The 57,671-nt window shown below is 28.8% G+C and carries 43 protein-coding genes, 2 tRNA genes, 1 other RNA gene and 1 pseudogene (2 of these 47 cut by a window edge); 16 read left to right on the top strand and 31 right to left on the bottom strand.

The annotated features are described in order from the left end of the window. Positions 1 to 77 carry the 3' end of a hypothetical protein gene (locus GOQ20_RS02160; RefSeq protein WP_167845221.1) on the top strand. Its footprint begins 2,239 nt before the window's first position, so only the last 77 of its 2,316 coding nucleotides appear in the window; the start codon falls outside the window, past its left edge; it ends in the stop codon at positions 75 to 77. A gap of 16 nt (positions 78 to 93) precedes the next feature. Here GOQ20_RS02160 and GOQ20_RS02155 read toward each other — a convergent pair whose 3' ends face one another. The 3 genes from GOQ20_RS02155 to rpsB form a co-directional block, all read right to left on the bottom strand. Next, the gene (locus GOQ20_RS02155) at positions 94 to 2,982 is read right to left on the bottom strand and encodes a hypothetical protein (RefSeq protein WP_167845220.1); all 2,889 of its coding nucleotides are present in this window, start codon (positions 2,980 to 2,982) and stop codon (positions 94 to 96) included. Positions 2,983 to 3,089: 107 nt separating this feature from the next. Continuing rightward, the gene (gene tsf / locus GOQ20_RS02150) at positions 3,090 to 3,971 is read right to left on the bottom strand and encodes a translation elongation factor Ts (protein WP_167845219.1); all 882 of its coding nucleotides are present in this window, start codon (positions 3,969 to 3,971) and stop codon (positions 3,090 to 3,092) included. A gap of 24 nt (positions 3,972 to 3,995) precedes the next feature. Beyond that, positions 3,996 to 4,817: a 30S ribosomal protein S2 gene (gene rpsB / locus GOQ20_RS02145; protein WP_167845218.1), complete on the bottom strand. Its 822-nt coding sequence runs from the start codon at positions 4,815 to 4,817 to the stop codon at positions 3,996 to 3,998. A gap of 224 nt (positions 4,818 to 5,041) precedes the next feature. Here rpsB and rnpB point away from each other — a divergent pair. The 5 genes and pseudogenes from rnpB (at position 5,042) to GOQ20_RS02120 (ending at position 11,268) form a co-directional block, all read left to right on the top strand. After that, positions 5,042 to 5,316: RNase P RNA component class B (rnpB, locus tag GOQ20_RS02140), an RNA gene on the top strand. A 64-nt stretch (positions 5,317 to 5,380) separates the two neighbouring features. Then, positions 5,381 to 5,731, top strand: coding sequence for a PTS sugar transporter subunit IIABC (locus GOQ20_RS02135; protein ID WP_167845217.1), 351 nt, complete (start codon positions 5,381 to 5,383; stop codon positions 5,729 to 5,731). 1 nt (position 5,732) lies between these two features. Beyond that, the gene (locus GOQ20_RS02130) at positions 5,733 to 8,882 is read left to right on the top strand and encodes a DEAD/DEAH box helicase (RefSeq protein WP_167845216.1); all 3,150 of its coding nucleotides are present in this window, start codon (positions 5,733 to 5,735) and stop codon (positions 8,880 to 8,882) included. A gap of 11 nt (positions 8,883 to 8,893) precedes the next feature. Next, positions 8,894 to 9,223, top strand: a complete 330-nt coding sequence (locus GOQ20_RS02125) for an ArsR/SmtB family transcription factor (RefSeq protein WP_167845215.1) — start codon at positions 8,894 to 8,896, stop codon at positions 9,221 to 9,223. Positions 9,224 to 9,580: 357 nt separating this feature from the next. After that, positions 9,581 to 11,268: pseudogene (locus GOQ20_RS02120) on the top strand (IS1634 family transposase). A gap of 147 nt (positions 11,269 to 11,415) precedes the next feature. On the opposite strand, the gene GOQ20_RS02115 reads toward GOQ20_RS02120, so the two are convergent. The 14 genes from GOQ20_RS02115 to GOQ20_RS02050 all read right to left on the bottom strand — a co-directional run bounded on the left by GOQ20_RS02115 (position 11,416) and on the right by GOQ20_RS02050 (position 32,590). Further along, entirely contained in the window at positions 11,416 to 13,089 is a 1,674-nt protein-coding gene (locus GOQ20_RS02115) for an IS1634 family transposase (RefSeq protein WP_443093812.1), read from the bottom strand. A gap of 520 nt (positions 13,090 to 13,609) precedes the next feature. After that, a complete protein-coding gene (locus GOQ20_RS02110; RefSeq protein ID WP_233091240.1) occupies positions 13,610 to 14,416 on the bottom strand; it encodes a carbohydrate ABC transporter permease in 807 nt (268 codons plus the stop codon). 121 nt (positions 14,417 to 14,537) lie between these two features. After that, positions 14,538 to 15,590 (bottom strand): carbohydrate ABC transporter permease, encoded by a 1,053-nt coding sequence (locus GOQ20_RS02105; RefSeq protein WP_167845213.1) that lies wholly within the window; start codon positions 15,588 to 15,590, stop codon positions 14,538 to 14,540. Next, on the bottom strand, positions 15,580 to 17,808 hold the full coding sequence (locus tag GOQ20_RS02100) for an ATP-binding cassette domain-containing protein (protein WP_167845212.1): 2,229 nt from the start codon (positions 17,806 to 17,808) through the stop codon (positions 15,580 to 15,582). Before GOQ20_RS02100 ends, GOQ20_RS02105 begins: the two co-directional genes overlap by 11 nt. A 30-nt stretch (positions 17,809 to 17,838) precedes the next feature. Continuing rightward, a complete protein-coding gene (locus GOQ20_RS02095) occupies positions 17,839 to 18,993 on the bottom strand; it encodes a hypothetical protein (protein ID WP_167845211.1) in 1,155 nt (384 codons plus the stop codon). Then, positions 18,993 to 21,206 carry a P68 family surface lipoprotein gene (locus GOQ20_RS02090; protein WP_167845210.1) on the bottom strand — a complete coding sequence of 738 codons (2,214 nt, stop codon included), beginning with the start codon at positions 21,204 to 21,206 and terminating at the stop codon, positions 18,993 to 18,995. The genes GOQ20_RS02095 and GOQ20_RS02090 overlap by 1 nt, the downstream gene beginning before the upstream one ends. 221 nt (positions 21,207 to 21,427) lie before the next feature. After that, on the bottom strand, positions 21,428 to 23,068 hold the full coding sequence (locus GOQ20_RS02085) for a hypothetical protein (RefSeq protein ID WP_167845209.1): 1,641 nt from the start codon (positions 23,066 to 23,068) through the stop codon (positions 21,428 to 21,430). 150 nt (positions 23,069 to 23,218) lie between these two features. Next, positions 23,219 to 24,391, bottom strand: a complete 1,173-nt coding sequence (locus GOQ20_RS02080; protein ID WP_167845208.1) for a hypothetical protein — start codon at positions 24,389 to 24,391, stop codon at positions 23,219 to 23,221. A gap of 188 nt (positions 24,392 to 24,579) precedes the next feature. After that, the gene (gene gpmI, locus GOQ20_RS02075; RefSeq protein WP_167845207.1) at positions 24,580 to 26,097 is read right to left on the bottom strand and encodes a 2,3-bisphosphoglycerate-independent phosphoglycerate mutase; all 1,518 of its coding nucleotides are present in this window, start codon (positions 26,095 to 26,097) and stop codon (positions 24,580 to 24,582) included. A 100-nt stretch (positions 26,098 to 26,197) separates the two neighbouring features. Beyond that, positions 26,198 to 28,144 carry a transketolase-like TK C-terminal-containing protein gene (locus GOQ20_RS02070; RefSeq protein ID WP_167845206.1) on the bottom strand — a complete coding sequence of 649 codons (1,947 nt, stop codon included), beginning with the start codon at positions 28,142 to 28,144 and terminating at the stop codon, positions 26,198 to 26,200. A gap of 94 nt (positions 28,145 to 28,238) precedes the next feature. Further along, positions 28,239 to 30,977 carry a cation-translocating P-type ATPase gene (locus GOQ20_RS02065; protein WP_167845205.1) on the bottom strand — a complete coding sequence of 913 codons (2,739 nt, stop codon included), beginning with the start codon at positions 30,975 to 30,977 and terminating at the stop codon, positions 28,239 to 28,241. 107 nt (positions 30,978 to 31,084) lie between these two features. After that, positions 31,085 to 31,780, bottom strand: a complete 696-nt coding sequence (rplA, locus tag GOQ20_RS02060) for a 50S ribosomal protein L1 (protein WP_167845204.1) — start codon at positions 31,778 to 31,780, stop codon at positions 31,085 to 31,087. Between the two features lie 2 nt (positions 31,781 to 31,782). After that, positions 31,783 to 32,367, bottom strand: a complete 585-nt coding sequence (rplK, locus tag GOQ20_RS02055) for a 50S ribosomal protein L11 (RefSeq protein WP_167845203.1) — start codon at positions 32,365 to 32,367, stop codon at positions 31,783 to 31,785. A 147-nt stretch (positions 32,368 to 32,514) separates the two neighbouring features. Continuing rightward, positions 32,515 to 32,590: transfer RNA gene (locus GOQ20_RS02050), tRNA-His, on the bottom strand. A gap of 68 nt (positions 32,591 to 32,658) precedes the next feature. Between GOQ20_RS02050 and GOQ20_RS02045 the strand changes: the two genes are divergently transcribed. Both GOQ20_RS02045 and GOQ20_RS02040 read left to right on the top strand, forming a co-directional pair. Further along, positions 32,659 to 33,240: a chromate transporter gene (locus GOQ20_RS02045; protein WP_167845202.1), complete on the top strand. Its 582-nt coding sequence runs from the start codon at positions 32,659 to 32,661 to the stop codon at positions 33,238 to 33,240. Then, positions 33,240 to 33,899: a chromate transporter gene (locus GOQ20_RS02040; RefSeq protein WP_167845201.1), complete on the top strand. Its 660-nt coding sequence runs from the start codon at positions 33,240 to 33,242 to the stop codon at positions 33,897 to 33,899. Before GOQ20_RS02045 ends, GOQ20_RS02040 begins: the two co-directional genes overlap by 1 nt. 48 nt (positions 33,900 to 33,947) lie before the next feature. Here the strand turns inward: GOQ20_RS02040 and GOQ20_RS02035 are convergent, their stop codons facing one another. From GOQ20_RS02035 to secA, 9 genes are all read right to left on the bottom strand, one after another. Beyond that, positions 33,948 to 38,540 (bottom strand): DUF4011 domain-containing protein, encoded by a 4,593-nt coding sequence (locus tag GOQ20_RS02035; protein ID WP_167845200.1) that lies wholly within the window; start codon positions 38,538 to 38,540, stop codon positions 33,948 to 33,950. A gap of 115 nt (positions 38,541 to 38,655) precedes the next feature. Continuing rightward, complete coding sequence (locus tag GOQ20_RS02030; RefSeq protein ID WP_167845199.1) at positions 38,656 to 39,057, bottom strand: hypothetical protein; 402 nt, start codon at positions 39,055 to 39,057, stop codon at positions 38,656 to 38,658. 78 nt (positions 39,058 to 39,135) lie between these two features. Continuing rightward, a tRNA-Ile gene (locus tag GOQ20_RS02025) sits at positions 39,136 to 39,212 on the bottom strand. A gap of 56 nt (positions 39,213 to 39,268) precedes the next feature. Then, the gene (rpsI, locus tag GOQ20_RS02020) at positions 39,269 to 39,664 is read right to left on the bottom strand and encodes a 30S ribosomal protein S9 (protein WP_129620479.1); all 396 of its coding nucleotides are present in this window, start codon (positions 39,662 to 39,664) and stop codon (positions 39,269 to 39,271) included. A gap of 2 nt (positions 39,665 to 39,666) precedes the next feature. Then, positions 39,667 to 40,101 carry a 50S ribosomal protein L13 gene (gene rplM / locus GOQ20_RS02015; protein ID WP_167845198.1) on the bottom strand — a complete coding sequence of 145 codons (435 nt, stop codon included), beginning with the start codon at positions 40,099 to 40,101 and terminating at the stop codon, positions 39,667 to 39,669. Between the two features lie 181 nt (positions 40,102 to 40,282). Then, positions 40,283 to 40,966 (bottom strand): 16S rRNA (uracil(1498)-N(3))-methyltransferase, encoded by a 684-nt coding sequence (locus GOQ20_RS02010; RefSeq protein ID WP_167845197.1) that lies wholly within the window; start codon positions 40,964 to 40,966, stop codon positions 40,283 to 40,285. Continuing rightward, the gene (locus GOQ20_RS02005; protein WP_167845196.1) at positions 40,966 to 42,582 is read right to left on the bottom strand and encodes an ABC-F family ATP-binding cassette domain-containing protein; all 1,617 of its coding nucleotides are present in this window, start codon (positions 42,580 to 42,582) and stop codon (positions 40,966 to 40,968) included. Before GOQ20_RS02005 ends, GOQ20_RS02010 begins: the two co-directional genes overlap by 1 nt. A gap of 197 nt (positions 42,583 to 42,779) precedes the next feature. Beyond that, a complete protein-coding gene (gene adhP, locus GOQ20_RS02000; protein WP_167845599.1) occupies positions 42,780 to 43,817 on the bottom strand; it encodes an alcohol dehydrogenase AdhP in 1,038 nt (345 codons plus the stop codon). A 574-nt stretch (positions 43,818 to 44,391) separates the two neighbouring features. After that, entirely contained in the window at positions 44,392 to 46,950 is a 2,559-nt protein-coding gene (gene secA, locus GOQ20_RS01995; RefSeq protein ID WP_167845195.1) for a preprotein translocase subunit SecA, read from the bottom strand. A 109-nt stretch (positions 46,951 to 47,059) separates the two neighbouring features. On the opposite strand from secA, the gene dcm_N reads away from it, so the two are divergent. The 5 genes from dcm_N (at position 47,060) to GOQ20_RS01970 (ending at position 51,523) form a co-directional block, all read left to right on the top strand. Further along, positions 47,060 to 47,455, top strand: a complete 396-nt coding sequence (dcm_N, locus tag GOQ20_RS04665; protein WP_167845194.1) for a DNA (cytosine-5-)-methyltransferase N-terminal subunit — start codon at positions 47,060 to 47,062, stop codon at positions 47,453 to 47,455. Between the two features lie 4 nt (positions 47,456 to 47,459). After that, complete coding sequence (gene dcm / locus GOQ20_RS01985; protein WP_167845193.1) at positions 47,460 to 48,260, top strand: DNA (cytosine-5-)-methyltransferase; 801 nt, start codon at positions 47,460 to 47,462, stop codon at positions 48,258 to 48,260. Beyond that, positions 48,253 to 49,503, top strand: coding sequence for an MAG4270 family putative restriction endonuclease (locus GOQ20_RS01980; RefSeq protein WP_167845192.1), 1,251 nt, complete (start codon positions 48,253 to 48,255; stop codon positions 49,501 to 49,503). Before dcm ends, GOQ20_RS01980 begins: the two co-directional genes overlap by 8 nt. 15 nt (positions 49,504 to 49,518) lie before the next feature. Further along, on the top strand, positions 49,519 to 50,334 hold the full coding sequence (locus tag GOQ20_RS01975; RefSeq protein ID WP_167845191.1) for a MurR/RpiR family transcriptional regulator: 816 nt from the start codon (positions 49,519 to 49,521) through the stop codon (positions 50,332 to 50,334). Positions 50,335 to 50,713: 379 nt separating this feature from the next. Beyond that, positions 50,714 to 51,523, top strand: a complete 810-nt coding sequence (locus GOQ20_RS01970; RefSeq protein WP_167845190.1) for a YgjP-like metallopeptidase domain-containing protein — start codon at positions 50,714 to 50,716, stop codon at positions 51,521 to 51,523. A gap of 70 nt (positions 51,524 to 51,593) precedes the next feature. On the opposite strand, the gene GOQ20_RS01965 is transcribed toward GOQ20_RS01970, so the two are convergent. From GOQ20_RS01965 to whiA, 5 genes are all read right to left on the bottom strand, one after another. Further along, complete coding sequence (locus GOQ20_RS01965) at positions 51,594 to 52,043, bottom strand: GAF domain-containing protein (RefSeq protein WP_167845189.1); 450 nt, start codon at positions 52,041 to 52,043, stop codon at positions 51,594 to 51,596. 124 nt (positions 52,044 to 52,167) lie between these two features. Further along, positions 52,168 to 52,518 carry a 50S ribosomal protein L20 gene (gene rplT / locus GOQ20_RS01960; RefSeq protein ID WP_167845188.1) on the bottom strand — a complete coding sequence of 117 codons (351 nt, stop codon included), beginning with the start codon at positions 52,516 to 52,518 and terminating at the stop codon, positions 52,168 to 52,170. A gap of 72 nt (positions 52,519 to 52,590) precedes the next feature. Then, entirely contained in the window at positions 52,591 to 52,779 is a 189-nt protein-coding gene (gene rpmI / locus GOQ20_RS01955) for a 50S ribosomal protein L35 (protein WP_129620469.1), read from the bottom strand. After that, positions 52,779 to 53,315, bottom strand: a complete 537-nt coding sequence (gene infC, locus GOQ20_RS01950; RefSeq protein ID WP_233091239.1) for a translation initiation factor IF-3 — start codon at positions 53,313 to 53,315, stop codon at positions 52,779 to 52,781. The genes rpmI and infC overlap by 1 nt, the downstream gene beginning before the upstream one ends. Before the next feature lie 335 nt (positions 53,316 to 53,650). After that, positions 53,651 to 54,541, bottom strand: coding sequence for a DNA-binding protein WhiA (whiA, locus tag GOQ20_RS01945; RefSeq protein WP_167845187.1), 891 nt, complete (start codon positions 54,539 to 54,541; stop codon positions 53,651 to 53,653). 56 nt (positions 54,542 to 54,597) lie between these two features. On the opposite strand from whiA, the gene GOQ20_RS01940 reads away from it, so the two are divergent. From GOQ20_RS01940 to lepA, 3 genes are all read left to right on the top strand, one after another. Further along, positions 54,598 to 55,149, top strand: a complete 552-nt coding sequence (locus GOQ20_RS01940) for a thymidine kinase (protein WP_167845186.1) — start codon at positions 54,598 to 54,600, stop codon at positions 55,147 to 55,149. Between the two features lie 36 nt (positions 55,150 to 55,185). Then, positions 55,186 to 55,956 carry an MAG0110 family membrane protein gene (locus GOQ20_RS01935; protein WP_167845185.1) on the top strand — a complete coding sequence of 257 codons (771 nt, stop codon included), beginning with the start codon at positions 55,186 to 55,188 and terminating at the stop codon, positions 55,954 to 55,956. Between the two features lie 115 nt (positions 55,957 to 56,071). Further along, positions 56,072 to 57,671 carry the 5' portion of a translation elongation factor 4 gene (gene lepA, locus GOQ20_RS01930; protein WP_167845184.1) on the top strand. 206 nt of this gene lie beyond the right edge of the window, so the window shows 1,600 of its 1,806 coding nt (coding positions 1–1,600); the start codon lies at positions 56,072 to 56,074; its stop codon lies off the right edge, out of view.

Here is a 57,671-nt window from a genome sequence, read left to right as displayed (position 1 = left end):
AGTTAAATAAAATGATTGATGATTGAAAGCGTAAAATTCAGGAAAAAAGTTTTACGTATTCAATCAATGCAACTTAATAATAAATTTTATAAATTATTTTTTAGGGATAATGTAATCATTCATAAGTTTATTTGTTGAATAAATTGCATCAAGGTGTGAGTAAAGATCAGCTAATTGATACGGTCCAAATGTTCAATTATCATTGTCATCTTTTTCATAATGTTTTTCTTGAAATCTATATTTTGAATCTTTTAAAATTAAAACATTAGGATCATTTAAAATTCCGTAGTATTCTTTCATTTTTTCTGTAAATTCTGCACGTTTTGCAGTTTTTTCTTCTTGAGATGATCTACTACTTTTCATAACTTTTAATGTAGCTAAAATAACCTCAGCATATTCTCTTTCAACTCTTAAGAATTTTTCTTTTCACTCTACAGGGTATGATGCCGCAAGACTTTCATCATCTCCTACATATTCAACGTGAGTCACATCTAAATCTGTAAGACCTTTATAAGTTGCGCCTTCTAAAATATCTTTTGCTTTTGTAACTAATAAATCATAAGCTTTTGAGTCATTTCTTTTGTAACTTTCATCAATAAAGTTTTGAGTTAATTCAGCTTTTTTTGCAAATTCGAAATATCTAATAAGTGCATAAATTTCTTGTGCTGGCACAACATAGTAAATATCAAAGTATGATCTTGAAGGTCTACTTTTAAGTATATTAATTGTATTTTCAGAACTTTCAATGAAGTCGTTTGTATCTGTAGATCATTGAGATAATAATTGTTTAAATTTCCCAAGTTTTGTGTTAAGTTCATCAACAAGAGCTTTTTCTTCAGTTGCTGCTGAATCTTGGTTATCAATAAATTCTTGAATTTTAGTTGCTTTTTCATTAAGATAAGCAGGAAGGTCTTGGAAAGCACCGAAAGTAATTGTTTCTTCACCGATGGTTTTTTCTGAATATGTTGATTCGTCAATTTCGTATTCATCAGTGTTTTCTAAAGAATTTGTAACTTTTGCAACTCAAGTTTCCAGTGTTGTTTTAATAGCTTGAAGTTGTTCATTTCTTTGTTGTTTTTCACCATTTTCGTTAAAAGCAAGTTCACTTTCTCCTGAAAGAGAATCAAATAATGTTTTGTTATTTTTATATTTAGCAAGACGTTGCTCTTCTTCAGTAATTGCTCTTTGTAATTTCACTAAGAATTTCTTATTATTAATAAATGATTCATATTCATCACTTCTTGGATCAATTCCTAAAGTTGTTCAGAAATTACGTAAATCTATATCAGTTTGAGCTCTTTTTTCAAGTTTTGTATAACCTATGTATTGATCGAAATAGTTTTTAAGATCTTCTGTATAAATCTCTGAGCTATTTAAATCTCTAAGGAATTGTCTACTAAGTGGATAGTAAAAAATATCATTTTCTTCTGTTTCTGAATTTATTTTCTTAGAATTAATGGTTTTTTGCAATTTATCTAAAGAACCAGTTTTATCTTCTTTTCTAGCTAATGATACATACAATTTTATAAGATTAAGTGCTGATTCCATTTTCTTTTTGTAATCTTCACCAAATTTTTCATTAAATAATGCTTGTTTCTCAAAAAGAAGAACTTTAAAGTCGTTGATTGTTTGAGCGGTATTGTTGTATCTTAAATTTGAAATAAATGTAAAGATATCAAGAAGTGTTTTATATAAAACTCTATTGTACACAGAACTTAAGTTGTTATTGTTTGCTGAATCCCTAAAGAATGTAAGAATAGTATTTGAAACTTCATTTGCTTTTTGTAAAATTTCCTCAAATCTAGGATCTGTAATTTTAGAATCAAATGGAAATTGTGGAATTTTGTATGTTGCGGAAACTTTTCATAATCTAGTATTTAATAAGTTTGAATAATTAGGGTGTCGGAAATATCGATTTCAATAACTTACTTCTAAAGTATCAAACCTTCTAATTTGTTCAAAGAATGAAGATGCACCTTTATTATCTGCGTATGCGTTAGAAATTGCTTCAACAATTTCAATAAGTTTAGCATTTTGTTCAGCATTAACTTCTAATTCTTTTTTGATGCTTTCAAAAATTTTGATTCTTCAATCAAAAAGTTCTTCCATAAATTCTTGTGGTTCTTCTTCAGGTGCATAACGATATCCGTATGTTGCTGGTCTATCACCTTGTGCTGGTGTTACTTCGAATCTATCATAAAGTCCTTGTTCTAAAACGATTCTGTGTAATTGAAGTAAAATGTTTTCTTTGAAATCTTCTAAATTATCAAATGTATCTTCTGATTCTTCAGTATTTGAAATTCACACTGGGATTTTATCTAATAAAGTTGTCTTAAATTCCTCAAAATTTGTAATTAATGGGTTTTCTCCAGATTCAAATGAAGCTTTTAATGCATTGGCATATTTTTCTAAATATCTTAAAACGAAAAGTAATATTTCTTTAGCACTTTTATTTCTTACTAAATTATTTTGATTTAATTTTGCTACTTGTTCTTGTAATTTAGCAATCATTTTTTCTAATTCAGCTGTTTTATTATTTTTACTTTCAAGCTCATTTTTAAGTTCTAAAAGTTCTGCTTTTAATGACTCAACTTCTTCATCAGAATATTTAGGTTCAGGTGCTGGCGCACTTTCTAACAATTCAATTTCTCTAGAAACAATTTCAAGAGCTTTGTTTCTTAATCTTTCATATTCTCTTAAATATTTGTTTCTAAGCTCATTTGTAATTCCATTTGCTAAATACTCACGTCTTAACTGAATTGCAATTTCTTGAAATTCAGAAACTGTTTCTGAATCATATCCTTTAGAATTAAGTTTATTTAAAAGGGCTTCAAAATCTTCTTTTTCAGTGAAACTTTCTTCTTTCTTCTCTACTGTAACTGGTTTTTGTGTTTCTTCTTCGTTATTACATGAAAGTAAAGTTAAAAGTGGAAGCGACGATCCAGCAAGAGCGAAAGGTAATAATTTCTTGATTTTTTTCATTTTCTTTCCTTCTTTCTAAAAATGATTTTTATATTCTCAAAAAATAAAAAAATGCATAAACATCTACCCACTTAGGGGTAGTTTATGTTTATGCAAAATGTTTAATATTATCCATTAACCATACTTGATACTTCTTCAGCGAAGTTTGATTGAACTTTTTCAATACCTTCACCTACTTCGAATCTGTAAGATTTAACTAACTCGCAACCACTGTTTGCAAGATATTTTTCTACTGTAACACCATCATCCATAACAAAAGGTTGTTTAGCAAGAACAAACTCTGATAATTGTTTATCAAGTCATCCTGAAACAATTTTTTCACGGATGTTTTCTGGTTTGTTAGCAAAACCATTTGGTTCTACAAATCCTTTTTTGATTTCTTCCATTCTTTCTGATGGTATTTCGTTTACAAGGTCAAATTCTGGATTCATAGCAGCAACATGCATTGCAACGTCTCTTGCTACATTAGCATTTGAACCGTTTACAACAACAACTGATGCTACTTGACCATTAGCATGAACATAAATTCCTAACACTTGGTTATCCATAGCATTTACCCGTTTAATACGACGAAGACTAATTTTTTCTCCAATAACTGCTGTCGCATCAACAAGAGCTTGTTCAACAGTTTGGTTATCGTCTAATTTAACAGTTAATGCTTCTTCTGTCGTTTCAACATTTGCATTATAAATAGCATTTGCAACTTTGTCAAGAAGCATAATAAACTTATCGTTTTTAGCAACGAAATCTGTTTCTGAGTTAATTTCTACAAGTAAAGCAGACTTATCATTTCCAACAGCTGTTACAGCACCTTCTGCAGCAACTCTACCTGCTTTTTTAGCAGCTTTTACAATTCCGTTGTCTTTAAGTCATTTAATAGCAGCTTCAATGTCGTATGCTGTAGCTTCTAAAGCTTTTTTACAGTCAACAAGAGCAGAATTAGTTCTTTGTCTTAATTCTTTAATAAGTTCCATTTTGTTGTCAGCCATGATTTATTCTCCTATATTTTTATATTATTTGTTTTCGTTAGCTGGTTGGTTGTTTTCAACTTCAGCGTTTGCTTTTTTACCAAAATCTGGTAATACAACTTTTTCTTCGTCTTGGTAAGCGAAAAGTTGTGGTTTTCCTTGAGCTTTAGCAATAGCATCAGCTAAAACTGTCATAATAAGTGTGATTGATTTTGCTGAATCATCGTTAGCAGGAATTCCAAAGTCTAATGAATCTGGATCTGAGTTTGTATCTAAAATACCAATAACTTTGATTTTCTTTCTTTTTGCTTCTTTAACAGCGATAGCATCTTCATTAGGGTCTGCTACAATCATAACTTGTGGTAAACGTTTCATGTTTCTAATACCATCAAGGTTTTTGTGTAATTTTTCAAGTTCTCTCATTTTGTCAAGAGCTTCTTTTTTGGTGTATCCTTTGAATTCACCTTTAGCTTTAGCTTCAAGCTCTTCCATTTTCTTTACACGTGACATAATTGTTGAGTTGTTTGTAAGTGTTCCACCAAGTCATCTTTCTATAACGTATAATGAATTTGTTCTTTCAGCAGCTTCTTTAACAGCAGCACGAGCTTGTTTTTTTGTTCCAACAAAAATAAATTGTGCATTTCTTGATGCTAATTTATTAACAAGTGAATAAGCAAATTCTAAGTATTTTTGTGTTTTTGTAATATCGATGATGTGTGATCCTCTATTTTTTTTGTGAGGAACAATGAAATCTTTCATTTTTGGATTTCAGTTTGAAGCTTTATGTCCAAAGTAAGCACCAGCTTCTAATAATTTCTCTTTAGAAACAATAGGTTGTTTTGTTTCTTTTTCTTTTTGTTGTGTCATATTTTCTACCTCATTTTTTAGTTTGTTAGTTTTAACCTTTTACTTCCAACGCCTAGCACTTTTAGAAAAAGCACACCCATGCGAATCCATAAAGGTAAGTAATTATCCAATTTAAATTAATCTGAATTTGTGAAAATTCGAATTTAAATAAACATAATTCAATTTACTTTATTAATTTTAACAATAAAAAAAGATTTTCCAAAGATTTTTTAGTATGATTTTATTACATCGGTCAGTAGCTGCAGAAATGTAGAGGAAAGTCCGTGCTAACACCACCTGCGATGGTGGTAGTGTTCATGCCAGGACTAATAAGCCTGGGCTTAGACGACTAGTGCCACAGAGACGAGAATTGTGAAACGCGGTAAACTCCATGAGTTAGAAACCCAAATTATGGTAGGGGAACCTAAGTTAGGAAATGAACAACACTTAGGAATGTTCCTTGCGAACATTAGATAAATTACTGACACTGCTTTTGCAGAACAGAACACGGCTTATAGATGTAGCAACATTTTTCAAATGTTGCTTTTTTATTTATTTTTAGATAAAACATTTATAATAAAAATATGTTTAAAAAGAATAAATTTAAAATGATTTTTTATACCATTATTACATTTGGTTTGATTTGAATTAAATGAAAAAAACAGTTAAAACATACAAAAAATACAATCTATCAAAGTGATAATTTACCTTTTGATATTAACTTGTTAAAAGTTGCTCTAGGGGAAGACAACATTGAAAAAATTGAAACCAAACCATCTCGGATCACAGTTTTTCTTAAAAATGCAAAAATTGCTGATCTAGATAAAATACGTCAATTAAAAGGAGTAACAGGTATTTTTGCTAAAAGTGATTCAGTATCAATCATTTTAGGAGAATTTTCGGCAATAACCGCAAGACTTCTTGAAGGAAAATAAGATGATAAACGAAAAAGAAACAAAATATAAAGTCATTTTGGATAACCTATTAGAAATTAATCAAAGTGATTCTTCTATTTTTACAAAAATTAACAATAACAAAAAGTGCTTTGATCTTTATTCATTACTTGGTCCTGAAATGTTTAGAGAAATTTGTAATCAAGAAACATTTAGCATTAATGTTTTTGATTACATTTCTAACTCGCTTATTGATTCACTTAAAAAAAGTAATATTCCTTCAGATTTCATAAACACTTTAAACAAAGTGAAACACTTAGAAATTAAATATAGTGAAAATAAGCTTTTTAAAGAGTTTGAAAAAAGTAAAAAAGAAATAATTGAAAATTTAGAATCTCAGCTTCAAAAATGAGTTGTTAAATGAAAATTACTTAATGATGCAGCTGCTCATATTTTGGACCAAAATAACATTTGACCGCTTCACATTGGTTTTTTATTTGTGTCAGTTAGAATTGATGATAAATTCGTTTATGCGCCACTTTTCTTTAAAGAAGTGATCATTACTTTTAGAAATGGAACACCAATTCTTTCAAGTTCAGGACATATTAAAGTCAATGAGAAATTACTTTTCTTCCTTAATAATAATGAATTTAACTTACAAATTGATTCAGATTTTAAAGAATTAAAAATCGAATCATTAATTTCAAAAATTAAAAAAGATTGAAAAGGAATTTATGAAGTTCCTGAAAATATCATTTATCCATTTAAAGAATTAGAATTATCAGAAATTAATAACAAAAGCTTAATTTTTCATCCAGGTGCTGTTTTAGGCCTTTTTGAACCATGAGGTGGTTATTCAAGAACTAGAATGAAAGAAATTATCCAAAATAATGAAATGGATCAAATTCTTAAAGTTGAGTTTAATAAAAATATTTACAAAGAAAGGGTTGATAAAACTATTTTTAACCCTAATATTTCTCTTTTTAAAATCACTCCAACTAACTATTCACAAGATAAAGCAATTCTTTCGTCACTTAACCAAAACACAGTCATTTGAGGGCCTCCAGGGACTGGGAAAAGCCAAACTATTGTTAATTTAATTGCTAATATTTTAGTTTATGATAAAACTGCCATTGTAGCTTCACAAAAGAAAGCTGCCTTAGAAGTTATCAAAGAAAGAATGGGCCTTTTATCTAAGTTCTGTTTATTTGTACTTAATTCAAAAGAAATGAATAAACAATCTTTCTATCAACCAATTCAAGAATACTTAGATTTTCTCGAGAACTTTGCACCTAATTCTAGGTTTAAACTTCAAGAAACTTTAACAAATGAAGAACAAAAATTTGTTCAAGTTTCTTCAGAGCTTACAAGCAATAAAAATACACCACACCTGCTTGAATCTTATTATTATTTTAGTGCACATAAGCCTGATTTTCAATTGCAAAAAGATGTCAATTTCATTGCAACTATTCCTAGTTATTTAAATTTACCTGATGGCACTTTTAATGGTGAAAATACTAAAAAGAAACTTCTTAGAAAAAGTAAATTAAGATTTATGCCATTTTTACCTAAATACCAAGAAATAGCTAGCTGAGCTAATAAAATAGATCAAAACCTTAAAACCTTTAATGGTGATTTATTTGAACTAAGAGATAGCTTTAAGTTTTTTGATTTTGAAAATCCAGAAAGTGAATTTATTAAGCTAAAGCAAAAAGTTGAAGTTTCAAACGAATTGCAAGATCAAATTAAACGTAAAAGCGTAATTAGTGATGAAAAGATGATTCAAGATATCATTGCTCAAAGGATTTTCCAAAGAGTTAATAATCTTAATGAAGAAGAAAAGAAAGAATATTTTGAATTTGCTTCAAGTGTAAGAATTATGAACCTTGAACCATATCGGTTTGTTAAAAAATTCACAAACATTATCAAGAAGATTTTTCCAATTGTTATCGCAACTCCCAACACTGATTTAAGCGGGTGAAGTAAACATGAATTTGATTATGCTATTTTAGATGAATCAAGCCAAATTTTCATTGAAAACGGTTTACCTATTTTATATTTAGCAAAGAAAAAAATTCTTGCTGGCGATACTAAACAAATGCGTCCAAGCAACTGATTTGGGACTAGAACCATTGATGATTCAATTTTTGGAAAAGTTGAATCACTGCTTGATTATGCACTAAGCATTGGCACTTACCAAATTCTGCTTGATAAAAACTATCGTTCTAACCACGCTTCGCTTATGTCTTTTTCAAGCAAATACTTCTATAATTCTTCACTAGATGTGCTTGACGTGGCTTTTAAAAACTCTGATGATGCAATCGAATTAATTCAAGTAGATGGAATTTGAAAAGATAACCGCAATATTGCTGAAGCTAAAAAATGTATTGAGCTTTTAATTGCTAATTTACATAAATATAACAAAATCATTCTCCTTGCTTTTAATGCTAAGCAAAGTGAATACTTAAAAAATGTGATTTACACTAAATTCCCTGAACTTGAAGAAGCTGTTACTAATAAGAAAATTTTAATTAGAAACATTGAAAATATTCAAGGTGATGAAGCTGATTTGATCATTGCTACAGTTGCTTATGATAAAAACACTCGCTTACAATTTTCTTATGTAGCTCGTGAAGGTGGTAAAAATGCACTGAATGTTGCTATCAGTAGAGCTAAAGAAAAAATGATTGTTATTAAGACATTAAAAAGCTCTGAAATTCTTATAAACGATAAATCGACTGATGATTTAAGAATCTTCAAAAAATGATTAGGTTATATTGAAATGAACCAAGAAGCTAAAAACCTTATCTTAAAAGAAAATAACTCATTAAAACAAGTTATATCAAATGAACTTAAAACCAATCAATTTAAAGAGTTTATTTATGAAAAACTAGCTTCTAAAATTAAGATTAATAAGAATTTAACAATCTCTAAAGATGTTAAATTGGGAACTATTGAAATTGATTTTGTTATTAAGTTTAAAAACAAACCTTATAAATATATTGTTGTTGATAATTTAGATTATAAAAACAATGTTGAAAATTATGTTCTTAAAAAAGACTTTATTTCATTTTTAGAATCTAAAAAATATAGTCCAATTGTTATTAACCCAATTAATTGAATTTGAGTTCAAAATCAAATTGATAAAGACTTTTATTATGAAAATTTAGATAAATTCGAGCATAAAAAATAAAGGAGTTCTATATGCATTCACACTCACATATGGATATGACTGATTTATTTGCTCTCCTTGCAAGCCCAGTTAAATTCAAATTAATCATTCATTTTTATTCTTGTGTCGAAAATGAATGTGATGTTCAAACTCTTGTTCAACTTTTTAATGAAAAGCAAGCTAATATCTCAAAGCACTTAAGCGAGCTTAAACGCAAGGGTGTAGTAAATTCTAAAAAAGAAGGTTTATATAATTACTATTTTTTAAATAAAGAATTTCTAAATAGCTTTAATGAAATTCTTAAATCAATTTATAATCACCCCGAAGTTACTAAATATAGCTGTAGCTGCTTTAAAAAGTAAATTAAAAAATCCGCGCTAGTGTTAGCGTGGATTTTTGATTAAAATAAGAAATTTAGTTATTGAAATATTCTATTGGAAATGCTACAAGACCTCAAATAACCATTATTATAAAAATTACAAACACTACAAAAGAAGATAAAATAAGAAGAAATTTTAAGTATTTTTGAATATTAGAAATAATATATTTTTTGAAATAAAATAAAAACATAATTATCCTTTTGTAGCAACACCTTGTCTTGAAATTGCGTTCATAATTCTTCTGAGTTTCCAAGTTGGAAGCTCTTTTTTATACCTTTTACCTTATTACTTATATACATTGTATATAAGTACAATTTTTAATTATTTTAACTTTTTACAATGATTACAATGATAATAATGTATAATATAAATATGAGTAACTACATTCTGTATAAAAGAAAAAACCCTAAAGGGATTTACATTGCATTAGGAATATCAAAAGGATACGGTAAAGGGATTGGGAATTTAGTTGGATTAGGTTATTGAGAAGAAATTAAAGAAAAATATTCTCTACAAAACATCGATGATTTAAAACCAATTGCTAGATTGGTTCCTGTTGGAGAAGATAAAATTGAAGTTAAAACCAAATTTTTCCAATTGCTTAACCCAAAATCTGTCGAGACAAATGTAAAAAACGTTGGTATTGAATTGATTTATAAAGTAATTAAAGAACTAGATTTATTTAAAGGATTACCAAAAACTAAACACAAATCTTTAGAAGAAGTATTGGAATTTATTGTTGCAACAAGAATAATTCAACCAAGAAGTTATATTTGTCAATACAAAAACAAAAATGACTTTTTACATGAGATAGATATAAAAAAATCTTCAATTTATAACTATTTTAATACTTTTTTAGAATATAAAAATGCAATTTTAGTCAATATTTATAACAAAATGCAAGAATTGACAACTAGAAACACAAAATTAATGCATTTTGATAATACAACTGTTTATTTTCAAAGTTTTTCAAGAGATGGTTTGAGACAAAGAGGTTTTTCTAAAGACGGAAAGCATGATGAAGATCAAATTGTTGTGGCTATGGCAGTTGATAATAATGGTATTCCTTTTCACTATAAAGTTTTCGAAGGAAATACTGCAGATTCTAAAACTCTTGTGAAATTTTTAGTCGAAATGCAAAGAATTTACAAAACAAAAGACACAATAATAGTTGCTGATAAAGGTATTAGTCAAAATGCAAATTTAAGATATTTAGAACAAAAAGGATATAAATATATAGTTCAGAAACGTATTGATATTCTTGCAAAAGAAGATAAAGCATTTATAGTAAATGATCAAGGGTTTGTTCAAGAAAATGATTATTTTACTAAATCTAGATTCGTCCAATCTGTTTGAGCTAAAAACAAAAATAAAAAAGATATAGCGATACCTTTAGAAAACAATTTGTCTATTTTAGCCCTTCAAAACAAACTTTAGACAAAATAAAAAGAGAAAATCTTATTAATAAATTGGAGAAAAAGTCAATTAATGGTGAATTGCCATTAAGCGCTTTGGTTCCTGAATATAAGAAAAAGTATATGGATGTAGATGGTAAAACAGTCGGAAGATTAAATATCGAAAAAATTAAAAAAGTCGCTAATGAAGATGGTTTTTATATGATTGAAACCAACATAACAAACATAGATTCAAAAGAAGCGAATGAAATATATAAGGGACAATGAAAAGTGGAAGAAGGTTTTAGAACCTTAAAATCAGCAATCGAAGTTAGACCGATGTACGTTTATAAAGACGAACATATTCAATCTCATGTATTTTTATGCTTTTTGTCTCTAATTGTTTTGAAATATTGCATTTATAAATTAAATAAATTTTATAAAGATAATGGAGAGATCCGAAAACTCACAATGAATATGTTTATAGATGCATTGAAACTTATAACAATCACAACAAAGACTGTGAATGGTAAAGTTGTAAGTGAAATCAAGAATAATTTAGACCCAGAACATAAGGAATTAAACAAAATATATAGTGATTTTCAATATGCGGTTGATGGTCTATCATTGTAATTTGAAAGTGCAAAAAAACGAATACGCCTTATTTGTAGGTGTATTCGTTTTTTTCTTCATTACAACTTGGAAACGCAGGATTTTTTCCTGCGTTTCCCACTTGCTAGTATAAAAAGCAAAATATCCGTTTGAAGCGGATATTTATTTTTACTTTTTAATCATTTCTAAAACTTTTTGAATTAATAGATAGTCATTTCAACTATCTTCCAAACTTTTATCTTTAATATCGAAAATTTTGACTGTTTTATTGTTGAATTTTTCTTCAACTTCTATAATGTCATTAATCATTTTGTTTAATCTATGTTCTGTAAATTTATCTTTTTGAGATAAACCTATTAAATCATTAATTTTGAAAACTAAGAATTTCATTAAAACTAAACTTAAAAAGCAAAGACAGATATAACCAGTAATGTGTTTCCAACTTGATAAATACATGGGTCTAAGAACTAATCTACTCTTTAAGCTTCTAAAATTCTCTTCAACTTTTCATTGTTTTGCATATAAATCTACAATTTGATCAGGAGTTAAATCATGTCTATTTGTCTCGTAAACATAATATCCATCGAATTTTTCATCTTGCAAAATCTTTTCGTTATCAAGTTCATAATAACCAGATTTGTCAACAGCTTTAAAGAATCTATATTTCTTCCCGCCTGCAATATCTTCATAAGAAACTTTTCCGTTTTTAGCTTTCTTGAGGAAGTTATTGATTAAAATTTGTCTATCTTCTGCATCTTTTCTTGCTCTCTTCTTACTAAAAGTAATGATTCTTTTTCTTATTTTTCCATTGATTCTACCGTTTCTATATTGAGAAAGAAATTCTTCTGATTTATGCACTAAACCGGTTTTAGAATGAATATAACCTTCTTGGTTTAAAACAAATTCTTTAAAGTCTTTTGTTCCTGTTTTCATCCGGTAAGAAATAATGAATTTTAAACCTTTGGACTCTAAAAATCTGATGTTTTTGTTTAAAGACATACCTTTATCAGCGATAATTGTAATTTGTTTTATCTTATATATTTTTTGAATTTCCAAGACAAAAGGGATGAATGTGTTTGCATCTGTTGTATTTCCAGGAAAGACTTTGTAATGTAGTGGAATTCCGTTTGAATCAGTTGCTAGCCCAATAACAATTTGATCTTCTTTAAACTTACCGTCCTTTGAATAACCAGGTTTTTTGTACCCTTCTCTACTAAAAGTTTCAAAATAAGTAGTGGTGGAATCATATCATATGATTTCTACATCTTTTTTGTGTTCATTTACAAGAACTGAATTTACATTTTGTAAAATTTGCCCCCTATTTTCAGCGATGTAATCTAACGATCTGTAAAAAGAATTTTTAGAATAAACAAATTCTTGTTCTTTTTTTAGACTATTGAAAGTGCCTAAAATACTTAATGGCTCTTTTAATCTTTGATAAATTTGTTGCATCACAACTTCTTTTAAACTTACTGATTTTGTTTTATGACAGTCTTTAAAAATGTCAAAATGATCAACCAACGAAGAAACAAGTTCATATCCCTTAAATCTTTTTCTATATTCAACAAGATCATTTTTGTTTTCTTTAAACTTTTGATTAATAATTTCAATAATTTCTTCTTTGGGAGTTGTTAAAGGTATGTCTTTAACAAGCATTTTGATTTTTTCAATTGAATTTTTTTGATACTTCTCAAAGTCATGTTCATATCCAACCCCAAATCTCGTTTCATATCCTGTGCCTTTTATTTTTCTGCACCCGACCTGTATATATGTACCTGCTTTTTGTTTAGAAACACACAATATTCATGTTCTTTTTTCTTTTGTTTTTGCTTGCATGCACATATTATATCATATTTTACCTAGTAAATTACTAGGTTTTTTACATATTTATTAGATAAATATGTACTGCTGCGAAAATGTAAAAAAACTCACTTAAGTGGGAAACGCAGGTGATGGTCTATCATTGTAATTTCAAAGTGCAAAAAAACGAATACGCCTTATTTGTAGGTGTATTCGTTTTTTTCTTCATTACAACTTGGAAACGCAGGATTTTTTAAATAAAGAATTTCTAAATAGCTTTAATGAAATTCTTAAATCAATTTATAATCACCCCGAAGTTACTAAATATAGCTGTAGCTGCTTTAAAAAGTAAATTAAAAAATCCGCGCTAGTGTTAGCGTGGATTTTTGATTAAAATAAGAAATTTAGTTATTGAAATATTCTATTGGAAATGCTACAAGACCTCAAATAACCATTATTATAAAAATTACAAACACTACAAAAGAAGATAAAATAAGAAGAAATTTTAAGTATTTTTGAATATTAGAAATAATATATTTTTTGAAATAAAATAAAAACATAATTATCCTTTTGTAGCAACACCTTGTCTTGAAATTGCGTTCATAATTCTTTTTCTAATGAAAATGTAAACAATAATAAGAGGTGAGATGGCAATAACTGCAGCTGCCATTCTGATGTTAATGAATAATCTAGATACTTCTCCACCTTCTGTATCTTTACCAGTTGTGAAAAGTCAGATTGAAAGCACAGGAGCATCAGTTCTACCATCAAACACTGTAGAAGGTCATAAATAACTATTTCATGAAGCAAAAGCGGTTAAAATAGCAACAGTTCAAATGGTTGATTTAACCATTGGAATAGCAATTTTAACAAAGAATTTTAATTCACTTGCTCCATCAATTTTAGCTGATTCTCTAACGCTATCACTTATTGCTTCAAACGCATTTCTAAACATAAACCCTGAAAATACTGAAGCAACAAATGGTATAGTTAAGGCAACTAAGATTTTAAAAGCATCGTCTTTATCTTTTCATTGTAACTTAGAAACAACGGTATATTGTTGTGAAAGTAATGCGAGTTCTGGAAGAACTAAAAGAGCTAAAAAGAAATATCACATTGCGTTTTTAAATCTTCATTGTTTTAAACTAAATGCATATCCAAAAGTCATTGAGAAGAACGTTTTTCCTGCAATACTTGCAGCTGTAATAGCAGCTGTGAAAACAAGAGCTCTTCAATACCCTTCTTGGAAGGCTTTTTTATAATTTTCAAAATAGAAATGGATTTCTCCTGTTTCTAAATCTCTTGGAATTAAGTGGACAACATCTTTATCTTCTGCTAGTTCATTTGAAAAAAATGAGTTCACTATCATAAAATAAAAAGGGAATAATACAATTGCTCCGAAAAATAAAACAACAAAAATTTTAAATGTTAAGAGTAATAATGTACTAAACAGCTTGGTGGTTTCGATTGGGTTAGCAACTTTTTCTTGTTTAGATTTTAAATTTTGTTTTAGAAACAGTTGCTTGATTAGCAATTTTATTGTAAACACTTTTTTCTCCTCTCTTACCAGCAATATTAAACATAGCAGAAACAAATCTTCTTAAAGTAAATGATACTAATATACCAATAACAACTAAATAAACTGAAAGGGCTCCTGCTAAATAAAAATCACCATTTGTTGTAATGTATTTGTAAATAAGAAGCATAAGTGTACCACCACCATTTTGTATAGCACTTTCTGCACTGTTATTAAAAATTGCAAGTGGGAATACTTTAATACCACCAATTAAACCAACTGTTATTAAGAAAGAAATGGTTTTTTGAATTGAAGGTAAAGTTATAAAGAAAAATTGTTTAGCTTTGTAAGCTCCATCAATTGAAGCTGATTTATATAATTGTTTATTAACCCCTAGCATAGCTGAAGTTAAAATTAAGATTTGGAAAGCAAGGTTTCCTCATACCCCTCTAATGATAATTACAATAAGAGGTCATCAAGATCCTTTTTCTCCAGTTTTAAGTCATTTGATATCACTTCCGAAAATATTATTAATTAAACCTGTTTCAGTTGGATCTGTACCACCAAAAAGGTAGTAGAAAGTAAGACCGATTGCAATTGCATTGGTAACATATGGAAGGAAGAAAATAGTTTGAACAAAACCTTTCATATATTTATTTACAATGTGGAAAATTGCTGATGCAATTAAAATCGAAATTACAAGTGAAAGAGGTAGTGCGGCAATTGAATAAACAAATGAATTTCTTAAAGCGATATAAAATTCTTCACCGACATTTTTTTCTTTATTTCATACATCAGTAAAGTTTGCTAATGAAAATTCTGTAGATTGATAAAATCCTGTTTTAACTTCAAAAGCATTTATTATTGTCAAAATAAATGGAATTATTGTGAAAAGTAAAATAATTAAAATTGAAGGAGTAAGTAAGAGCATCGGTTTTCATGCTGGTGATTTAGCATCGATAACTCTCAAACTTGTTTTATTTTTTGAAAGAGAAAATTTAGATCTAAGAAAAAGCTTAAATTTCATCAATTCTTTCTGAAGTTTCTAAATCAAAAAGATGTAATCTAGAAACTTTTCGAATATCCATTGAAATTTTATCACCAATTGAATAAGTATCTTTTTTACTTAAAAAGACATTAGCTACAACGTTTGGAGATTCAAAGTTAATTTGAGCTTGAATTTCTTTACCTAAATATTCAATTGTTTTGATTGTACCTTTAAATGTACCATCTAAATTTTCACTCTCAATTAAATCTTCACCTCTAATTCCTACTTTAATTGAATTTTTATTGTAATTATTAAGTTTCAAGATTTCTTTACCATTAATTACAACATGATTGTTTTTAAATTCTGTTTCAAAAACAGACATTTCAGGCATACCTAAGAATTTAGCAACAAACTCATTAGCTGGTTTTCTATAAAGTTCCATAGGTTCACCCATTTGTTGTACTTTAGCCATTGACATACAAATAACTTTATCACTAATTGACATAGCTTCTTCTTGGTCGTGAGTAACAAAAACAGTTGTTATTTTACTTTCTTGTTGAAGAGCTCTAATTCATTTTCTTGTTGAAATTCTAAGTTTTGCATCAAGGTTAGAAAGTGGTTCATCAAGTAATAAAATTTTAGGTTTTTTAACAAGAGCACGAGCAATCGCAACACGTTGTTGTTGTCCACCACTAAGTTGTGTAGGTTTTTTAGCAAGATTTTTTGTTATATCAACACGTTCTGCTACTTCTAAAACATCTCTAGCAATAGCATCTTTCATTGAAATAAGATCTTTTTTGTATTCTTCAACTTCTTTTTGTAATTCAAGAGGGAGAAGTTGAATTAAAGCATTCATTTTAGCTGTAGTAGTGATTTTTCCTGTTACTGCAGCTTTTTGTAATAACTCATTTAAAATAGATTTTTGCAATTGTCTAAAATTATTATTATTTTTTCTATTTTCTAAATTAAATTGTTTTTTAGATTCTGAAATATTTTTATTGATTAAGTGTTTTTTAGACAACATTTTCATAAATTTAAATTGGTATTTTAAATTCATTAAAATCTTTTTATGTTTACTTTTTACGTAACTAAAAAGAACGTTATAAATAGATTCATTCATTTGGTTAATTATTTGAACTTCTTCTTTAAAAACGATTTCTTTTTGTGGTATCCCAAGAACATTTTTATAAACATCCTTTTTGTACTCTTCTACTTTTTTGTAAGCGTTATTTCTTAAATCATATATTTCTGTAATGTATTTATCTAATTTTTCTGTATATTGATTTTTAAGAAAATCATTGTATTCAAGAGAGTTAAAGAATTTATTAATTGATTTAGAAGATACATTATTTACAAATTGAATCTCATTATCAAAATGTTTTGCTTGAGAGTTTTCTCTATCAGTTAATTGATTTGTAGAAGAAATAGGATTAGCTTTGATTCTTTCTAAAAGTGCTTTTTCTTGTTCTGACACTTCATTATATTTTGTTTGAAATTTATTAATAACATTTGAAATTTCCGCAATTACTGAGTTATAAATATTCGAAACTTTTTCTCTAATGTCTTGCAAGTTTTCTATTTTATCAAGAGATTTTTTATATGATAATGTTTTTTCTAAACCTGCTTTAGCTTTTTGATATGAATCAAGAGAATCTTTAACAATAAAGTTTTTTTCTGCTGCAGCTTTTGATTCAGCAATTTCTAATAAGTTTGCTTGTGTTTGATAAATATCATCTCTTCTTGTTTTTAAGTTTAATAAAGCTACATTATTTGCTTCTCTTAGATAATTTCTTTGTTCAAAAGCAGATTCTAATTCCTCTGATAATTTTGAATCTAATCCAAAATGCTTAATTAAAATGTGAAAAATATTTTTTTGGGCTTTCTCAAAGTTTAATTTGTATTCACTTTGTCAGTGTTCATCATTATATAAAGGGAAAGCAATATTATTAAACACATTCATGTGAGGATAAAGTGCATAGTTTTGGAATACAAGCCCTAATTCTCTTTGTTGTGGAGAATATTTAGTAACATCTATACCATTAAAATAAATTTTCCCGCTACTTGGTTTTAAAAGACCAGAAATTGCGTTAAGTGTTGTGGTTTTCCCACTACCGCTAGGTCCTAAAAGAGTAACCAATTCACCTTGTTCTATTTTAAAAGAAACATTGTCAACTGCAACCGATGTACCAAAATCAATAACTAGGTTTTTGATTTCAATGGCTGGATTTTTGAAATGTTTATTTTCGTTTTGTTCCATAGTTTTCCTTTCTTTTGTATCAAAAGAATATTAAGATATTTTTATATTTATTTTATTTAATTTGTAATAATTGTCTTCACTTTTAAGTTCTGAAAATCCAGAACTTCCAGGTAATTGGAAAAACTCTTTAGCATCTGAATAAATGTTTCCGTGCTCTCCATAATATTTGACTAAATCGTCTGGTGAAGATATTTTTTTATTTATATCATTAGGAAATTTTTCTTTTAATATTTCAAATGTTTTATCTGAATAAAATCCTAATCCTTTTTTATAACCGTAATTGAATGCGTTTGCGATATATGGCAATAGTAATGTGTTAATCAATTTAGGATCTTCAGAATCTTTTGTAGATAAGTATCCTTTAATTTCTGAATCAGTTAACCTTGGAAGTGAATATCCATTTTTTAAAACTTCAAGAGAAAATAATTTTCATTTTCCTGTTGTTTCATCTTGGTAGAAAATATGAGCAACATTTCTATTGTATGATTTGTCACCTCAGTTAGAAGATATCATTCTAACTTTTTTATTAAGTAAAAGTGATTTTGCAAATTCTGTATCTAATTCTGATAGAGATTTTTCAATTCTATTGATTTTTAATTTTTCTTTTAGAAGATCAAGCTCTGCTTGTTTATTTTTGTATTCTTCATTTCCTTCAGATTTTAATCTTGCAATTTCAGCTTCTTTTTCATCAAAAATTTGTTTTATTTCTTCTGGCGATTTTTCATTAGGACTTTTCGGAGATGCTGCGAACGGATCTACTGTATAAGCTTCAGGAGTATCAATAAACGGAATTCTTAAACTTATAGCAGAATCTGTAATTAAATTATTTGTAAGTTCTTTTGCTTTTTGAAGTTCTTCAGCGTTTAAGGTTACTTTTACAGTGTCACCATCTGTAACTCTTGTAACAGTTCCTTCGACAGCTTTATAGTGTGTTCAAAAGTCTTTTTGTGTTGTTGTTTTAACTTCTTCGTTATATGGGTCAAATGATGTTATTGTATATGTTTTATCAAAATTTTCAGATAATGTATCGAAATACTTATCGTTAATTTCAATTGTTTTCATATCAGTAGATTTAGAAGAATTTGTAGAACATTGAACAGCTAATGATAACAAAGGCATATTAATAAGAAAAATACCTACCGAAGAAGTGAGTATTTTTCTTTTTTTATTTTTGAAAAAATTCATTATTTTAATTTAATTGAATTTAAGAAATCGTTAAATGATTCTTCTTTTGTTTTGGTATTTCCGTTGTTAACTCTGTTCATTAATGTTTTAATTGCTGATGTAATATTTTTTCTTACAGTATCAGCTTTTGGTGTACCTGGATCTTCAACTAATTTATTTGTTTCTGGGTGATCTGCAATTTGTTTAAATGAATTGAAAATTAAGTTTTCAAATGTTCCTGATTTTGCGTATGCACCTGTTGCGTTTTCAAAGAATGATTTTGTTGTTGAAAGGTAATTACCATGTTCATTGAAAATGTCGATAGGTGTTTTATTTGTATATGTTGCTGATTTACTGTCACTTAATTTAATGGAAATTTCATTAATTGTTCCTGTAATAAATCATTGAACGAATTTTCTTGTTGATTCATCTTCTTTTGCATTTGCGTGAATTCCGATAATTGAAGGACCTTGACCTACATAGTAATTATTTGCATCATCTTTTGTTGCTTTTGATGGTGCAAGTAAATTGTAAACTTCGTCTTTATTAACAAAAGAACTATTGCTTGATACAACGATTTTTACATCAGAAGGATCAATTAAATAGAAATCTTTTTGTTTTCCTCTAAAATCAATTGTTCCAACGAATTTACTTTTTTCACCAAATTGTTTGTCTTTGTATACAACTTTTCCATTAACCACTTTTACAACATTATTAGATTCATCATTATCATGATCTTCTAAAATAATTAAGAATTTAGAATTTTTATCTTCTAAAGAGTTAAAAACTTGTTGAACAACATTTTTTTGGTCTTCATTAGCTAAAATACCATCATATTTTAATTTGTTATTGTTATCTCTTTTTACTTTAGCAGCAGTAGCAGCTTCTTGGTCTAAGTGAATATTGTTGGTATAGGTACCATCAATAAAAGCAATGTTTAATAAATCGCTTGTTCCACTTTTAAGTTTGAAAGAAGCTCCATATGAAGAAACCGATTTCTTTTCTTCATCTGTTAAGAAATTATCTGAAAGTTCTTTTCATGTTTCAGTTCCATTGCTAATTTCTTTAATTTGCATTGAACTGATTGTTTCACCTTTGTCGGCTAAGTAGTTATATGAAGCTCCAGCACTTGAACCAATAGCAACAATATATTCATGTTTTTGGAATTTAGAGCTTGCGTAAGCTCCCTCTCCACCAATAATAAGTGCATGTCTATTTACAACATCAAAGAAATCACCGAACACTTTTTTAAGTTCATTGTATTGTTCAGTTCCTGGTGTTGAATATGAAGTGAAATCAAATCCTCCGTAAATTTCAGCACTTTTACTATTGCTTTTTGGGAATAATTCTTTTCCATCTTGAGCAACTCTTGTGTAGAAATCATTAGGGAATGCATCTGTAGTAATCACATAAGGAACTTTTGTTTGGTCATAGTAAGCTCTAACAACTAAAGCAAATTTTAAATAGTCAGTTCAGTTTTTGAAAGTTTCATCACTAACTGAATAATTTTCTCTTAAACTTGCGATTTTTTCTCAAGTATTTGCGTTAAATGCAGAAGAAGGATATTTTTCATTAATCATTTTTTTGTCACCATTTTCTGATGAACTGTTTCATTTGTCGATTGCTTTTTTGATTAAAGAATTTGCATCATCTTTACCTTCTAAAGTAACTCCTTTTTGTTCTAAATCAAGAAGCACTTTACCTAATAAAGGCAAGTTGATTGACATAACTGATGTAGATTTAGATACAGGGACAACATATGTTTTATTGTCAGGGTTTCCTGCGATGTTTTTGTTAATATCTGTAAATGATGTAACAAATGAGTCTAATCCTTTGATTCCATCAAAGTCAAGACCCATATTGTATGAAAGAATTTCTGAAGCAGCTGCTGGGTAGTTAAATGTAATATTACCAACAGAACCTGTCTTATCTTTTACTTTTAAAGCTTGAACAATATTAGATGTTGTATATCCACTAACTCTTGTTACAGAAACTGGATATGCACCTTTATACTCACCTTCACTTGTTATAACGTGAGTATTGTAATATTCAACAAGAGCATCTAAAGCTCTACCTTGTCTGTTTGTTGCTGAAAAACCTGCAATAACATCAACTCTTTTATTATCATTTTGATCGTATCTCTTAGCACCTTCACCACATGAAGTAGAGATAAATGGAATCGCAGATAAGGCTGCTGTACCTAAAGATAATAAAATTTTATTTTTAACTCTCATAATTTCTCCTTATAAATAAGTGTATTCTAATTTATAATTAGAATTAAAATACATCTCTTTTAAATTATACATATGAAAAAATAATTATTTATTGTAATTTGTAAATATTGTTAAAAAAATGGAATTTTTCATAGAAAAAATGAAAAATATATACAAAAATAACAAAAGAAACAAAATATTTTAATAGATTAAAAATCGCAAGCTAGACTTGCGATCATTTTTTAGTTATATTCTTTTTTAACAAAGCTAATTCATCCAACCAAAGTAAAGAGAGTAAAAATTGAAAAAGGCACTACAAAAGCGATGTAAATATTGTTTCTTGCAACTCTTTTAAATGAAATGAGGTTATCTTTAATTACAAATGGTTTTAATGAATTAAGTTTATAAAATTCTACAAAATGAAGATTGTCGCTGTCAAGAATCATTTGGTTAGTTTTTTCTAAATCAAAAACTAAGTTTTCATTTTTCATTTCTAATGAAACCGCAAGAGTAACTAAAGTATTTTTTAAGATTTTTCTAAATAAATCAACATAAAAATCATGCGAAACTAAGCTAGAATTAGAACTCGAAAAATTGCCATAGTAATCTTTAAATGGATTTTTTGACTTATCTTGTTTGATTAACGACACTACTTGCTCAATTCTTTTTGATATTGTTTCATCACTTAAAAGTAAGTTAGCAAAATTAGGTATATTTTCTACATTCACAAAATGCTTATTTTCTAGATTAGAAACTTCAGAAGAAACTAGTGTTTCATTTTCATTTAAATTAACTTTTTTATGTCAAGAAGTCACTAAATTAAACATTTCGTTATTAAATAAATTTAAGTAATTAAAATTATTGAAAAAGTCAAAATTCAGTAAATTTGAATAATATGTTGCAGTTGACACTGGCTCACTATTTAAATTCATAAAAGATCTAACTAAACTTACATCTCAATTAAAAACGATTTCGGTGATCTTATTATTTTTTGAATCATAAAAAGGCATAATGATAGTTGGCAAGTCGCTATTAGAATTAGCAACTTTTTCTAAGCTAACATCTTTGCTATATTCTCATTTAGTTTCAGGAGGAAAAATTTCAGGGTTGAAACTAGAAATAATTTGGTAAAAGTATTCACCAAAGTTAAGGTATTCTAATTTATTATATAAATTAGAATCATCATTATAGTTATTTAAAAAATCATCAAGTAGTGAAATATCTTTAGCTTTAATATCTTCTAGTTTAAAATTACCATTTTGGTAATTATAATTACCAAAAAGATCTTCTGAGTTTTTATCAAAAGCTAAAACTTCATTGTTGGAACTAAAGTTATTTTGAATATCTTTAAAGTAATCTTTTTTATTTGCAGAGTTATCTCTAAGGACAATGGTAGCTTTATTTTTAAGTTTTGGAATGAAGTTAATTTCAGATTTAACCACGTTAAGTTTCATTGCCGAGAAAATGAAAATAAGAATAAAAGGTACAATTCCAACAATAATTTGGAAAGTTTTTAGCTGCACAAAATTATGCACAAAGCTTGCAAATCCAATAGCTAAAAGCGAGAATAAAAAGCTAGCTAATAAAACTGAAGCAAAAATTGAAAATACTTCTTTAATTGTATAAAGGTTTACTGCAAATAAACTTAATAAATTAGCTATATTAATGAAAACTAAACAAAAAAGTGATCCAATTAAAATACATAATCAATTAGTTCAAAAAATTTGATGCTTACTAATGGGTTTTGAATATAAAATAGTACCAATTCCCTCAGTTTTATACTTATAAAAGAAAGTAGTGCCACTAAAAGCAACACTAATAAATACTGCTAAAAACACTAAAAGTCCATAATAAAAAGAAATTGAAATTAAGCTGAGTAACACTTTGCTATCTTCTGGAGTTTTACCCGATCAATAAAACACAAGTCGGTAGAAAAAGATAATCAAAGCCAAAACTAAGGGAACAATATAAGTGGAAAATTGCCTAAAATAAATCTTGAGTTGCAATTTTAAAAAAGATAACATTATTGCTCCTTATTTGCGAATTTGATTTTTGATAATTAAATCCATCACAGTTTCAAATAACTTCTCTGGAAATAAATCGGTTTTAATTTTGTTGTTTTTGATAACTTGATTTTCAATTAAAGTTCCATCAATTTTTTTGTATTCATAATGGAATGCAGCTACAATCTTAGGAACATCTTTTTCAAAGTTTTTAATTTCAAAATCTTGCATATCTGAAATTACATCAAAAGCATTATAAACTAATTTAGTAATTATAAAGTTAATATAAATTAAAACCATAAGTAGATCTAATTCTTCAATTGGTACTTTTTTAGTTAAAAGTTCATTAATAATTACTTTGGTATATCTAAAATCTTCACTAAATGGATCAAAAATAAAATGTGATTCTAACCTTACATTTTGCTCTTTAAGTTGTTCCTGGGTTCGATTTATTCATAAGTTTTTCGGAATTGAAAAACGACGATATTGAGGGTAATTGTCTAAGAATTTTTCAATTGAAGGAATAACTGCTTGGTATTTATAATCAAGTCCTGTAAGAAAATCAACTCAAAGTGGAAAGTTTTTATGCACATAAAAAATTGGTACAACATAGGTAAATCTTTTCTTAGAATTTAAAACTTCTGAATCAACATAACCTTCAGCAAAATCTAAATAAATTTTTTGGTTATCGCAAAGATTACCAAGCCTTGAAAAGACATAGTCATTGAATTTATAAAGTATTTTATGTTTGTTTTCTTTAAGAATCGGAATAAGCTTTTGAAAATTTTCGTATTTAAAACCAATGTAATCTAAAGCATTACTATTAACTTTTTTATACACATATTCAGCCATTAATGAAGTGGTTAAACTTGATAAATCTTTAGCATGTTCTTCAGGGAAAATGTTAATAATGTTTAAAAAACGATTCATTAACTCAAGATTTGGATTAACTACTTCAATTTCAAAATTTGTATATTTTACTTTAGAGAAAATAAGCTTTAAAATAGCTTCTTTATCTCTTAAGATAATAGGACAAAAATCCATTCTCTTAATAATTTCAATTGCATGTGAATTGATTTTTTCTAAAACTTCCCTTTTTTCAATTTCAATTTCTTGAATTTCCCCATTTTCTAAGTTCTCTTGAACAACATAAACCATTTCTCCGTTAGGGATTAGTTTTGTAATAACAAAATACTTATGCATATAAGTATAATTTTACTAAATTTATGCTAAAGTTAAAAACTTGCTTTGCAACTTTGTAAATAAATTTGCGTTTCACTATCTATAATGAACTTAAAAAAAATGAAAAAACACACTAAAAATAACGAATATCCGTTATTTTTAGTGTGCGTAGATAATTGCAAATTATAAATGCAATATTTTAAAATTAATTAGTTGCAATCGCATTTAACTAAAAGAGATTCTTCATCCATTTCAGCTGGCTTTGCAACGCCAATGTAATCAAGAACTGTTGGAGCAATGTTAGCTAATTTACCATCTTTTAATTTAACGTTTTTATCTGAACAAATAAGCATTACTGGACTTGATGTATGTTTAGTTGCAGGTTTTCCGTTTGCATCTTCTGTAATTTCAGCATTTCCATGGTCAGCTGTAATAAATACAGTTACATCATTTGCTTCTGCAAAATCGATAATTCTTTTAATTTGTGTATCTAAGAAGCTTACTGCTTCAATTGTTGATTTTAAATTACCTGTGTGTCCAACCATATCTGGGTTAGCAAAGTTCATAATTGTAACATCATAATTTAAAGCATTTTTAAAAAGCTCATCTGTAATTCCTTCAGCTGACATATGTGGAGCATCTGCGTATGATTCAACTTTTAATGAATCAACCATAATTCTTTTTGAATTTTTAAATTCAATGTCATTTCCACCATCCATAAAGTATGTTACGTGTGCATATTTTTGAGTTTCAGCAACTCTAAGTTGGCTTTTACCTGCAAGTTCTAAAACTCTACCAATTGGCATTGAAATTTCCATTTCATCAAAAGCAATAATTGTTTCAATCCCTTCATATTTCATCATTGAAACAAATTGATTAATTTTTACTGGATGAGCTGGTTTTTCTTCATAAAGTGGTGAACCAATAAATAAGTGTGTAAGTTGTCTTGCACGGTCTGGTCTAAAGTTGAAGAAAATAATGCTATCTCCATCTTTAACAAATGCCTGTTGTGATAAGTTAGCATTTTTAGCTGGAACGAAGAATTCATCTGTAATTCCTTGAGCATATTGACTATCTACATATGAAAGTGAGTCACTAAAAGTTACATCTGTTAAACCAAGTGTTGCATCATAAGCTTTTTCAACACGGTCAAACATTTTATCACGATCCATTGCATAAAATCTACCTGAAATAGAAGCAATGTTGTATCCATATTCTTTTGTAATTTGTTCTAATTTTTCAAATGATTGTTTAATTGATTGAGGAGCAACGTCTCTTCCATCTCCGAAAGCATGCACTGAAACATTTTTAACTCCATAATCATGTGCTGCTTTTAAAATTTCAAATAAGTGATTTTCAAGTGAGTGCACACCACCTGGTGATAAAAGTCCCATTAAGTGTAATGTTGAACCGTTTTTCTTTACATCTTCAAATGCATTTAAAAATGCATCATTTTTGTAAAAACTTCCATCTCTAAGTGCTTTTGAGATAAGTGAAAGACCTGTATAAACTACTGTTCCTGCACCGATGTTTAAATGTCCAACTTCTGAATTTCCCATTTGTCCTGCTGGAAGACCTACAAATTCACCAGAAGCTTGGATAATGCTGTTTGGATATTCTTTAAATAATTTGTCAAATGTTGGTGTGTTCGCTTGAGCAAAACCATTTCCTTGAACTTCTTTTCTAAGCCCAAGACCATCAATAACAATTAAAATTGTTTTTTTCATTTTTTCTCCTTTTTGAGCGCTAAAATAACTGTATTTTTATTTTATCACTTTAATTTTTATTAAAGTGCTTTTTATTTGAAAATCAAATTATTAAGTGAAATTAATTTAAAAACTCTTTGATTTTGCTTACTAATGAATCTACTTCAAATCCCTTGATTTGGTAGACTTTTTCACCATCTTCACTATATCCATATCCACTAGCTAAATGAGCATCAATTTTGTTATATTTTCCAAGTCTAAATCACATTGAATCACTAGTTGCTTCAATTGCATACATTGGTTTTTCATTAAGCCCTAAAGCAGCAATTAAATTCTCATTTGCTACTAAATCTTGAAGAATTGGCACTGAAATAACTTGAGCTTTAATTGAGCTTTCTTTTTCTAATTTCTCAGCTACTTTGATAGCTAAATTCACTTCACTTCCTGAAGCAAGAATTGATAAATCATACCCTTTAGGTTGTGGATAAATTACATACGCAGGTGCAAATTTACCACTTGTTAATTTGTTAAATGAAGGAATATTTTGTCTACACCCAATAATAGCTACTTGATCTTTTTGACTATTTAAAGCATATTGAAATGCTCCTAGCATTTCACTTTCATCACAAGGACGCACAACTTTAACATTACTCATTGCTCTAAGCATTGGAATTTGGTCAAAAGGTTGGTGTGTTGGCCCATCGCCACCAACTTGGTAGCTATCATGTGTATAAACGTGGATTGCAGGAATTTCCATTAGAGCTCCAAGACGAATGGCAGGTTTCATATAATCTGCAAAAGCTAAAAAGGTGCTATCAATAGTTTTAATCCCTGAATCTAAATAAATTCCGTTGTTAATTGCGGCCATAGCAAATTCTCTAATTCCGTATCTAATGGTTTTTCCACCATCAGCAATGTTTGAACCAAAACCTACTTTAGTAGCTGCAAAAAGATCAGCTGAACCACCAATAACACTTGGGTAATTTTTTTCTAAGAAATTAACAATTGGTGAAATGTAATTTCTAGTAGCTACATTACTTTCTTTAAATTCAATGGTAGATAAATCATACTCGTATGATTTAGAAACTACTTTTGAAAGCTCACTAGCTAATTCTGGATATTGTTTTGAATAAGCTGCAAACATATTGCTTCAAGATTCATAATAAGCATTTTTATCTTCTCAAAAGCTTTGAGCATATTCATAAACTTCTAAATCATAATCAAAAGGAACTGTGTTTGTAAGACCTTGAATTTGCTTAAATTTAAGTGTATTTTCAGCATCTAAAGTTCCGTTGTGCCCTTTACTAGTACCTGCAAAAGGTGTATAACGCGCAATGGTTGTATTAATTTGAACATATGAAGGTTTGCTTGATTTTTTAGCTGCTTCTAAAGCTTTTTCAATAAGTTTTGGATCATCATTTTCAACTACAAACGTATCGAAGTTTTGAGACTGGAAGTACTTTACAAAGTCAATATTATTAACTTCAGAACTTTTTGAATCAATTTGAATACCATTATAATCGTGAATTAAAATAAGTTTATCAAGTCCAAGAGTACCTGCAAGTTGAATTGCTTCTAATGCAACTCCTTCTTGAAGGCATCCATCTCCATGAAGTACATAAACATCGTGGTTAAAAACATCATAACCAGGTTTGTTGTATCTATTTTGTAAGTATTTTTGACTAAGCGCCATTCCAACAGCCATTGCAATTCCTTGACCAAGTGGACCTGTTGTAGCATCAATATAATCATTTGTATCAATTTCTGGGTGAGAAGGGGTTTTAGAATGCAATTTTTTATGTTGCATCATATCTTCTTTAGAAAGAAGTCCTAGAAAATGCATAATTGAATAAATACTCATTGATCCATGACCTGCTGAAAGTACAAAACGATCACGGTTAATTCATTTTGGATCTTGTTCATTGATTTTAAGCATTTTAGCTCAAATTGAGTAAGTAATGCTTGCAGCACCAATAGCCATTCCGATGTGTCCACCACCTGCTTTATTAATTGAATCTAAAGCGATTGAACGCATTGATGCTATTAATTTATTTTCTAAATTTTTCATTATGTACCATCCTAATTTAATAATTAGTTATATTATATTAAGTTTTAAAAAACAAACCTTACAAAATGTAAGGTTTGGGCATATTTTCTAAGATTTATTTACTTTTTTTGTAGTGTCTTACAGCTTTTAAAATTTCTTCATAAGCAATTAAGACAAAACCAAGAAGAATTGGTAAGACTGCATATCCTGGATTGTAATTGCTGAAAATGCTTGGATCAGCCATTTTAAATACCGTACTAATTCCAGGCACAAATGCGGCTAAAATAACACATACAAATGAGAAAAGTGATGCAAGGTAAACTAATTTATATCTCTTAAATGAACATTTATAAATGTTTTGATCACTCATTAAGTTAAGAGCATTTAAGCTAGCTCCGATTCCAAGAGTAATAAAACATGCACTTGAAGTTACTCTAACAAAATCAATTCCATGCACACCTTGTTCTTGGGCAATAAGTCCTACAAAAAGGTAAGATAAAATTGAAGCTCCACCAATAATTGCACTGTGAATAACTAATCTTTTTCCCATTCCGTGAGCAAAAATTGAATCATTTTTGTTAAATGGTTTACGTTTCATAACGTCAATACCAGAGTTAACCATCCCAAGGGCAATTGCTGGTAGTCCATGAGTTAATAAATTAATTCAAAGAAGTTGTGAAGCTGAAAGAACTCAGAATTGGATTTCTTCACCTTTTGCAACATTTTCAATAGATCCTTTAAAAATAAATCTAAAGGCAAAAAGACCGATCATCATTACAATAATTTCAGTAAGCGAAGAAACAAGAAGGTTCATAATCACTGTTTTGATTTTATCGAAAGTTTCTCTACCGGTTCTAACTGATTTAACAATGGTGTTAAAGTTATCATCAGTTAAAATGACATCAGCAGCTTGCTTAGAAACGTCAGTTCCTGTAATTCCCATTGCACAACCAATATCACTAGCTTTAAGGGCTGGAGCATCATTAACTCCATCACCGGTCATAGCAACAACTTGATTGTGTGATTGTCAAGCTTTAACAATTCTAAGCTTATCGCTTGGGTTAACTCTAGCATAAACGCTAATTAAGCTAACTTTAGCTTTAAGTTCTTCATCTGACATATTTTGAAGCTCTTCACCAGTAATTGCTAAATCGCCTTCCTTAAAGATATTAAGACTTTTTGCAATTGCTACAGCGGTAGCAACGTGATCACCTGTGATCATAACTGGTTTAATACCTGCATTAATACTTTCTTCAATACTTGATTTAACACTGCTTCTTGGAGGGTCAATCATAGCTACAAGACCTAAAAATGTTAAATCATTTTCATCTTCGTGCACTAATTCATTTTTTTCTTCATCTTTAATGTTTTTGTAAGCAACCGCAATAACTCTATAAGCTTTTGCAGATCATTCTTCAAGAAGATTGTAATCTTCTTCAGAAACATTTTTACATTTACTTAAAAGCACATCTGGAGCACCTTTAGTAAACATTACTTTAATTTTTGGATCTTTTTTATTTTGAGCAAGCACAGACATTAATTTTCTGTCGCTATCAAATGGGATTGAAGATAATTTATCATATCCACTTCAGAATCTTTGAGCTGAATTATTATTTTCAATTCCATATCTTAAAATTCCTGTTTCGGTTGGATCACCAACTTCAACATATTCATTATTTTCAACAGTTACTGAAGCATCACAGCAAGCTACTAAAGCTGCAAGGGCTCTTGATTTTTCCCCTTTTTCTCCCTTGGCGCTTGCATCATATAAATCAACAACTGTCATTTTGTTCTCGGTTAAAGTACCGGTTTTATCACTACAAATAATACTTACAGAACCAAGTGTTTCTACTGAAGCAAATGATTTAATAATCGCGTGCTCTTTAGTAAGTTTGGAAACACCAATTGCTAATAAAACAGTAGTGAAAGTGATAAGACCTTCCGGAATAGCTGCAACAGCAAGCGAAATTCCAATTGTTAATGCGTCAGAATAACTTGTTGCGTTATTTCATGTTCCTGAAGGTGCATTAGTAATTACCACTTGTAAAATCACTGTAATTACTAATAATACAACTCCAGCAATTCCTAAGATTCTGCTTAATTTGTTTAATTTAATTTGAAGTGGAGTTAAGTTTACTTTTTGTTCTGAAAGTAATTTATTAATTTTTCCAATTTCTGTATCTTTTCCTGTTTTTGTAACAAGGGCTACCAATCTTCCATTTACAACGTTTGTACCTGAAAAAACACGGTTAAATTGTTCCGCAAGAGGTTTATTTTCATCACATTCACCTACTCTCTTGCTTACACTTGTAGATTCACCTGTTAAAGCTGATTCTACAACCATTAAATGAGAAGCCTCTACTAAAATTCCATCAGCACTAATGGCATCCCCAGCTTCTGCTACTATTAAATCCCCTACAACTAATTCGGTAGCTGGAATTAGCATAAGTTTTCCATCACGAATTACTTTAGCATTTAATTCGTTATTTTTTTCTAAAGCCTTAACAGCTTGATCACTTTTAATTTCCTGATAAGTACCCAGCATACTATTAAGTGCGATAACAATTAAGATAATAATTGGTTCAATAAACCCAACGATTACTTCAGTGTTGTGTTTATATCCAGTATTAGCATTTTTAACAGCTTCATAAATTGCAACTGAAAATGAAATAGCAGCAGCAATTAAAAGCAAGATAATCATAAAATCTTTAAATTGATTTAAGAAGATCTTGAAAACGCTTTTTTTCTCTTCACTTCTAATTGTGTTGGGACCAAGATTTTCTAATCTTTTTTTTGCTTCTATTACTGATAAACCTTTTTTTAAGTCAGTTTCAAGCAAATTCGAATCTAACATTTTCCCTCCTTTAAGTATTACTTCATTATACCAAAATACACAATAAATGTGTATTTTACAAGGTATTAAAATATAAAAAAGTATAGGTTTACCTATACTTTTAGTGATTATTTTTCAAGTTTAATTTTAACACTTGGCCCCATTGATGCTGAAACTGTTAAGTTAAGCATATATGTTCCTTTAACAGCAGCTGGTTTAAGTTTTCTAATTAAACTAATTAATGTTTTAGCGTTTTCAACTAAGTGTTCTGTTGGCATACTTGATTTACCGATAAGAGAGTGAACAATCCCTGCTTTATCTGTACGGTAGTTTGCTTTACCTTTTTTAAGTTCTTCTACTGTTTTAGCAGGTGTAGGTGTAACTGTACCTGTTTTTGGGTTAGGCATAAGACCTTTAGGCCCAAGTTTTTTCCCGTATTTTCCAAGTAATGGCATCATAGCAGGATCTGCAACCATTACGTCAAAATCAAAATCATCTTCTTTAATTTTTTGTTCAAGAGCAGGTCCATCAATAACAATGTCAGCTCCAGCTTCTTTAGCTGATTTAGCTGATTCTGGGTTGTTTGTAGCAACTAATACTCTAATTGATTTTCCTGTTCCAAATGGAAGTAAAACAGCTCCACGAAGTTGTTGATCAGCTTTACGAACGTCAAGGTTTAAGTTAAATGCAAGATCGATTGAAGCGTCAAAATTAGCATATGAAGTTTCTTTAGCAAGTTTAATTGCTTCTTCTAAATCGTAAGCAACTGTTCTATCAAATTTAGCACGAGCAGCTTCTAATTTTTTAGAAATTCTTTTAGCCATAATTATTCTTCTCCTTCTTCTGATTTTTCTTTAATTACATTAACTTCGATTGCTTGACCTTTTGTTTCAACTAATTCTTCTTCAGCAGCAGCAAGTGCAGCTTCTTTAGCTTTAGCAGCTGAAGCAGCTTTTGCAGCAGCTTTAGCTTCTGCTTTAGCTTTGAAGATATCGTCATATCCTTCAACTAAAACACCCATTTGTTTTGCTGTTCCAGCGATTGTAGCCATTGCAGCTTCAACATCATCTGTGTTAAGATCTGGAAGTTTGTATTCAGCAATTGCTCTAAGTTGGTCTACTGAAATTGTAGCAACGATTGTTGTTTTAGCATTTGCAGCACCGCTTTGGATTTTTGCAGCTTCTTTAATTTTGTATGAAGCAGGAGCTGTGAATAATTTAAATTCGAATGTTTTGTCTTTGTAAACTGTAATTTGTACAGGAACTGGTTCATCACCTCTATCTCTTGTTGCATCGTTAAATGCCTTTGTAAATTCTGGCATGTTAACACCCACTCCAGCAAGAGCTGGACCTGGTTTAGCTTTCCCGGCAGGGAATTGCAACTTAGCTATACGTTGAATTTCTTTTGCCATGTTGTATGTATCCTTTCGATATTGTGGTCTAGCGATTTTTATAAATAAAATCTTCCACTAGGCAATAATAAATATTGCTTGTTAATTATACAAGTTTTATTAAAAATTGAAAACAAAAAAGCATCATTTTAAGATGCTTTCTTCAAATGGGGCGAATGACGGGATTCGAACCCGCGAATGACGGGACCACAACCCGCTGTGTTAGCCACTTCACCACATTCGCCATAACGTGTAAACTTATTATACAATAAAGTAAGAAAACTAAAAATATTTTTTATAATTTTATTTACTATGACGCAGATTAAACCAACTATTTTTAAAGCTTTATTATTCATTTTAAAACTCACTTTCTTTGCCTTTGGTGGCGGAAATGCCTTAATGCCAATGATTAAAAAAGAAGCAGTGGAAAGCAAGAAATGAATTACTGAAGAAGAATTTGAAAAGATTTTAATTATCACCAACTCACTTCCTGGCCCTTCAATTATTCAAAGCATTTCATATATGTGTATTAAATGATTCGGGTTTTGGAAAGGAATATTTCTCACTATTTTCGCAATGCTCCCACATGTATTATTTGCTTTTGGAATGTTTTTTGTAATTAATTTACTTCCTCAAAAGTATTTAATTACTTTTGCTACTTCAGTTATTGTTACAATCATTTTTATTATTTGTAATTTTGCTTTTCATTACATTAAGCAAAATATTAAACAAATGAATCTTTATTTATGAATTGGAATCTTACTTTTTTCAATTCTATTTAACCTTTTTATTCCTGCCCCATTTAACTTGCCAGTTTTAGCCATTTTAAGTGTGCTATTAATTTACATTTGTTATTATTTTGTGAGCTTAAAAGTTAAAAAAGGAGATAAATAATGTTTATTTTAATCTTACTTTTAACAATAGCTTTATTAATCTTCGTATGTCTTAGTGTTTTTGGTGGTGGGCAAGTTTTTATCCCTATTTTTGTATGACTGTGAAAAACAATTGCAAATGTGTTTAATTTAAAAATGGCTCAAGAAACAATTGATAATGTTATTGCAGCTACAAATTCTTCACCAGGAATTGTGTCAATTAAATTCGCTCTTTTTACTGGTTATTTAATTTCTGAAGGCAATTGATGAGGATATTTAATAATGATCCTTACATATATAATCTTTATTTTTCCAGCTATTTTCATTATGCTTCTTGCAATGAAATACCTTAAAAAATTTGAGCAAAATAGGTTCTTAAAAAGCTTTTTAATAATTGTTAAGCCTGTAATTGCAGGGATATTAGTAGCACTTGCTATTCAACTTTTAATACCAATTGTAGCACCTGGATTTACTTTTAATACCCCTGAAAGTTATTTTAGTTTTAATTCTGATTCAGTTAAGAAAGTTTTCTTTAGTTCGTGAAGATTGATTACTTTATTTATTTTTATAGCAGTTGCTTTTACAACTACATCATTTATTCTTTATAAAAAATATTCAAGTTTATACGCTATTTTAATTAATATAGTTTTAGCTTTTTTACTTTTCCAACCTTGATTATAGTTATAAAAGCAATGAAAAACCCACATTGATATTAATGTGGGTTTTTTGCTAAATTGAACTTGAGAAAACACCTTCATCATTTTCAATAATTAAACCGGCAACTTTAAGGTTTTCTACCGCTAAATCAATTTGTTTTTTAATAGCTGGTGAAACAGTTTTAATTCCAACAAGTTCGATAAAGAGTTCTTGAAGTCCAAGAAGTGAAATTACTTTAGATTTAATAATTGTTTGGTAAACAAAATCTTGAATTTCTTCAGGAGCAAATTCATTACTTTTTCTTGTTTCCAAGTACTCAATGTTATTTTTTCTAAATTTAATTTCCTTATTATCTACATAGAAGAAGTTCTCTTTTAAGTAGATGTTATTTTGATTATTAATTCCTAATTTGAAATCATCTTCATTTGGAATATCTAAAAGCACATCTTTAAGTCATTTATTAATTTTCAAAGGTTGCTCAATGAAGTCTTTCTTAGGAAGTGAAGCAAGAATTTGTTTTAAAGTTCTTACGTGCAGTGGTGCATATTTGTTAATAATATCCACTAAAATTGACATTCTAATGTCTTTATCATCAAATGGTAAGCTATCATTTTGTGGATCATACATTTCTTTGTAGAAAGTGTAAAATGCATCAGATTTGATGTTTCAATATCTTGGAAATTCTTCAAAAATTGAATTAATTAAATCTTGTTCAATTACAGTTTCATCAAGGTTTTGCATAATTGAACTTTTAGCTTTATTAATTTCTTGAGTTTCATTAGCAATTTGGCCATTTTGAGCTTTTTCAATGAACCGAACTAACTTTTTAAGCTCGCTATCTTTGTTATTAAATCAGTCAGCTGATCATACTCTGTATAATTTTCAACCACGAGAATTTAAGATCATTTCTCTCACTCTATCACGTTCACGAGTTGAAAGTGAAGAAAGATATTTTGAACCATCACATTCAATACCACAAATAAAGCGATCTGGATTTTCTTTATCAAAGACAGCTAAATCAATTCTAAAGTCAGAATTTCCAATTTTTCTTTGAACTGAATATCCTTTTTTCACAAGTTCATTGTACACTTCAGTTTCAAAATCTTCATTAAATAATGAATTATTCATAAGTAAATCATATTTTGAATCAATTCCGTGCTCAGCTAAATTTAAGTAGTTACGTAATAATTTAACTCCTCTACTTGTTGAATCATCAACAATAATGTCGCTTCCATGAATTGAGGTAACAATGTGCATTTGTTCCCTTGCTCTGGTGATAGCGACATTTAGCCGTCTATACCCATTTGCTTGGTTAATTGGTCCAAAGCTCATTCTCATAATTCCATCAGGACCAGGTCCATAAATGGTATTTAAAATGGCAATATCGCATTCATCCCCTTGCACTGTTTCGATGTTTTTAATAAAGAATAAATCTTTATTATTGATGTATCTTTCAATTCCGATTTGGTTAGCTGCTTGTTGGTAAAGTTTTTTCTCAATAAGAAGTTGCTGTGAAATATTACATGTAATAACACCAATTCTTTTGGTATCTTTGTATTTTTTAAATAATGAAATAACTAAATTTACAACCACATCACTTTCAATTTGGTTAGTTGAGTTTTTATAAATACCATTGACTTTGTGATATACAAGTGCTTCTTTAGCTTGAGCTAAATCATTGCTTGGGAATGAAATAAGGTTTTTGTAAATTTCCTTATTAGAAGCATAAATTAAGTTTTCATTAAGTGAACGGTAGTGGTTTTGAAGCGAAATTGTTTTTAAAAATGATGAAGCAACATCTAAAATACTGTCATAATCATTAAGGTTTGTAACTTCATAATTTTCATTATATTCAGTATCGTCTTCCCCGATTCTTTCAAAGAAACTTGTAGGAGGAAGTTGCTCTTTATCACCACAAATAATAATTTGTTTCCCTCTAACAATTGAAGCTAAAGCAAATTCTGGTTTAACCTGTGAGGCCTCATCGAAAATAACTGCATCAAATTGTACAGGAGTATCTTTAAGGTAGCTACTTACTGATAAAGGAGACATCATAAGACATGGCTTAATGTCTGTAATTAAATTTCCAATTCTGCTGAAAAGCATTCTTAAAGGCATAAATTTATTTTTCTTATTAGCTTCTTTTTTAAGAATTGAAACTTCATAGTTAGCATCAGTTTTAATGATGCTATTTTTAATATTGTTTTTAATTTTGAAGATTGCAATTTCTTCAAGCTTACTTTCTTCTTCTTTATAAAGTTTAACTAAATCATTTTTAACACCTAATGTGTGGTTAACTTTAGTGTTTAAATCAGTAATTAAAAGTTTGTAGAATTGACGAAGGAAGATATCTTCAAGGTTTTTGTAAATTCTTTTTGAATCGGTTTTTTCAATAAAGTCATTAAGTTTTAAATCAAGAAGCTCTTTCTTAGATTTTAAAAAGTTAATGTAAATTGGAAGTGTGTTTTTATATACTTGTACTAAAAGTGATTTAAATTGTTTTTTAACTTGATCTTTAGGTAATTCATAGAAGTTAATTAGTGAAAGATCAAAATTACTTTGAATTTCTTTAAGTGAAGCAAGTAAATCATTTGAGTTGTTAATAAAGGTTTCAAATTTGTTTTCTGGAAGAGATTTCTTATATAAAATGGTGTTTTTTATATGTGGGAAATTCTTGTGGAAAAAGACTCATCGAAGTGATTGCAAGGTGTATTCATAGTCAAATTTAGATGGAACTATAAATGATAATTTATCAATGCACTCTTTGATTTTTTCTTCATTTAAAACAATTTGTTCAATCATCTTAGCAAGTTCAACTAATCTTTCATGACTAAATTTAGCATTTCCATCTAACCTGTTGTCATAAAGATCGTTTTTAAGTTTGCTATATTCTGAAGATACAATTCTTTTTAATGATGAACGGAACTTGATTTCAAAATCTCTATATTTAGAAAAATCTAAATTAAATACTGTGGTTTTAAAGATTTTAAGAAGCTCTTTTTTAAGTTCTTCATTTTCGTGTTGTTTAATGTTCTTGTAATCTAAAAGTCTTAAATCTTCTTCAATATTTAAAGTGTGTGATTTTCAATCTAAGTTAATAAGGTAAATGAATTTTTCAAACTCATGAAGCTCTTTAATAAATTCTTCTTCCATGACTGGATCAAAGTTTTGAATTACTGTTTCAAAGTGATTTCCAAGGGTATTGGTTTGGTTATTAGTAATTGTTGTGTTTTTAAATCCATATCAAGGGTTGTTTTTTGAGTTATAGTCAATTTCTTTTAAACTAAATTCGTATTTTTTAATCCCCAAAACAATTTTGTTTAAAAGGTTATCATCAATAGCTGAAATATTGTGAATTTTAAAGATTAACTCTTGAGCTTTCTTGAGATTAAAATATCTACCAATTAATTGATATAAGTTAACTTTTAATGGTTGATAAATTTCTAAAAGAAGTTCACCATAGTTAATAAGTTTTTCTTTAGCAGATGTATAACTATTTTTAACTGTTTCAGTGAAATCTTGTTTAACTTCAGAGATAATTCTTGAGTTTTCAAGGCTGTTATGCAAGTCATTAATAATATCTTTTTTATTTCTATCACTAATTTTGTGGATTGCAAGTACAAAATCACTAAGCCCATTTGAGTGAAGTTTGTTATAAACAACATCTAAGGCAGCTTGCTTTTCAGAAACAAAAAGAACCTTTTTATTTCTAGCAATAAGCTCAGTGATGATGTTGATAATAGTTTGACTTTTCCCAGTTCCTGGTGGCCCTTGAAGCACGTAACTTTTGCCATCAATAGCATATTGAATTGCTTTTTCTTGAGAAATATCAGCAGGTAAAAAGTGTCAGTATTTATTTGGATCTAATTTTAAATCCACTTGTTTATCTGAAAGGTCTTTAAAATCAAATTTTTCTAAGTTTGCGCTTTCGCCAAAAATTAACTTAACAAAATCATTGTTTAAAAACTTTTCTTGATTTTGTTCAATATCGTTAATAATGTAAAGGTTTTGGTCAGTGAAAATTGAAAGATAACAATCATTTACAATTGTTCATTTTTGATTTGGTAAATGCTTTTTGAAAAGTTTTGCATATTCCTCATAGTATTTTGCAAGTGATAAATTTTCTAAATGATGCTTATCAATTAATGAAAAATCAAAAGAAGATTCTTTTTTGATTTTCTTAATAAAAGCTAAGTTTTCAATAAAGTTAGATTCCTCAATAAGCAATTCAAATTGAGATTTAATACTTTTTTGAATAAGTTTTACTGGCAAGAATAAAAGCGGAGCATAGTGCTCAGTTTGGAATTTATCTTCTTCAGTTCACCTAACAAATCCTACAGCTAAATAAAGAATGTTAATATTATTTTCTTCTATAAAAGTAGCATGCTTACGAGAAAGGTTTTTTAAGATTCTGCTTTGCTCTTCTTTGCTACCAACTGCAGGAAGAATAATATGTTTAGGGCCTTCACTCAAAATAGGTTTTATATCATTTTTGGAAGCTTCAAAATAAATGCTTTTTTTCTTTTCAACACTATCTAAAAAAGCATTTAAATCATAATTAATTTTAACAGTAGAAGTTTTTGTTTCCCTGAAATTAATGTTTTGATTGTCTAAACCAATTTTTAACAATTTATTGGTTAATGTTTCAATTATATCAACCTTCATAGTTGTTTCCTTTTTTATTTTTTATCTTATTTTATTTATTATTTAAATTATATATTATCTATGTGCAAATGCTCCAATATTTGGGGAAATGACATAAAAAAATACAGCAAAATTGCTATATTTTAAAACTTTTTTTAACTACCATATCTTTATATTCTTCAATAATGCGATTTGATGTTTTACTATTAAGTAAATTAGTTATTTTAAGCACTTTAATTCAAGTTTTATCTGGTTTGTTTTCTTCTCTATTTTGTAATATTTTAAATACCACAAATAGGTTTGATCTTTTACCAATTATTCTTGTTATTAAGAAAAAGGTGATTACAATAAAGCTAAATGCAATAATCCCCATTACCGCAAGTCCTAAGTTTTTCTTAGTAACTGTTTTAATTTGAATTTGTTCGCTTGCAACTAATGCTAATAAAATGATAATTACAATCGCAAAAAGTGCAAATAAAGCTGATAAAACAAGTCCAGCTATAAAACTTTTTTTCGAATTTAAAACATTTGAATTCATAGTTAAATGATACTCCTAATTCTAATTTAAAAAAGAAAAAAGCAAGCGAATGTGCTTGCTTTTAGGTCATAAATGAAATGGTGCGAACGAATGGACTTGAACCATCGACCTCACGATTATCAGTCGTGTGCTCTAACCAGCTGAGCTACGCTCGCATGTATATCTATTATACACTAAAATGTAAAATAGATAAGAAAAATTATTAAATAAATTAACGTTTTGAGAATTGTCTTGCACGACGAGCTGCACGTAAACCTGGTTTTTTACGTTCTTTAGCACGAGCATCTCTTGTAAGCATTCCTGCTGCTTTTAATGCTGCACGGTAATCTGCACTAACTTCAAGTAAAGCACGAGCAATACCTAATCTAATAGCACCTGCTTGACCACTTAATCCGCCACCAGCAACATTTACACTAACATCGAATTGTCCCACTGTTTCTGTTAAAACGAAAGGTTGGTTTGCATCTTTAAGGTAAATATCTGAAGTCAAGTATTCTCTTGCATCACGTTTGTTGATTACAAAGTTTCCTTTTCCTTCTGTAAGTCTTACACGAGCAACTGAAGATTTTCTTCTTCCTAATCCACGGTATACTAATTCTTTAGCCATAATTATTTAACCTCTAATCTTTCTGGTTTTTGAGAAGCGTGTTGGTGTTCTGGACCTGCGTAAACAAATAAGTTACGACGTTGTCTGTTTCCTAATTTTGTGTGTGGTAACATTCCGAAAATTGCTTTTTCTAAAAGAGCAATAGGTTTTTTAACTCTAAGTTTTGCTGCTGTAATGCTTTTAAGACCACCTGGGTATCCTGAGTGTGAGTAGTAGATTTTGTCTTCTTCTTTGTTTCCTGTAAGAACAACTTTATCTGCATTAACAATAATAATGTTGTCTCCCATGTCAGCATTTGGTGTGAAAGTTGGTTTGTGTTTTCCTCTAAGTACGCTAGCAACAAATGATGCTAAACGCCCTAAAACTTGACCTTCAGCGTCAATAACATATCATTTTTTGTCAGCTTGGTGTGCATGTTGCATTGTTGTTTGTCTCATGACTGCCTCCTACGTTTAATTTATTTATTTTTAATACTTGTTGAGTGTTTAATATTTATGAAAATTGAAATTTATCTTCGGTCATTAAATAAATTGCTTATTTATTATAACACAAAAAATTATTTTATTATATTCAAAAAATAAGACATTTTTTATAGCTGATAATTAGCAACAAAAATTGCTAAATTAATTTTGCAAGTAAAGCAATTGCAGCTGTTTCTGCTCTTAAAATTCGCTTACCTAAAGAGATACATTCAGCTCCATTTTCAAGTGCTAAAGTAATTTCACTTTCACTAAATCCTCCTTCAGGACCTACAAATAAAGCAACATTTTTTTCGCTATTAAAAATACTTTCATTTGTAAGTTTTTGCTTTTCATGTGCAATTATATTAATAAATTCTTTATCAAATAATGCTTTAGAAAATTTCTCAATTTCATTAAGAGTTGGGATAATATTTCGAAAACTTTGCTCAGCTGCATTTTTTAAAATTTGGTTTCATCTTTGAGAAAATTTGTCTCATTTCGATTTAACCTTTTTCACTAACACCCCGTCAGTGAAATTTGTTTGAACTGGCACAATTTTTGTAACTCCAAGTTCAGTAGCTTTTTGAAGTGCTCATTCAAATCTTTCTAATTTGATAAGAGGCATATAGAGCACGACCTGAAAAGAATGTTCATGATTTTCTTCAAATTCTTCAAGAATATATGCCCTAGTACCTTCTTGCTTGCAAACAAAGAATTTGGATTGATAAACACAAATAAATGGTTTATCACCAATTCTTAACACTTTTAAATGATCCAAATTTTCTTTTGAGAGTTCAAAATACTTATTATCAATTTTTTGATCCACAAAAAAGCGATTCATTAATACTCCATAACTTCTTCGTATTCTTCAAGAGTACCTCTAAAAAGAAAACTCTTGGTTGGTGATTGAAGTTCTAAAATAACATCAGCACATTGGTTAACAAAAGCACGGTTATATGTTGTGAAAATTGCTCCACCTTTATATGCTTGTACCCCTTCAATTACAGAGTCAATGCTTTCAGTATCAAGGTGATCAAGTGGTTGATCTAAAATAATGAAGTTACTTTCTAAAAGCATCATTCTAGAAAACATTAAACGAGCTTTTTCACCCCCACTTGTTACTCCAACTTTTTTAAATACAGAATCATTACTAAAAAGCATTCTTCCTAAAAAACCACGCATTCTTGAATCTGAAACATCTCTATTTTCTTCAACAGTGTTTTCAAGTGGTCATTTAGAAATTCATTCTAAAATAGTTTCATCATTTTTAAAGAATTTACTGTTTTCGTTTGGGAAGAAAGTAGTTTTGATTGTTTGTCCTCATTCAACAGTTCCACTTGTTGGCTGTGTTTCACCTGCTAAAATTTCTAAAAGTTTTGTTTTAGCAATATCATCATCTCCAACAATAACCATTTTTTCACCTGGTCTTAAGGTAAATGAAACATTTTCAAATAAAGTTTGGCCTAATTCATTTTTATAAGTTAAGTTTTCTACTGTTAAAATTTGTTTTCCATGATCACGATTCATTTCTCAACGGATAAATGGATATTTACGGTTTGAAGGTTTAATTTCATCAAGTTGGATTTTTTCAAGTGATTTTTTTCTTGATGTAGCTTGTTTTGATTTAGAAGCATTGGCACTAAAACGAGCAATAAAGTCTTTTAATTTTTCAATTTGAGCTTCCTTTTTAAGGTTGCTTTGTTTCATCATTTCACGAGCTAATTCAGATGATTGTTTTCAGAATGAGTAATTTCCTGTGTAAATTTTAGCTTCAGAGTAGTCAATATCAACAATGTGTGTACAAATTGAGTCTAAAAAGTCACTATCGTGGCTAACAACAATAACAACATTTGGGTATTCAATTAAGAAGTTTTCAAGTCATTTGATACTTCTTAAATCAAGGTGGTTAGTTGGCTCATCCATAATTAAAATATCAGGGTTTCCAAAAAGAGCTTTAGCAAGAAGAACTTTAATCTTTTGGTTAGCTGTAAGATCTTTCATTTGCATACTTCATTTTTCTTTAGGAATTGATAAGTTACTAAGAAGTTCTTGAGCATCATTTTCTGCAGTTCATCCACCTAATTCACCGAATTTATCTTCAAGTTCAGCAGCTCTTTCGTAATCTTCCATTGTTGCTTCAGGGTTAGCATAAATTGCATCTTTTTCTTCTTTAACAGCATATAAATCAGTATTACCCATAATAACCACTTCAGTTACAATCATTTCATCGTAAGCATTATGATCCTGGCTTAATACCGAAATTCTCTTATTTTTTTCACGAATAATTTGACCACTTGTTGGTTCAATTTGACCTGACAAAATCTTTAAAAAGGTACTTTTACCTGCACCATTAGCACCAATAATTCCGTAAGTATTACCTTCAGTAAATTTTAAATTAACACCTTCAAATAACTTTTTATCACTAAAAATTTTGCTTAAATTTTGTACTTCTAACATATATCCTCCGTAAATTTAACTTATAAAGTTAATAAATTATAATAAATTTAAAAATAAAAATAAAAAAATAGCCTTTTTCAAGGCTGTTAACATTAAAGCATTTTACCTCAATGTCGGCTCGAAATAATCATAGCATAATTTTGCATTTTAACAAAGAAAAAACCAAGGGAGCAATGCCCTTGGTTTAATGTTATTACTTATTTACGGAAATCGATAACTGCTCTACCGATAAATTCACCTTTTTCTAATTTTTCAAAAATATCTGCAACTTCTTCTAATTTAACAACGCGTGTTACTTCTGATTCAACAAGTCCTCTAGCAGCATAATCAAGAGCTTCTTTTAAGTCTTTTCTTGTACCAACAATTGATCCAGCAAGTTCTCTTTCTGTAAGAACTGTTCAGAATACAGAAACCGGGAATTCATCTTTTCCAAGTTTATCTTTTGCAGGAAGTCCTACAAGAACTTGTCTTCCTCCCCGACGAAGCATTTCCATTCCTTGAACAGCAGCTGCTGTAGCAACTGATGTATTTACAACACCGTGTGCTCCACCCTCTGTAACTCTAATAACTTCTGCAACTGCATCAACTTTTTTAGAATTGAAAGCAAATTCTGCACCTGATTTAAGCGCTAATTCAACTTTTTCATCAGTTAAATCAATACCAATTGGACGGTAACCCATAGCTTTAGCATATTGGATTGCAAGTTGACCAAGTCCTCCCACTCCAATTACAGCCACAAAATCACCAGGGTGTAATTTAGCTTGTTTAACAGCTTTGTAAGTTGTAACTCCAGCACAAACAACTGGTGCTCCTTTGATTAAATCTAAGTTTTGAGGAACAACTCCTACGTAATCTTCATGTCCAATTGCATATTCAGCAAACGAACCATCTTTTGTATAAGCTGACATATTTTGGTTTGGACAAAGTGTTTCTTTTCCACTAAGACAAAATTCACAGTGACCACAAGCATCATGTAATCAAGCTAAACAAACACGGTCTCCTACTTTTAAGTGTGTACATCCTGGGCCTAATTTTTCAACAATACCAATTCCTTCGTGTCCTGGAATTAATGGGTATTTAGGTTCCACTAATCAATCAAAATTTGAAGCATGTAAATCTGTATGACAAATTCCACTTGTTTCCATTCTAATTAAAACTTCTTTTTCTTTTGGTTCAGGAATTGCAACTTCCTCAACGCTTCAATTTTTTGGTGAACGCACCACAAAAGCTTTCATTGTTTTAGACATATTTAAAAAATCTCCTAAAAAGTAAAAATATTAAAAAAATATAGAAAAATCTTTTTTAAATTAGTTAATTTATTTTTTCTACATAATAATTTTATTACTTTTGAAGTACCATTATATTTTTAGAAAAAATTTATGAAAATGTGCAATGAAATTAAAAAATTTTTGTGTTTTTGTAAAAAATAACCAAGCTTTAACTTGGTGCTCGATTGTAAGTTGCATTGCAACGCGGGGGAGGAAACAAAAACACAAGAAAAAAAGGCATGGCTATACGCCACGCTTTTTTTCTTGTGTTTTTGTTTCCTTGGTTTTTGTGGTTTTTTATAAAGGAAAAAATAATTAATAAAAAAGCAATTTATTTAAAAAACAATGGTAAAGCAGTGTTTATTTAAGTAATATTTCGCTTTTATTAAAAATTATAAAAATTAAAGATTTTTCAAAAGGCAGAAAGTTGAAAAGAACAAACAAAAGAGAAAAAAAGCAACAAAAATACCATTTCTATTGCGTTAGGAACGGTATTTTTGTTGCACTGGAGATTACACTCAAGCACCAAGCTTTAACTTGGTTATTCAGGTTTTTGTTCATTTTCAGGAGCATTTTGCTCTTTATTTTTAGCTTCTTCTTCAATTTCAGTCATTCTACGTTTAATTGAATTGTATAAGTCGATTAATTCAGTTTCAAATTCCTCAACTGTTTTAGTTGGATCAAAAGGCATTGAAGAATTAATTTGTTGGAAAATTGGATCAAGTCTCATTTCCTTTGTAATTAATGATTTTCTACCAATTTCGTTAGCGAATACCGCAAGGATTGTTCGATAAGCAATTGATTCAATCATTGCTTCGAAAATTTTAGTTCCTTCATCAGTATAAATTTGGTACGGATTTTTTTGTGAGTATTGAACTAAATTTACATTAGAACGAAGTTTGTCCATTCTGTTAATATGTACTTGTCATTTCGAATCTAAGATTCTTAAAATGGTGTTTCTTAAAATTGCTTCAACTTCTTCATTTGATAATTTTTCTAAAGCGTTTGCTTTTCATTGATCAAAAATAGTAAGCATAACTTGTGAAATATATTCAGGAAGTTCTTTATCGTGATATTTATGAAGCTCTTCTTCATAGAAAGTATGATTTAAAACTCTACCAATTCTTTCATTTAAATATTTAGCAAGTTCATCATATTTAAAGTTTCCATATTCAGTATAAAATTCAGGTCTATTAACAAAAACTTTAGCTGAAGATAAAATCATTCTTCTAATGATAAAATCCACATCATCACTTGTCAAAATAAGGTCTCTTTGTGAATAAATTAAATCACGTTGTTGACGAATAACATCATCGTAGTTAAGCACAGATTTACGTGAATCATAGTTGAATCCTTCAATTTTCTTTTGCGCTTGATTAAATGTCATTTTTAAAGTTTTATTAGTGATTTCTTTACCAGCTTCATCTGAATAAGCTTCTTTAAAACTTTCATAATTTGAGAATCTTTGCATTAACGAATCATCAAGCGAAATAAAGAATTTACTTGTTCCAACATCCCCTTGACGACCACTACGACCACGAAGCTGATTATCAATTCTTCTTGATTCAGCTTTATCAGTTCCAAGAACATAAAGTCCTCCTAATTTAATTGCTTCAGGAGTAGGTTTAATGTCAGTTCCACGACCAGCCATGTTAGTAGCAATTGTAACTGATTTGACCTCACCAGCGTGTGAAATAATTTCAGCTTCAGAAGCATTTTGTTTTGCATTAAGCACAGTATGTGGGATATTTGCGTCAAAAAGCATTTTGTGAAGAATTTCTGAATCTTCAATTTGAGCAGTTCCTACTAAAACTGGTTGACCTTTTTCATAAAGTTCCTTAATTTTTTCAACAACAGCTTTTCACTTATCTTCATAGCTAAAGAAAATTGAATCTGGTTCATCAATCCGAGCAATTGGTTTATTAGTTGGCACAACATTAACACGGATGTTGTAAATGTCAATAAATTCTTGCTCTTCAGTTTTTCCAGTTCCGGTCATACCACAAAGTTTTTTAAACATCCTAAAGAAGTTTTGGTAAGTAATAGTTGCCATTGTTTTAGTTTCTGGCTCAATTTCAACCATTTCCTTTGCTTGGAGTGCTTGTTGAAGTCCTTCTGAATAACTTCTACCATCCATAATTCTTCCGGTAAAAGCATCAACAAGTTCAATTTTCCCTTCTCTAACAATGTATTCAACATCGATTTTCATAACTTTATGTGCTCTTAAAGCATTTTGAATAAGATGCACAGTTTCTGAGTTTTCAATGTGGTAAATATTATCTACACGATAAAAATTATTAGCTTTTTCAATCCCTGAGTGAGTTAAAGTAATTGCTTTCGATTCTTCATCAATTAAGTAATCTTCATTTTTTAAAGTACGTACAAATTGGTCAGCTGAAAAATACATTGAAATATCTTCAGAATCACCTCCAGAGATAATAAGAGGTGTTTTAGCTTCGTCAATTAAAATTGAATCCACTTCATCAATAAGACAGAAATTAAGCCCTCTTTGGACTTTTTCTTTAATGTTTTGAACCATATTATCACGAAGGTAATCAAAACCTAATTCTGAGTGCACTGAATATGTAATGTCCGCTGCATAAGCTTGTCTTTTAGAATTTGGATCCATTTGTGCTTTGTTAATTCCTACTGTTAGCCCAAGGAAGTTAAACACTTGACCCATTTCCATAGCGTCACGTTCAGTAAGGTATTCATTAACTGTTGAAACAATTGCACCTTTTCCTTCTAAAGCGTTTAAATAAACAGGAGCTATCGAAGTAATAGTTTTTCCTTCCCCTGTTTTCATTTCAGCTACTGAACCTTGATCTAAAAGAAGACCTCCAAGTATTTGCACATCATAAGGTCTTTTTCCTAAAACCCGTTTGGTTGCTTCACGTGCAACAGCAAAAACATCATTTCTGATTTCTTCTAAAGTGTGGCCTTTAGCTAATAAATCCTTAAAAAATGCTGTTTGACTTTTAAGTTCTTCATCACTCATATCAACTACGTGTTTTTCAAGCTGATTGATCTTTTTTAAAGCTCTTTCAGCAATTCGCATTTCAGTTGATTTTATTTCAAAAAATTTAGTAAATTTATTCATATTTTTAAATTATAAACTAATAGAAAATAATTAATAAATATCTTAGTACTCTAATTTAGAGACGTTATTTTAAGAACATTAAATTTTGACGCGTTAAAATTTAAATATTATGAAAAAAGAAATAAAAATTTATGAACTATTTTCTGGTTTAGGAAGTCAACTTTATGCTTTAAAAAGAATTGACAAAAATCTAAAAGTAAAATCTTTAGGTGCTTGTGATTTTTATATTGATGCAATTGTCTCATATATGATAATTCATCATGGTGTTTTAGAACCAGAAAATACTATGAGCAAGCAAGAAATGGCAGAAATTTTAAATTCATTTCACTTTAGCTCAGATAGCAAAAATGTTGTCTCTGCAAATTACTTTAGCAAGATAAAAGAAGAAAAATTGAGAGGTATTTTTCCATACTTATATAGCTTTGTAAATAATGAATATTTAAATAGCAAATATAGTAAAGGAGAGAGAGAGAGAGAGAGAGAGAGAGAGTTTTACTGACATTAACAAAATGTCAAAACTCCCTAAAAATATTGATATTCTAACTTATTCTTTCCCTTGTCAAGATCTATCTCAACAAGGTAAGCAACGCGGAATAACTTCTGAAACAAGAAGTGGATTATTACTTCAAGTAGAAAGAATTTTAAAAGAAAATCAAGATAACTTACCAAAAGTATTATTGCTTGAAAATGTTAAGGCATTGATGAGTAATAAGTTTATACAAGATTTTAAAAATTGAATTAATATCCTAGAAAAACTAGGCTATAAGTCATATTATAAAATTGTAAATTCAACCGATTATGGATCAGTTCAAAATCGTGAAAGAGTCTTTTGTGTTTCATTTTTAGGAGATCATAAACCTTATGAGTTTCCACCAAAAATTAAAACAAGCAAAAACAAACTGCAAAAAATAATGAAAAATGAAAGCAATGATGAAGAAAGCGTGATTCCATACCGAGAAACACTTGAGTTTAAAGAAACTAAAAATGGTATTTTTAAAGCTTTTATTCCGAATTACACAAAATTTAATTCAGAAAACTATGTTTATTTACCAAAAGGTCTAGGACCTACACTTACAGCTAGCGGTGCAAATAGTAGATTAAAGTTTTGTTATCCAGAGAAAAAGAAAATCCTTTATATAGATGAAATTCAATCTTATCAATATATGGGTTTTGACAAAAAAGATGCATGAAAAGTGAAAAATACAAATTTAATTTCAAAAAGTAAAATGATTTTTACTTGTGGAAATTCAATTTCTGTCGAAGTGTTAGAACAATTATTTAAAAGCATTGTGGAGTCTTTAAATGTCTAAAGATTTACAAGTACTAGGTTTATCTAGCATTTCAAGAATTGTTCTACCAATAAAATCTAATTTTGCAGAAAATGGAATTCAATTTGCATTTGACTTAAACTTATTTTTAGATAAAGATAGCAAAATGATTGTTTTTTGATACCCTATGTTCAAAACCGCAAGCATTGATCTTTGTTCTACTCCTAGTTGATTTGAGAAAAATACAACACTTTTCAAAAGAAGAAATGAATTATTCAATTACTTAAATGGTGAACTTCAAAAAAGTAATATTCATAAAACTTTTATTCAACAAAAAAGAGAATTAAAAAGATCTAAAAATGTCATTTTACTTGAAGAAACAGAGATAAAAATTATTAATGAATGATTTTTCAAACAATCTGGAAAATTTACTTTTAATAGCATATCCGGAATTTTTAGTGGTTATAACCCAGCAGGCAAAATAAAAACTCCAAAAAGCGCTGAAATGATGATAGATTCAAAGGATGATAACCTATTAAATTACTTTATAAGCAATATTATTGATGCAATAAGTGTTAGAAATTATTTTAATTGATATAAAAAATGAAAATCTGATTTAAATGATTTGTATATTGAGAAAACAACACTATTTGAATTTATAATCCAAAAAGTTGATGAGGAAGATAAAAAAGCTCATATATACAAAAGTCTTTTAAATTCATTTAAAGAAGCTGACTATGAAAATAGAGCTGAAAAAATAAAAGTTTGTGTTCAAGACTTTTACAAAAACATATTTCTTGTAAATGAAAGAACTAAATTGCAACAAAAATTAGATAAAGAAATTTTAAAGAAAAGACAATTAGTAAGCAAACATAATCCATTAATTTTTCATAATGAATGAAAAAATAATAGATTTGAAAGGGCTCACATATATCCTGTAGAAGCTATTAGAAAAGAAATTATCTCAATACTTGATCAATTAGATATAAGTATCACGAAAAATGAAATATTATCCGAAAAACGTGTGGAAACTTTATTAAATGAAATAAATTCAATTGATAATCTATTTGATATGGATCCTACAACTCATTCAAGTTTTGATAAACCAGAATTTACATATGATAATGATGGTGAAATAGTAATATACAATAGTGAAGTTAATGATTTCATCGAAAAAAACTACTTAAAAATACCAAAAAACAAACTAAACAAAGATATTATCAAATTTATTCAGAAACGAAATGATTTTTATAAGAAGAAAAAACAAGATTTGCCTATAAATTAGTATAATTTAGACAATATGAAACTATTTACCAATGAATTTGCGAGTTTAACTGAATCAGAACGAAAAGTTGTGGATTTTTTGAATAGTGAAACAAAGTTTTTTTATGAAAAATCTATCGAAGAAGTCGCTAGTAGAATCCACATTTCAACTGGTGTGCTTACTAGAATGTATAAAAAACTAGGTTTTAAGTCTTTTAAAGAGATTCAATTCTTTGTTAAGTATAAATATTTAAATTCTGTTTCGCTTTCAGAAAAATCTTCAATTAGCGAAATTATCGCTTATCACTACATGACAGCAATTAACCTCACTTCTAAAAACTTAGATATGAAAAAAATTGATTACATTGTTAATCAGATTTTAACTACCAAAAAAGTTTACTTATTTGGTGTTGGTTCAAGCGCAATTGCTGCTAGGGAACTTGGATACAATTTACAAAAATTAGAAATCGAAGTTATTATTTGCGATGATTTCCATCTATTTTTAATTTCAATTGCAACAACAATGACCAAGCGCCCTAATAGTGCTTGCATGATTATGATTTCTAAAACAGCACTGACAAATGAATTCCAATTCTTGCTCAATAAGGTAGATCATTACAACATGCCTTATTTAGTAATTACAAGCAATAGAAGTATTGCAGCTAAATATAAACATGTTTTAGTTCATGAAAATTTAGAACAAAACAAACGTTATGATGCTTTAACAAGTAAAATTGTGCAACAATATATTTGTGACATCATTATGTATCGGGTAAGAGAATTCAAAGGTTCATCTTATAATGATATGTCTCTTCAGTGAATCAAGATGATTGATGACTGAAACAAAAAGTAAAAAAATATATTTTAAACTTATGATTGTTGAAAATTTTTTACAATGATAAGTATTTTTTATAAATCGTATTTTTATTGAAAAAACGCAATTTTTTTATATTATTATTTTTATTAGTAGGTAACCCTACAAACATTCAACTTGTAATTTAAAACTCATTTATTCATTGTCAATTTAATATATAAATTCCATTTCTTTAAAATTTAAATTTAATTTATTGCAAAATATTTTCATTTTTATATGCTTAAAATAATTCCTTCCGTTGAATGTTAAAATTTAACCTTTTTTATTTCAATATCACCCAGAATTTAGTTTCTGGGTTTTTAATATGTTTATTTTCTATGCAATCTTTACAAAGTACGTTATAGTATAATAATTCAATATGAAAGAAATTGTTTATCAATATAAAGGGATAAATTTTGTAATATATCCATTAATATCAGCAGAGCAACGTAAAATTGAAATTTTCCCTGAAAATAACTTTTGAGACAAACAAGATATGAAACCAAAAGATATTAACATAAAATTAAGTCTCTCGGAGTATTTGCAACTAGAAAAAGCGGAGAAAATTGAAAATTGATATTTTAAACCACAACTAGATAAGTATTTGGATTATCACATAAAACACAATTTAGATATTTCTGGAATAAAAAATGAATGAATTTCTAACCCTGGACAAATTTGCTTTTTAGGTAAAAAACATATTTTAAAGTGAGAATTTAAGGATGAAATTACCAACCCTTTAGAATACAAATTTGAAATATCAAGTGCCCAAATTACTCTTTTTGTCTCTAGAATTCTTGAAAAAAGAGTTATTAAAAGAAGAGTTGTTCTAATGAATTTCTTAAAAGAACAACTTGCTGAAGTAATTAAAAAAATTCAACCAAAATATGAAGATAAATTATCATTAAAACCGGTAGACTTTGAGATTTATGAACTTTTACCTCAATCTAAAAGTAACACTATTGCTTCAGCTTGATATTTAAAAAACTTAATACAATACACAATTTCTATGATTTGTTCTGACCTAGATTTAATCGAACATACAATCTTACATGAACTTTTACACCACATCCACAAAGACAAAGGACATAGCGCTAAATTTTATAAAGATGGTGAAAAATTTATTGAAGATTTTAAATTGCTTCATAAATTTGTTATAGCTCCTAATACATTTTATAAAAAGTTCTAGTTTCCCACTTGCTAGTATAAAAAACCGAATGTACCTAAAAATAAGGTATATTCGGTTTTTGTTTTATCAATTATTTATTTAATAAACTTTCAATTTTTGTTTCAATTCACTTTGCAAATTCTTTAAGTTGCTCAGTAATTTCAGCATCAAAACGATCTTTGATTGGGGAATCAATATCTAAAACTCCATATAAATTTCCATTAACAATAATTGGAAGAACTATCTCTGATTTGCTATTAGCATCACATGAAATATGTCCTGGGAACTCGTGTACATCTGGTACAACTACAACTTCTTTAGTAGTAGCTGCATATCCACACACTCCTTTGTTAAACGGAATAATTGAGCAAGCAACTTTACCTTGGAAAGTGTGCAAGTATAAAGTTTCATTTTCCGCTAAATAATAACCAACTCAATTAAGGTTTTCAACAGTGTCATTAATATAAGCAGTTGAATTTGCAAGTAATGAATTTACGTTAATTTCTTCGTTTAATAAACTAATATATTCTTGTTTTTTCATTGAATTATTATAAGCAAAAAATGCATTTTTCACCTTAAAAAATACTTTTTTGAACTTTTTTCACATTTTCAGGAAACTTTCAGAAAATTAAAATGCAAACCTAAGGTTTGCATTAATTATTAAATTAAGCTTGTTTAGCTAATTCAACTAAAACTTTGAATGTTTTAGGCTCATTTATAGCTAATTCTGAAAGCATTTTACGGTTTACAACAACGTTAGCGCTTTTAAGTCCTGAGATAAATCTTGAGTAGCTCATTCCTTCAGCTCTTGTAGCTGCATTGATACGAGCGATTCATAATTTACGGAAGTTTCTTTTAACTTGTTTACGGTCTCTAAAAGCGTATGTTCATGATTTAACAACTGCTTGTTTTGCAACTTTGTAACCGATTGATTTGTGACCGAAGTATCCTTTAGCTAATTTTAATCATTTTTTACGTCTTGCTCTTGTAACTGTTCCACCTTTAACTCTTGCCATAATTATTTCCTTTCTTAATTAAATTAATATATGAGAATTAATAATTTTTAAAAAAATAAATTAACAAGCAAATTAGAACATTGCTTTAAATCTTTTAAGGTCGCTTTTTGACATTAATACAGATTTACGGGCTTGACGTTTTTGTTTTGTTGTTTTATTTTGTGCTAAATGTGAACGGTAAGCTTGTTCTCTCATAACTTTACCAGTTCCTGTAACTTTAATACGTTTTTTTAACGCACTTTTAGTTTTCATTTTTGGCATTATTTTTCTCCTTCTTTGGTAACTTGAGTTTCTTTCTCAAGTTCTTTTTCTTTTAAATATTTTTGAATTTTTTGTTTATTAGGTTGGAGATTCATGTCAAGGAAACGCTCATTAACAAGTTTTGCCTCAGTTGTAATTTCGGCAATATCTTCTAATGTTTTATAGAACTTGTCTAATGTTGCTAATCCTAAATCTTTTCTCCCAATTTCACGTCCTCTAAGTTTAAGAGAAACTTTAATACGATCACCTTTAAGAAGAAATTCACGAGCTTTACGACTTTTAGTCATAAGATCATTATCACTAATCATTGGTGTAAGTCTAACTTCACGGTTTTGGATGTTAGTTTGTTTTTCTTTGATTTCTTTCTCTTTTTTCTTACGGTCGTATTTAAATTTTCCATAATCTAAAATACGAGCAATTGGTTTAGGATTTGCTTGAATTAGCACTAAATCCATTTTTTCATTTTTAGCCTTTTCAATGGCTTCAGCTGTTCTAACAACACCTACTTTTTGTCCTTGCGAATCTAATAAGAACACTTGTTTAAAAGGTATTGCTTCATTAACGTAATGTTCAGCTACTGGTTTTTTTCCTTTTGGTTGAATAATAAACTCCTTAATAATAAAAATTTAAAAAAGTGGTTCCCCACTTCTCTACCAAAAAAGTACCCAAAAAATAGATACATTTAATTGTAGCAAAACCCAAGACTATGGTCATCAGGTGAGAAGTGATTCTACTTTCTGCAATTAAATAATAAATATATATTGCTTTATTATTTTAACATAAAACATGAAGAATCAAAACTCTATTTTTGATTTAAATTTTGTCTTTTCTATTAGCATGTTTAAAAATAATTTTTGATTGCAATTTTTTGCTATTTTTGATGCTCTTTGACTATTTTTTCTAGCTTTTTAAGTCAGTGCCCAAGGCCACCTTTTGTAATAAAAATGTTATGCTCAACTTCTAAAATTTTAGATAAATCAGAAAGTGAAAACCCCTGATTTTCTAGCTTTAACCTAAAAAATACAAGTTCGTTTTCACTGAAATTAGCTTCAAGATTATTTTCAAAAATGTAGTTGATGTTTTGAATATGCTTAAGTGAACTTTTTGCAATTTTTTGCAAGTTGCTCATATCAATATTATTGATACGATTAACTACGTTTTCAAGGTCTCTTTGAATTTTTATATCTTGCATTTTTAATCAAGCTTTTTGAGCACCAATAGCTGCTAAAAACTCTAAGATATTGTCTAATTTCTTAATATATAAAAAGTATTTATCTTTTCTTTGCAGAATCTTAAAACCAAATTGATATTGGTTAAGTTTATCTTGAATGTGACTTGCAAAATCTGGGTTTTTAGTTGAAATATCAAGGTGATATGAAGTTGTATGAAGTCCTGAAACATTTCCTGAAGCTACAAATACACCTGCAAAAAAACTTGTAAAGTAGTTTTGAAATTCGTTTATAAAATCTGGATTATAAACGTTTTGTTCATTATAAATATTGCTTAAAAATGAATTATTTACACTAATCATAGTCTTAGAATTTTTTCATTTATCATAGCTAATATTGCTTTTTTTGAAAAACTTGGTTACTTTATCTAAAATAAAATCATCATTAATTTTAAGCACCATTTGGCTATCAATTAATTTGTAACTACTTAATAAAAAACCAAACGAAAAAGCTTTAGTTTCCTTTTCGTTTTTGATGCTTGATAAAATTTCATATTTTATATCGTGAGAAAATGTTTTATTTTTAGAATTCATTGCAAATTAATTATAATAAACTTATTATTTAAAATAAATGAAAAAAGAGAGACACTATGAGAAAAAATGTAGAAAATGGAACAATTGAGATAATAACAGGACCTATGTTTGCGGGCAAAAGTTCTGAATTAATTAAGCGTTTAACTTTATATAAAATAGCTAAATTTGAGCCAATTATTTTCAAACCAGCTTTAGATACTCGCTTTTCCGATTCTAAAATTGTAAGTAGAACTGGTTCGACTTTCCCAGCTATTTCAATCAATGAACCTAAAGAAGTTTTAAGCCATATTAACGAAAAAACTGAAGTGATTGCTTTTGACGAAATTCAATTTTTTGACAAGAAAATTATCACAATCATTGAGAAATTAGCTAACAAAGGTATTCACATCATAATTTCTGGATTGGATATGGACTTTGAGGGAAACCCTTTTGAAAATGTTGCAAAGTTAATGGCAATTGCTGATAAGGTCGATAAATTAAAAGCTGTTTGCATGGTTTGCTATGCACCTGCAGGTATGTCATTTAGAAAAATTGACTCAAAATTACGCACCGTTATTGGTGATGATATTTACGAAGCTAGATGCCGCTTTTGTCATAAAAATAAATAAATTTGGAATAACCAAAAATATATATAATTTTTTATTATGGAAATAAATACAAATAATTATACAGTCGAAACTTTGACTAAAGAACAAGCAAAAAGTAAACAACTTTTCTATTCAACTATTTTAGTTTCATTTGGACTTGGAATTGTTGCTATTTTATCTTTATCATTACTCTTTTTCCAATTACTTGTTAACAACGCAGCAAGTTTTGGAAGATCATTCCAAATGATTTTCTACATATCACTTTTTATTTTTGTTATTGTAAATATAGCTGGAATGTGATTGAAAAAATTTGGAGCTATAGCACTTACGATTTACTATCCATTTGCTATTCTTTCTGCTGCAGTTATTGCCGCAGGAGCTGTTGCTCTTTATGGCCTTTCTGAAGGTGCAAATGGTGTATATTCAATTAATAAAGGTGTAATTAATATTCTTTTAATTTTATTCGCGCCTGCTATTTTAATTTTTATTTTTGGACTTATTGGTTACTTTAATCTTTTTGATATTCGTAAGCTTTCAATCCTTGTAGGAGTTTTATCAGTAGGTCTTATTATTTCAATGATCGTTTCATTTTTTGTTCTTAATTCAACTCTTGAAATAATCATTGGAATTGTTGGAACAATTGTAATTTCAGGTATTACTGCTGTTACATGATTTACCATTAGAAAAGAAGCTGATATGATTCAATTTGAAAGTAATAAAGAAATTTATACCAAAGGTCTTTATTACGGAATTGTTCTTTACTTCAATTACTGACAAATAGTTATTTTCTTACTTAGAATCTTCACAAATGTAGGTGATAGAAGATAATTATTATTTTTACTCAAGCAAGCTGATTTAGCTTGCTTGTTTTCTTTTTAAGGTTTTTGGACGTGGGCATTCGAATTTTGCATCAGTTTTATATTTTTAATATAAAATTTAATACATGAACAAAAATAAGATTAAAAACTTTTCCATAATTGCACATATTGATCACGGTAAAAGCACACTTGCTGACCGTATTTTAGAACTTACACACACAGTGTCTCAAAGAGAATTAAAATCTCAATTTCTTGATTCGATGGAACTTGAACAAGAAAGAGGGATTACTATCAAATTAAATGCTGTTCAATTAAAATATAAAGACTATATTTTTCACTTAATTGACACACCAGGTCACGTTGACTTTACTTATGAAGTTTCGCGTTCATTAGCTGCTAGTGAAGGAGCTCTTTTACTTGTTGATGCTACTCAAGGGATCGAAGCTCAAACTTTAGCAAACGTGTATTTAGCCTTAGAAAATAACCTTGAAATCATTCCGGTTATTAACAAAATTGATCTTCCAAGCGCTGATGTTGAAGCTGTTAAAAGGGAAATTGAAGAAGTTATTGGAATCGATACTCAAAATGCTGTTTTAGTTTCTGCTAAAACAGGGCTTGGGGTTGATAAATTACTTGAAGCAATTGTTGAATATATCCCTTCACCGAAAAACGCTGATGATTCAAAACCTTTAAAAGCTTTAATTTTTGATAGCTACTTTGACCCATATCGTGGTGTTATTATGCTTGTTAGAATTTTTGAAGGTAAGTTAGCAACTGGTGATAGATTTAAATTTATGTCAGATAAAACTGAAAAAGAATATCACGTAATTGACTTAGGGGTTAAAAACCCATATGAAACTAAAAAAGAATTCCTTGAAGCTGGTGAAGTTGGATGAGTTTCTGCGGCTATTAGGGATGCTAAAGAAGTTCATGTTGGAGATACCATTACTTTAGTAGATAACCCTACAAAAGAAGCCCTTCCAGGTTATAAAAAAATGAAACCTGTTGTCTTTACCGGGTTTTACCCAATCGACACTCGTGATTATTCAATTTTAAAAGAGAGCTTAGAGAAAATTTCATTAAGTGATTCATCAATTTCTTGAGAACAAGAAACATCAAAAGCTCTTGGTTTCGGTTTCCGTGTTGGATTCTTAGGAATGCTTCATATGGAAATTCTTCAAGAAAGATTAGATAGAGAATACAAAGTTGGAATTATCGCAACTAGCCCTTCAGTTGAATACAAAGTACATATGACTAAAGGTAATTTTGAAATGATTTCAAACCCTTCTTTATTTCCAGATCGTACTTTTATTGACTATATTGAAGAACCTTACATTGAAGCAAGTATCTTCATTCCAAATGAATATATTGGAAATGTAATGGAATTATGTCAAAACAAACGTGGAATTTATAAATCTCTTGAAGCTATTGATTCAAGAAGATCTAAGGTAGTTTATGAACTTCCACTTGCTGAAACTATCTTTGATTTCTTTGATTTATTAAAATCAGGAACTAAAGGTTATGCTTCATTTGAATATGAATGAATTGGATATCGTGAAAGCGACCTTGTGAAAGTCGATATTCTTTTAAATGGTGATAAAATTGATGCTTTCTCAATTATTTCACACCGCGAAAAAGCTTACGAATCATCAAGGGAGTTATGTAAAAAATTAAAAGAAGCTATTCCGAGAGAAAACTTTGAAATCCCAATTCAAGCTACAATTG

It is taken from the genome of Mycoplasmopsis gallinacea, assembly GCF_012220205.1.
Lineage (GTDB): Bacteria > Bacillota_I > Bacilli_A > Mycoplasmatales > Metamycoplasmataceae > Mycoplasmopsis > Mycoplasmopsis gallinacea_A.
This window is presented reverse-complemented; position numbering and strand designations above follow the sequence as displayed.